We start from the raw sequence: 55,742 nt of genomic DNA, 5'->3' as shown, positions 1-55,742 counted from the left end.
GATTCGGGCCCAAACACCTGGCGGCGGCGATGCCGTCACCGGATGCCGTATTCGTCTGCGGCCCTGCGGCTTTAGTCGACACCGTCCGAGAGCACTGCCAGAACGTGTACGCGGAGAGCTTCGTGGCCCCGACGCCCGCGCTGCCCGCGGAACCGTCGGGCGGTCGAGTGACGTTCGCGGACAGCGGCATTGAGGTGGTTGACGACGGGCGCTCACTGCTCGAGCAAGCCGAATCGGCTGGCCTTACCCCGGCGAGCGGATGCCGGATGGGCATCTGCCATACCTGCACGCGCCGCAAAGCCTGCGGCGTCGTGCGCAACCTGACCACCGGCGCGGTGTCGACCGCACCCGACGAGGACGTGCAGATCTGTGTGTCCATTCCCGTCGGTGACGTCGACATCGCCCTCTAGAGAAGCTGGAGAACTTCATGTCACAGCCCAAGATTGCCCTGACGCCCGAGCAGGCCGATGCGTTCGGCCGTGAACTCGACGCCATCAAGGAACGCGTGATGGCCGATCTCGGCCAGCGCGACGCCGACTACATCCGTCGCGTCATCAAGACGCAGCGCGCACTCGAAGTGAGTGGCCGCGCCCTGCTGTTCGCCGGGATCCTGCCGCCGGCCTGGCTCGCGGGCACCGCGATGCTCGGAGTGGCAAAGATCCTCGACAACATGGAGATCGGCCATAACATCATGCACGGGCAGTACGACTGGATGCGTGACCCAAACATCCGCGGCGGCGACTTCGAATGGGACACCGCGTGCCCGGCCGATCAATGGCGGCACTCGCACAACTACATGCACCACACCTACACCAACATCGTGGGTATGGACCGCGACATCGGCTACGGCATCCTGCGGATGAGTGAGGATCAGCCATGGAAACCATACTTCCTTGGCAACCCGGTCTACGCGTTCCTGCTGATGGTGCTCTTCCAGTATGGGGTCGCGCTGCACGAACTGGAAACCGAACGCATCCGCGCAGGCGAAATCCGGTTGGTCGACAAACGCGAAGTCCTGCAAGGTATTTGGCGAAAAACCCGCAGGCAGATGCTGAAGGACTACGTCGCCTTCCCGCTGCTGGCCGGCCCGTTCGCCCCGTTCGTGTTCGCCGGCAACCTGTCGGCCAATCTGATCCGCAACGTCTGGTCGTACATGATCATCTTCTGCGGCCACTTCCCGGATGGCACACAGGAATTCACCGTCGAAGAGACTCAAGACGAGTCACGTGGGATGTGGTATTTCCGCCAGATTCTCGGTTCGGCGAACTTGACTGGCGGCAAGCTGTTCCACTTGCTGTCCGGTAACTTGTCGCACCAGATCGAACACCACCTCTTCCCGGACATGCCGGCCCGCCGCTACGCGGAGATCGCCCCGGAGGTGCAGGAGATCTGCCGGCGCTACGGCATTCCGTACAACTCGGGCTCGCTGCCGGAACAGTTCGCCACCGTCGTGCGCAAGATCGTGAAACTGGCGCTCCCGCCGAAGGGTCGCGGCATCGAGTCGAAGCGCGCTGATCAGCGGGTCGCCGCCTGAATGCACCGAGTGGCTATGAGCTGGGGAGATCATCACCCCAGCTCGTAGGACTCCTTCGACACTCGGAAGAAGTGCCCGGTGCTGACGTCGGTGCATTTCACGGCGGCCTGCTCGCTCTTGCAGGCGATCACACCCGCTGAAACCGGTTGGTCGTAATTCACCGGATCGGAGGCCGCCAAGGTGCCTGGACTGTAGCCCACAATCGGCAACTGGCCCCGCATGAGAACGACGGTGCTGGTGGCGTCGGCCCGACCCCCTGGGGGCGGCCGCGGTGGCACCCAGCTCTGGTTAACGATGTCGCACTGCACGAAATTCTTACCGAACCCGAGTTTGTCTGTTGGAGGGTAGTTGACCAGGTTGCAGGAGATATCTCCCGACGGCGACTGGAACTGCTCGGAGTAGGGGTTGGCCTGCGCGCTTCCTGCCAAGCCCATCGCTGCCGCGCCGACTATCGCGCACCCCCCCGCAACCATTCCGATTTTGCGGTGAATGACCACTCTTTGTGTATATCCCCGACCAGTTTCGCATCCGTTGCTAAATTGTCACGCCATGGTTACCCTCCCCTCACTCGATGGCGTCGAGCATAAATTCATCGATGTGGGCGGAGGCGTCACGATTCACGTCGCCGACGCCGGACCCGCCGACGGGCCGCCGGTAATGCTGGTGCACGGCTTTCCGGAAAACTGGTGGGAGTGGCACGAGCTGATCGGCCCGCTGGCCGCCGACGGCTACCGGGTACTGTGCCCCGACCTGCGCGGCGCGGGGTGGAGTTCGGCGCCGCGCTCGCGCTATCTGAAGAACGAGATGGCCGACGACCTGGCGGCCGTGCTGGATCGGCTGGACGTCGGGCCGGTGAAGCTGGTGGCCCACGACTGGGGTGGGCCGGTCGCGTTCATCATGATGCTGCGGCATCCGGCGAAGGTGACCGGGTTCTTCGGACTCAATACCGCGGCGCCCTACGTGCAGCGCGATCTCTCATCGGTCCGCAACATCTGGCGGTTCTGGTATCAGATCCCGATGTTGCTGCCGGTGATCGGGCCGCGCCTGATCGCAGATCCCAAGGCCCGCTACTTCAAGATGCTGGCGTCGTGGGTCGGCGGCGGATTCATCGTGCCCGAGGACGACGTCCGTATGTACGTCGAGTGCATGCGCCAGCCCGGCCACGCGGTGGCCGGATCGCGGTGGTATCGCACCTTTCAGAGCACGGAGATGCTGCGCTGGCTGCGGGGCGAATTCGACGACGTTCCCGTCGAGGTCCCGGTCCGCTGGCTGAGTGGCACCCAAGATCCGGTGCTCATACCGGATCTCCTGGGCGGATATGCCGAGCACATAAGCGATTTCGAGGTCGAGCTGGTCGACGGTGTCGGGCATTGGATCGTCGAGCAGCGCCCCGATCTGGTGCTGGACCGGCTGCGCGCCTTCCTGAAGATTTGAGCTGGTTCTAGCGCCGATACCCAAGCAGTGCAACGGAGGCATGCACGGCGGGCTCGACGATTTCGCGCATGCTGTGCCCGTCCTCGACGGCGAGTGCGGTCAGTTCCCGCAGGCCGCCCACCAGAATCACCGCCGAGGGTCGCGTCAATGGCGGCAGTCCGGCCTGTTGAAACCCCGTGCTGCCGCTGAGGTTGACCAACAGACTGGTCAACAGCTGCAGGCCGCGACGCTGGAACGGTCGGGCCGCCGCGTCCAGAGACGGCATTTCGCGGATCCAACTCAAGGTGATAGCCGGTCGGGCTTCGATGTGGCCGACGTAGGCTTCCACGGCCTGGCGAATCTGAGCCTGCCAGTCCGCGTCGGGATCGACGGCGTCGCGAATCTCGTTCGCCAGGTTGTCGACATCGACATGCAACAGCTCGAGAAAGCACTGCTCTTTACTCTCGAACTGGTCATAGAACGTCCGCTTGGACGTGCGGGCGTGACGGACGATGTCGGCGACGGTGGAGGCGCGGTATCCGCGCTCGGTTATGGAGGCCGCGAGACCGTCGAGCAGGCGGCGTCGAAACGGGTCGACGTCGGTCGGTTCGACCGAAGCTGCGTCGTCAGCGACGGTTGTCGCCACGTCGCCTCCTTCTGACGGAAACGCCGAATAGCTCTTGCCAGCGCTTGGTACCACAGGGTACCGTACCCGAATAGGCCGTGGTACGGCGCAGTACCATCTCGATATGTTGGGAGCAGCGATGAGCACCATCGACACACCGGCGGCCCCGGCGCCGCCGGCAGTCCGGCTGCCCCCAGCCCCGCGCATCCCAAAAGTCTTTCAGGGCGCGGCATTCGCGATCTCGCGGCGATGGACCGTCCAGCAGATGGCCCGCCGTCACGGCGAGGTGTTCATGCTCACCGTCCCGGTCTATGGCCGGGTCGTGGTGGTGGCGAATCCGCAACTGGCCAAGCAGATTTTCACCACCAGCCCAGACCTGCTCGGCAATATCCGGCCCAACCTGAGCCGGTTATTCGGGTCGGGTTCGGTGTTCGCGCTCGACGGCGACGAACACCGACAGCGACGCCGCCTGCTGGCCCCGCCCTTTCATGGCAAGAGCATCAAGAACTACGAGCGGATCATCGAGGAAGAGACGCTGCGCGAGATCGCTGGCTGGCCCGAAGGCGCGTTATTCGCCACGCTGCCCTCGACGATGCGGATCACGCTCAATGCCATCCTGCGCGCGGTCTTCGGGGCCGAAGGCGCCGAGCTCGATCAACTGCGCCGGATCCTGCCGCCGTGGGTCACCCTGGGCTCAAAGATGGCCCTGCTGCCCAAGCCGCAACGAACCTACGGCCGCTATACCCCGTGGGGCCGAATGGCCGGGTGGCGGCGCCAATACGACGTCATCCTCGACAAGCTCATCGACGCGGAGCGCGCCGATCCGAATTTCGAAGAGCGGACCGATGTACTGGCGCTGATGCTGCGCAGCACCTACGAAGACGGTTCGGCCATGTCGCGCAACGACATCGGCGATGAGCTCCTAACGCTGTTGGCCGCCGGACATGAAACGACAGCTGCCACCCTCGGCTGGGCCTTCGAGCGGATCAGTCGCCACCCTGATGTGCTCGCCGCGCTGGTGGCCGAGGCCGACGCGCAAGGCAGCGAACTGCGACAGGCGACGATCCTCGAGGTGCAGCGCAGCAGAACGGTGATCGATTTGGCCGGCCGCCACGTCTATTCACCCGTGTACGAACTGGGCGAGTGGGCCATTCCCCGTGGGTCGTCGATCCTGGTGGGCATTGAACGCCTGCACGCCAACCCCGACATTTTTGCGGAGCCGGACCGCTTCGATCCGCAGCGCTTCGTCGGCTCCAAGCCGCCCAGCTTCGCCTGGATCCCGTTCGGCGGTGGCTCCCGGCGCTGCGTAGGTGCCGTGTTCGCGAACATGGAGATGGATGTGGTGCTACGAACGGTGTTGCGCCACTTCACTATCGAGACCACGACTGCCCCAGGCGAGAGATGGCATTCCCGGGGCGTTGCCTTTACCCCCAAGGACGGCGGGAAGATTGTGGTCCATCGGCGTTAAGATCGGCGGTCATGACTGTCAGCGATCGTGGGGCCAACCAGCTCGTGGACACCATGAACGGCGCCATAGCAACGACGATTCCGATTGCACACAAGATGGGCCTGAAGGTCGTCGAGGCTCGGCCCGGTTTTGCCGCCACGACCGTCCCGGCCGAAGGCAACGGGAACCATTTCGGGGTCATCTATGCCGGCGTGCTGTTCACCGTGGCCGAAATCCTCGGCGGGATCATTCCGCTGATCACCTTCGACACCACCAAGTACTTTCCGTTGGTCAAGAACCTTGACATCCAATTCGTCTCGATGGCCAAGTCCGACGTCCGTGCGCAAGCCAGCCTCGATGACGAGACGATCGCGCGGATCGAAGCCGAAGCGGCCCAACGAGGTAAGGCCGACTTCACCCTGGAGGCGGTGGTGACCGATGCCGACGGCAAGACGGTCGCCACCACCCGCGGCCTGTATCAGTTACGCGCGCTCGGCGGCTAACGGTCGGCCGCGGCGCGACGCGGCAGCTTCCAGCCGGGCCGGAGGTAATGGCACGTATACCCGCTGGGGTAGCGCTCCAGATAGTCCTGATGCTCGGGCTCGGCCTCCCAGAAGTCGCCGGCGGGGCTGACTTCGGTCACTACCTTGCCGGGCCACAGGCCGGACGCCTCGACGTCGGCGATGGTGTCCAACGCAATGCGCTTCTGCTCCTCGTCGACGTAGAAGATCGCGGAGCGGTAGCTGGTCCCGACGTCGTTGCCCTGTCGGTTCTTGGTGGTCGGATCGTGGATCTGGAAAAAGAATTCCAGCAGCGTACGGAAGTCGGTGCGTGCCGGGTCATAGGTGATCTCGATGGCCTCCGCGTGCGTTCCGTGGTTTCGGTAGGTCGCATGGGGAACGTCACCGCCGGCATAGCCGACCCTGGTCGAAACCACGCCGGGCTGCTTGCGGATCAGGTCCTGCATGCCCCAAAAGCAGCCGCCGGCCAGTATTGCCTTGCTGTAGTCCGTCATTCTTCGCATTATCCCGTCCCGCGGCACGGGCTGCCAGAAGCGCCGGTCGTAGGTTCGGACATTTGCTCGACAAACAGCGATAGAACGTGTTCTAGTTTCTTGCGTGGAGCAGGTTTTTACCCGCGACGAGCTGGCCGCCGCATTCGAGAGTTTCGAGCAGACAGTGGCCCGCGCCGCCGAGACCAGGAGTTGGGATGCCTGGGTGCAGCAGTACACCCCGGACGTCGACTACATCGAGCACGCCGCGGGCACCATGAAGGGCCGCGATCAGGTACTCACCTGGATACGCGAGACGATGTCGACCTTTCCCGGCAGCCATATGACGGCCTTCCCGTCGCTGTGGTCGGTCATCGACGAGCGCACCGGTCGCGTCATCTGCGAGCTGGACAACCCGATGCGCGACCCCGGTGACGGCACCATCATCAGCGCAACGAACATCTCGATCATCACCTACGCGGGCGACGGCCAGTGGTGCCGGCAAGAAGACATCTACAACCCGCTGCGCTTTTTGCGGGCGGCTATCAAGTGGTGCAAGAAAGCGGAGGCGTTGGGCACGCTCGACGAGGATGCCGCGCGGTGGCTGCGTCAATACGGAGGTTCAGCGTGAGCGCACCCAAGCTGGTCATCGGCGCCAACGGATTCTTGGGCTCGCATGTCACCCGCCAACTCGTCGCCGCGGGCGCCGACGTGCGTGCCATGGTGCGCGGAGGCGCCAATACCCGCAGCATCGACGATCTCGAGGTCACCCGATTCCACGGCGACGTCTTCGATACCGCCACCGTGCGGCAAGCGATGGACGGTTGCGACGAGGTGTACTACTGCGTGGTCGACACCCGGGCGTGGCTGCAAGACCCCGCACCGCTGTTTCGCACTAACGTCGAGGGACTGCGCAACGTTCTCGACGTCGCCGTCGAAAAACCAATCGCCGCAAAGCTGCAGCGGTTCGTGTTCACGAGTAGCTATGCGACGGTGGGCCGTCGGCACGGCCACGTGGCAACCGAAGACGACCAGATCGACCGCCGCGGGCTCACCGCCTATGTCGAGTCGAGGGTGCAGGCCGAGGACATGGTACTGCGATACGCATCGGAAAACGGTTTGCCCGCCGTCGCGATGTGCGTCTCGACGACCTACGGCAGCGGTGACTGGGGCCGCACACCGCACGGTGCCTTCATCGCCGGCGCGGTCTTCGGCAAGCTGCCCTTTCTGATGAACGGCATCCAGTTGGAGGTCGTCGGTGTCGACGACGCGGCGAGGGCTTTGCTGCTGGCCGCCGAGCATGGGCGCATCGGTGAGCGGTACCTCATTTCCGAACGGATGATTCCGCTGAAGGAGGTCGTCAAGATCGCGGCCGACGAAGCCGGTGTGCCGCCGCCACGGCGGTCCATCTCGGTGCCGGCGCTCTACGGGCTGGGGGCGCTGGGCAGCCTCAGGGCCCGGTTGACCGGTAAAGATGCCGAACTGAGCCTGGCGTCGGTGCGGATGATGCGGGCCGAAGCCCACGTCGACCACAGCAAGGCCGGACGCGAACTGGGTTGGGAGCCAAGACCGGTCGAGGAGTCCATCCGGGAGGCCGCGCGGTTCTGGGCTGGCCTGAAGAACGCCAGGCAAAACAGTAAGACGGCGCCATCCGAGTGAGCCGGAATCGGGCTTAACTTAACTACACCAGAATCCCCGCGTGTCTTATGTAGCTGAAGTGATTTTTGCTACATAGTGTGACGCATGGTGACTGTGGGTTACCTCATGCGATCGTGTTCCGCGGTGAGGTGGCGGTGACAACGACGGCGCCGGCCCGGCTCACCGACTACGTGCGTGACCAACTGCAGCCTCCGCTGGCGACGATCGGCGGCTTCGCCCATATGTGCGTACTGGCCGGAAAAGCGTTGTTTCGCAAACCGTTTCACTGGCGCGAGTGCATCGTCCAGGCCTGGTTCATCACTAGAGTCGCAATGCTGCCCACCATCGCCGTCTCGATACCGCTGACCGTCCTCATTGTGTTCACGCTCAACACCCTGCTGGCCGCGTTCGGCGCCGCCGACATCTCGGGCGCGGGCGCGGCGCTGGGCGCGGTCACCCAACTGGGGCCGCTGACCACCGTGCTGGTGGTGGCCGGCGCCGGGTCGACCGCCATTTGTGCCGACTTGGGTGCGCGCACCATCCGCGAAGAAATCGACGCGATGGAGGTGCTCGGCATCGACCCCATCCACCGACTGGTGGTGCCGCGGGTGGTGGCGGCGACCGTCGTCGCCACGCTGCTCAACGGCACCGTCATCACCATCGGTTTGGTCGGTGGCTTCATCTTCGGCGTCGGTCTGCAGAACGTATCGGGTGGCGCGTATCTCGCGACGCTGACCCTGGTGACCGGTCTGCCGGAGGTGATCATTGCGACGATCAAGGCCGCGATATTTGGAACGATCGCCGGCCTAGTGGGCTGCTACCGCGGACTGACGACAAAGGGCGGTCCCAAAGGAGTGGGCGTCGCCGTCAACGAGACGTTGGTGTTGTGCGTGCTCGCCCTGTTCGCGGTCAACGTGGTGCTGACCACCATCGGCGTGCGGTTCGGGACGGGCCGCTGACATGTCGACCGCTGCCGTCGTGCGCGCGCGCTTTCCACGCGCCGTCGCGAACTTCAACCATTACGCCGGCGGCTCCATCCGGGCGTTCAACAAGGCCGGGCACCTCACCAGGTTCGCCGTCGTGGGCGGCTGGTCGATCGGGTGGGCGCTGCGGCACTACCGCAGGGAGACGCTGCGCCTGATCGCCCAGATCGGCATGGGCACCGGTGCGATGGCCGTCGTCGGCGGCACCGCCGCGATCGTCGGTTTCGTGACGCTGTCCGGCGGCTCACTGATCGCCATCCAGGGCTTCGCATCGCTGGGCAACATCGGCGTCGAGGCGTTCACCGGATTCTTCGCCGCGTTGGCCAACGTCCGGGTGGTTACCGCCGTGGTGACCGGCGTTGCGCTGGCGGCCACCGTCGGTGCCGGCGCGACGGCCGAGTTGGGGGCCATGCGGATCAGCGAGGAGATCGATGCGCTCGAGGTGATGGGCATCAAGTCGGTCGCGTTCCTGGTGTCAACCCGGCTGATGGCGGGACTGGTCGTCGTCGTTCCGCTGTACGCGATGGCGCTCGTGATGTCCTTCGTGTCGGGACAGGTTGTCACCACACTCTTTTACGGCCAGTCGGTCGGCACCTACGAGCACTACTTTCAAACGTTCCTGCGCACCGAGGACGTGTTCTGGTCGGGAGCGGAGGTCATCGTCATGGCGGTGATCGTGATGATCACCCACTGCTATTACGGATATAACGCCAGCGGTGGCCCGGTCGGTGTGGGGGAGGCCGTCGGCCGATCGATGCGCTTCTCGTTGGTGTCAACGGTGATCGTCGTCTTGCTGACGTCGCTCGCGCTCTACGGCGTCGACCCGAACTTCAACCTCACGGTGTAAGCCGGCGATGACGATCCCAGTGAAAAAGAAGAAGGACCGCAAGCCCCGAACCTGGCCGGATACCTTGGCGGCGGTGGGGCTGTTTCTGGCTTGCGCGCTGGTGCTTGCGTTGATATACGGACAGTTTCGCGGCGACTTCACCGCCAAGACTCGGTTGACGATGCTGGCATCCCGTGCCGGTCTGGTGATGGATCGGGGTTCGAAGGTCACCTACAACGGCGTGAGCATCGGTCGGGTAGCCGGTATTTCCGAGGTCGAGCATCATGGCAAGCCGGCGGCCAAGTTCGCGCTCGATGTCGATCCAAAGTACGTCGACTTCATTCCGGCCAACGTGGTCGCGAAAATCCAGGCGACCACGGTGTTCGGCAACAAGTATGTGTCGTTCACCTCTCCGAAAGACCCTTCGTCGCAGCCGATCACACCCGCAACAGTGATTGACGCGACATCGATCACAACGGAGTTCAATACGGTGTTCCAGACACTCATAGAGCTTTCGCAGAGCATCGACCCGGTCAAGGTGAACCTCACGCTGAGCGCGGCGGCGCAGGCGTTAAGCGGGTTGGGTGAAAAGTTCGGTCAGTCGATCGTCAACGGCAACAGGATCCTCGACGACCTGAATCCACAAATGCCGACGATCCGCCATGACATCCAGCAGCTTGCGGCCCTCGGCGATGTCTATGCCAACGCCGCACCGGATCTCTTTGACGCGCTTAAGAATGCGGTGACCACAGCACGCACGCTCAACAGGCATCAGGCCGAACTGGATGCTGCGTTGTTGGCCGCGTCCGGCTTCGCCAACACCGGGGAAGACATTTTCACCCGCAGCAAGCCGTATTTGATCCGCCTTCTCGCCGACCTATCGCCGACCACACACCTACTCGACACCTACAGCCCGGAAGTGTTCTGCACCTTCCGAAACTTGGCCGAACTTGCCCCCAGAGTCGCGTTTCTGGAGAGCGGCAACCATTACGCGGCCCAGCTCGGCGTCGCGATTGCCGGAACGGAGAACCCGTACGTGTACCCGGACAATTTGCCGCGGGTGAACGGACGGGGCGGACCCGGCGGCGCGCCAGGTTGCTGGCAGCCGATCACCCGTGATCTGTGGCCGGCGCCGTATCTGGTGATGGACTCCGGCAACAGCATTGCGCCGTACAACCATTTCGAGCTCAGCCAGCCCCTCGCCAGCGAATACGTGTGGGGGCGCCAGTACGGGGAGAACACGATCAACCCATGAGAATCACCGGTACGGTCATCCGGCTCGCAGCTGTCGCATCCGTGCAGTTGTTATTCACCGCAATCATCGTCGTGGTTTTCGGTCAGGTGCGCTTCGACCGGACCAACACCTATTCCGCGGAGTTCACCAACGCCAGCGGCTTACGTGCCGGTCAGTTCGTCCGTGCGTCAGGTGTGGAAGTCGGCAAGGTCAAAAAGGTAGACCTGGCCGAGGGCGACAAGCGAATACGTGTCGATTTCTCCGTCGACCGCGCGGTACAGCTGTATCAGTCGACGACCGCGGAGATCCGCTATCAGGATCTCATCGGTAACCGGTATCTGGAACTCGGCCGAGGAACCGGGAAGGGCGCCGAAAGTGCTTTACCTCCAGGCGGATTCATTCCCCTCTCCCGCACCGAGCCAGCCCTGGACCTCGACGCGCTCATCGGTGGCTTCAAGCCGCTGTTTCGCGCCCTGGATCCGCAGAAAGTCAACTCAATCGCCTCATCGATCATCACCGTCTTCCAGGGGGAGGGCGGCACCATCAGCGACATCCTGGACCAGACCGCGCAGCTCACCGACCGCTTGGCCGAAAGCGACCAGGCGATCGGTGAGGTTATTACCAACCTGAACACCGTGCTGGACACCACGGTTCGGCATCGAAAACAGTTCGACGAGACGATCGATAAATTCGAGGTACTCATCACCGGGTTGAAAGACCGAGCCGCTCCCCTCGCGGCAGGGACCGCGCATATCAGCGATGCGGCGGGAACAGTGGCCGACCTGCTGGCCGACAACCGGGCCCTGCTGCACGACACGGTCGGTCGCTTGGAGACAGTCACCGGGCCGCTGGTCGAGCAACGCGACAGGCTCGGCGACATGTTGGGACAGCTGCCCGCCGCGTTCAACATCGTCGGACGCGCCAGCGGCATCTACGGCGACTTTTTCAACTTCTATCTCTGCGACCTTGCCCTCAAGGTCAACGGGCTTCAGCCGGGCGGGCCGGTTCGTTCGGTCAAGCTGTGGGCGCAGCCGTCAGGTAGGTGCACGCTGCAATGAGAACGCTGCAACCTGCCAACCGGGTGCGTGTCGGAGCCTTGGCCATCGCTGTGGTGGTGCTTGTTGTCGGTGTGGGACAGAGCTTTAGCAGCCTGCCGATGTTGTTCGCCACCGCGAGCTACTACGCCCAGTTCAGCGACTCCGGCGGATTGAGCAAAGGCGACAAGGTACGCATCCTCGGCATGGACGTCGGCACGGTGCAAGACCTCAAGATCGACGGGGACCACGTCACGATGAAGTTTTCGACCGGCACGCGCACCATCGGTACCGACAGCAGGCTGGCGATCCGCACCGACACACTGCTGGGCAAGAAGGTGCTCGAGATCGAGCCACGAGGTAGCCGGCCACTGCGACCGGGCGCGGTATTGGCGTTGGGTCAGAGCACCACTCCCTATCAGATCTACGACGCGTTCTTCGACGTCACCAAAGCCGCCTCGGGCTGGAACATCGACACCGTCAAGAAATCGCTGAATGTGTTGTCGCAGACCATCAACCAAACTTACCCGCACCTGAGCGCGGCCCTCGATGGGGTGGCCAAGTTCTCCGACACCCTCGGCAAGCGCGACGAGCAATTGAAACATCTGCTCGCGGAGGCCAGGAAGGTGGCGGGGGTCCTCGGTGACCGCAGTAAACAGATCAACGCGCTGCTGCGGAACACCCAGGAGTTGCTGGCCGCATTCAACGAGCGTGGACGAGCCATTGACGCACTATTGGCCAACGTGTCGGCCTTTTCCGTCCAGGTGCAGGGTCTCATCAAGGACAACCCCAACCTGCATCACCTACTTGAACAACTGCGATCTCTCACCGACATGCTGGTTGCGCACAAGAAAGACCTTGCCGACGTGCTGACCACGCTGCGCAACTACACCGCGGCGTTGAGCGAGGCAGTCGGCTCCGGACCCTACTTCAAGGTGATGGTCGGCAACTTGCTGCCGTACTGGATGCTGCAGCCATGGGTGGACGCGGCGTTCAAGAAGCGCGGGCTCGACCCGGAAAACTTCTGGCGGAGCGCGGGATTGCCCGCATTCCAGTGGCCCGACCCCAACGGCAGACGCCTCCCCAACGGTGCGCCGCCGCCGGCGCCACCGGTGCTGGAAGGCACCCCGGATCACCCGGGGCCGGCCGTGGCGCCCGGATCGCCGTGTTCGTATGCGCCGCCGCCGGAGATGTCACCGCGGCCGGGCAACCCGATGCCCTGTGCGGGCGTCGATCAAGGTCAGGGTCCCTTCGGGCCCAACGGGCCGTATCCGGCGTTGCCCGACGTGCTCTCCTCACCGCCGAATCCCAATGGCCTGCCCCCGACGCCGGGGATCCCGGACGCCGGGCGGCCGGGAATTGCGCCTCCGGACGTTCCGGGCACACCCGTGCCGCTCCCGCCCAACGCGCCACCCGGGGCGCGCCGGGAAGGGTTGCAGCCGGCCGCTCCGACGCCGCCGCCGTCGACCTTCGCGCCCGGACTGCCGCCCGGACCCGCGGCACCGCCGGGCCCCGGCCCACAGCTACCGGCCCCGTTCATCACACCCGGCGGAGATGGGGGGTAACAGTCGATGAGCACGATCTTCGATATCCACAAACTCCAACTGCCGCGCGTATCGCGCATGGCGGTGATCGTCGGATCACTACTACTGGCAGGCGGTCTCGTCGCTGCTCTGGTGGGTGGGCAGCTCTACAAGAAGCTGACCAACAACACTGCCGTGGCCTATTTTCCGGAAACCAACGCGCTTTACGCCGGGGACAAGGTCGTCATCATGGGCATCCGCGTCGGTGCGATTGACAATATCCAACCCGTCGGCGACAAGATGAAGGTCACTTTCCACTATTCCAACAAATACAAGGTGCCCGCCAGCGCGCAAGCGGTGATCCTCAACCCCACACTGGTGGCTTCACGGAGCATTCAGTTGGAGCCACCGTACAAGGGTGGACCGGTGCTGGCCGATAATGCGGTGATCCCCGAAGACCGCACTCAGGTGCCGGTCGAGTGGGATGACCTGCGCAACAACATCACTCACATCATCAACAGTCTCGGCCCGACCAAAGATCAGAAGAAAGGGCCATTCGGCGACGTTATCGAATCCTTCGCCGACGGGCTGGCGGGCAAGGGCAAGCAGATCAACAACACGCTGGACAGCTTGTCGGCCGCACTGACCACCCTGGACGAAGGCCGCGGGGATTTCTTCTCGGTGCTGCACAGCCTCGCGCTGTTCGTCAATGCGCTGCACAGAGACGATCAGCAGTTCGTCGCGCTGAACAAAGACCTGTCCCAAATCACCGACAGGCTTACCAGTTCCGATCACGCAGCGGCCAACGCCATCCAACAAACCGACAGCCTGCTGTCCACCGCGAGCACATTCTTGACCGAGAACCGAGAGGTACTAGCACACGACTTCAACAACCTCGGCGAGACCACCACCGCAATCGTGCAGCCGGAACCACGCGAGGGTTTGGAGACCGGGCTGCACATCCTGCCCAACATGGCCGCCAACGTGCTCGGGATCTATGAGCCGGCCCATGGCAGCTTGACCGGCGTGGCTGCGCTGACCAACTTCGCCAACCCATTGCAGTTCATTTGCAGCGCGATTCAGGCCGGCAGTCGACTCGGCTATCAAGATTCGGCCGAGCTTTGCGCGCAGTACCTGGCACCGATCATGGATGCGTTCAAGTTCAACTATTTCCCCTCCGGTGTGAACTTTTTCAGCTCCGCGGACACATTGCCGAAGAATGTCGCCTACTCGGAGCCGCGCCTGCAGCCGCCGCCCGGCTACAAGGACACCACCGTTCCCGGGATTTTCTCACCGGATACCCCGTGGTCCCATCGCAACTCAGAGCCGGGATGGATTGTTGCGCCGGGCATGCAAGGGGTCAAGGTCCAGCCGGCCACGGCGAACCTGCTGACGCCGGCATCCTTGGCCGAGTTGATGGGCGGCCCAAACATCGCACCGCCACCCCCAGCTCAGAACATGACCGGACCGCCGAATGCCTACGACGAAAACAACCCGCTACCGCCGCCGTGGTATCCGCAACCGCTGCCCTCGCCGACGGCGCCTCCGCCGGCGCCTGGACCGACAGGGCCGGGGCAGTGAGGCGCACGACGAGCGCGGTACGCGCGAGGAGTAAGCCGAACCGACAGCCTGTGAGGCGCACGAGGAGCGCGGTACGCGCGACGGGCAAGCCGAACCGACAACCTCTGATCGGCGCGATGCAGCTGGTTCGCCACAAGGCTTGGCAGGCATTGGCGTTGCTGTCGGCCACGGTGGTGCTGACATCGTGCGGGCACTGGCGGGGTGTTGCCAATGTGCCCTTGCCCGGTGGCCCTGGCAGTGGCAAAGGCTCCTACACCATCTACGTTCAGATGCCCAATTCGCTGGCGCTCAACGGTAATAGCCGGGTGCTGGTGGCCGACGTATTCGTCGGCACCGTCCGCGCGATCAACCTGAAGAACTGGGTCGCCACCCTGACCATCGGCCTGGACAAGGGTGTCAAGCTCCCGAAGAATGCCACCGCCAAGATCGGACAGACCAGCCTATTGGGTTCTCAGCACGTGGAGCTGGCGGCACCACTGAACCCGTCACCACAGCCGCTGAAAAACGGTGACACCATCTCGCTGACAAATTCGTCGGCGTACCCCTCCACCGAGCAGACGCTGGCCAGCCTGGCCATGGTGCTGCGCGGCGGCGGCGTCGCGAATCTCGAGGTGATCCAAAACGAGGTCTATAAGATTCTGGCCGGGCGTGCCCAGCAGATTCGGGATTTTCTCGCCAAGCTGGACACCTTCGCCCGCGAGCTGAACTTGCAGCGCGACGACATCGGCCACACCATCGACTCCACCGATCGGCTGCTGTCCTATGTGAGTAAGCGCACGGACACACTGGACCAGGTCCTGACCGAATTCCCCCCGTTGGTCGAGCATTTCGCCAAGCAGCGCGACCTATTCGCCAACACCGTCGACACGGTGGGGCGGATCAGTAATGTCGTGGATCAGACGTTGTCGGCCGCGAAGGGCGATCTGCATCAGGATTTGAGTCAGCTTCAGCGGCCGCTCACCCAACTCGGCCGTGCCGCGCCGTACGTGGTTGAGGCCTTGAGATTCCTATTGTCACCGCCGTTCACCATCGACAGCGTGCCCAAAATCGTCCGCGGTGACTACATCAATGTCTCCGGCGCATTGGACCTGACACTAAGCGCCGTCGACAATGCAATTTTCACCGGCACAGGGTTTTCCGGAGCCTTGCGCGCACTCGAACAGTCGTGGGGCCGCGACCCCGCAACGATGATTCCCGACATCCGGTTCACGCCGAACCCGGCCGATGCCCCCGTGGAGCGGGGTGAGTAAGCGATGTTGACTCGCTTCATCCGCGCGCAGCTGATGGTGTTCGCTGCGCTGACGGTGACGGCACTGGTTGCATTGGGCTGGTACTACCTGCAGATTCCCAGCCAGCTCGGGGTCGGTCAGTATCGGTTGGTCGCGGAGCTGCCGGCGTCGGGCGGTTTGTATCGCACGTCGAATGTGACCTACCGAGGGATCCAGATCGGCAGGGTCACCAAGGTCGAGCCGACGAAACATGGTGCCCGGGCGACGCTCAGCATCGATAGCCGCTACAAGGTTCCGATCGATGCGTCGGCCAATGTGCATTCGGTGTCGGCGATCGGCGAGCAGTACCTGGACCTGGTGTCGACCGGGAACCCGGGAGAGTTCTTCGCGCCCGGACAGACGATCACCAAGAGCACGGTGCCTAGCGAGATCGGCCCTGCGCTGGACGCCGCCAACCGTGGCCTGTCGGTGCTACCCAAGCGCAAGATCGCCTCGCTGCTGGACGAGACGGCGGAGGCTGTCGGCGGATTGGGACCGGCGTTGTCACGACTCGTCGACTCGACGCAGTCGATCGTCGGCGACTTCCAGGCCAACATCTCCGACGTCGACGACATCATCCAGAACGCCGCTCCGATCTTGAATAGCCAAGTCGACTCGGGAGATTCGATCGAGCGGTGGTCGCACAACCTCGACGTGCTTACCACGCAGATTGCGCAAAACGACCAACATGTGCAGAGCATCCTGTCGAAAGCGGCGCCGACCGCCGATCAAGTCAATGAGGTGTTCAGTGACGTGCGCGAATCCCTGCCACAAACGCTGGCGAACCTCGAGATCCTTGCCGACATGCTCAAGCGCTACAACAAAGGTCTCGAGCAGCTGCTGGTGTTCTTGCCGGAGATCTCCGCGGTTGGGCAGACATTGCTCGCGTCCGCTCCGGGGGCGGTGTTGATGAATCTCAACTTGTCGCTGAACAATCCACCGCCATGTCTGACCGGATTTTTGCCGCCGTCGCAGTGGCGGTCGCCCGCCGACACCAGCATGGCCCCGTTGCCAACCGGAACGTACTGCAAGATCCCGAAAGATACGCCCGCGAACGTGGTGCGCGGTGCCCGCAACTATCCGTGTGTCGACGTCCCTGGCAAGCGTGCGGCGACGCCACGGGAGTGCCGGGACAACAAGCCATACGTTCCCTTGGGCACCAACCCGTGGTACGGCGATCCCAATCAACTGCGAAACTGCCCGGCCCCCGGCGCTCGCTGCGATCAACCCGTCGACCCAGGCAAGGTGATACCGGCGCCCTCGATCAACAACGGCCTCAACCCACTGCCGGCTGATCAGTTGCCGGCGCCACCCCCGCCGGTCAATGATCCGCTGCAGCGGCCCGGATCGGGCACCGTGCAGTGCAATGGGCAACAGCCCAACCCATGTATCTACACGCCGGCGAACTCGACGGCGGTCTACCTTCCGACCAGTGGCGAAGTACTGGGCGCCGATGGCAGGAAATACAGCCTCGAAGAATCACACCATCTCGGCGATGACGGGTGGAAAGACATGCTGGCGCCCGCCGGCTGACGCCCAGCGCGGCGGATTAGCCTCGGGCGAGTGACAACCGAACGGGTGCACGTCGACCTGAGCGGAGCGCCGCAGACGATGCTGGCGACGCTGTACGCGAAGGCGCTGGACGCCGACTTCAAGGAACCGATTCTGGGTGATCGGTTCGCCAAACAGATCGTCGAGCGCATCGACTACGACTGGAAGACGACCACCGTCACCCCGCGCCGGGCGCCGTCGGTAACCACCCGGACCGCACACTTCGACGCCTGGGCCAACCAATTCTTGGCCGCCCATCCGCACGCCGTCGTGTTGCATGTTGGCTGCGGCTTGGACAGTCGGTTCTTTCGGCTGCAGCCGGGTCCGGATGTTGAGTGGTACGACGTCGACTACCCCGAGGTCGCCGCGCTTCGCAACCAGCTCTACCCGGTTGCCGAGCACTATCACGTCGTCGCCGCCTCGGTCACGGATCCGGGTTGGCTGGCCGACATTCCCGCCGACCGGCCTGCGCTGATGCTCGGCGAAGGGCTGACCATGTATCTGACCGAACATGACGGCACGGCGCTGCTGCGCAGGGTGGTAGGGCGTTTCGGCTCGGGTGAGCTGCAGTTCGACGCATTCAATTGGCTCGGGATCAAGGCGCAGCTTCTCAACACGGTGGTGCGCCGCTCGGGATCTACCTTGCGCTGGGCGATCGATGGGCCCGACGACATCGTCGCGGCAGTGCCCGGGGTGCGGCTGGTGGCCTGGCAGCGGTGGTTCGAGTCCGACACGTTCGCGAAGCTGCCGCGCTCCGCCAAGCTGATGGGCAAGGCGATGGCGCTGGTTTCCTCCGTGGCAGATATGTCCCAGTACCACCGGTACGCGTTTGGAACGACCTGACTTCGCCCTGCGACGGGAATCTTGCGCGCCGCACAGTGTTGCACCATCTATTCGCACGTGAGGAGATATGACCATGACCAGTCGGCCTGTTCTGGAGCCCACCACCGAGCATCCGATCACGATTAACCCGACCCAGGCTCGGGTTGTCGTTCGTGTCAACGGCGAGGTCGTCGCGGACACGCACAACGCACTTCAGCTGCAGGAGTCCACTTACCCTGCAGTGCAATACATTCCGTTCGAGGACGTCGTACAAGAGCTGCTCACCCGTACCGACACCAGCACGTACTGCCCGTATAAGGGCGAAGCCGGTTATTACAGTGTGACCACCACCGCCGGTGACACCGTCGACGACGCGATCTGGAGATACGAGCAGGCCTACCCCGCCGTTGCAGCGATCGCCGGTCACGTCGCGTTCTACCCCGACAAGGCAGAGATCACCATCGAGCAGGCTTAGGAATCAGCCGGGCCGAACACCTGCGCGGCCAGCTGCGTGTCGCTGTATTCGCGCAACGAGGTGATGAGGCCGTCGCGGGTCTCGAAGATGAAGACGGCGGGGCTGTCGTAGCGCACTCCGTCGGCGGTTTCGCCGTCGGCCTGTGCCTCGATCACCACGCTTTCGCCGTCGTTGAAGCATCGGATGAAGTCGAGGCTCACCTCGACCCGGCGCTTGCGCCGCTCGACTTCTCGACGCAGCGCCGCCTTGTCGACCGATTCGGGGCTCTGGATGCTCCAGTAGGTGAAGTCGTCGCTCAACAGCCCGAAGCATTCGTCAACGTCTCCGTCATCGGACAGACACTGCAAGAACATCCACGCCAGTTCGGCCTGCGGATCGTCGAACGGGGTGGTCACTCCGTCATCCTGACCCCGAAAACAGTCACCGGTCAAACATGCGCGGCTCCGACCCGAACCTATGATCATCGGCATCAGCAATTGCGGCGTCCGGGCGGGAGCAGGTGGTGGATAGCGCTCGCACGGTGAAGTTCGCGGGCGTGGTCAGCCCCTGGCTCACTCTTTCCCCGCTGCGCCGAGGTCCTCGAGATCCCTGCTATCAGGTCGCTGATGACGGCGCCATCTGGCGAACCAGCCTGTTGCGCAGCGGGTCCGTGACGGCGCGAATCAACCGGGCCGCGCCCGATGCCGTCGAATGCACGGCATGGGGGAGCGGCGCTGAGGAGTTCCTCGACGCTCTCCCGACGATGCTGGGTGCGCAAGACGATTCGTCGGATTTCGTCCCGGCCGACACGACGGTCGCCGCCGCGCATCGGCGAGTGCCGCACCTGCGGCTTGGGTGCACCGGTCAGGTCCTGGAAGCCCTCATCCCGGCGGTCATCGAGCAGCGGGTACCTGGCGCCGATGCGTTCAGGTCCTGGCGCCTACTGGTGACCAAATTCGGCACGCCGCCGCCGGGACCTGCGCCCGCGCGGATGCGGGTGCCGCCGTCGGCGGACGTGTGGCGGCACATCCCGTCGTGGGAATTTCACCGTGCCAACGTCGATCCCGGGCGGGCCCGGACCGTCGTCAGCTGCGCGCAGCGGGCGCCATCGTTGGAACGGCTGGCGTCGTGGCCGGCCGGACAGGCCCGGGAAGCGCTGACGTCGCTCCCTGGAGTCGGAGTGTGGACGGCGGCCGAGACGGCGCAACGTGCGTTCGGCGATCCCGATGCTTTGTCAGTGGGCGATTACCACATATCCAAGATGATCGGGTGGACGCTCTTGGGACGTCCGATCGACGACGCCGAGATGGTCGAGCTGCTCGAGCCGATGCGGCCGCACCGCTACCGGGTGGTCCGGTTGTTGGAGGCCAGCGGACTGGCCTACGAGCCGCGCCGGGGCGCTCGACTGCCGGTTCAGGACATCCGCGCACTGTGACAGGTCTCGCGGTTACGGCTCGCGGTCATCGGGTATTCGACCCGCCATGACGCAGTTCACCGTCCCAGGCATGACCGAAAAGCAGGCAATCAAAGTCGCTGGGCTGCTGCAGAAGCAGCTGAGCACATACAACGATCTCCACCTGACGCTCAAGCACATCCACTGGAACGTGGTCGGCCCCAACTTCATCGGGGTTCACGAGATGATCGACCCGCAGGTGGAGTTGGTGCGTGGCTACGCAGACGAGGTGGCCGAGCGCATCGCGACCCTTGGTGGGTCGCCGCACGGTACCCCGGGCGCAATCCTCAAAGATCGCACCTGGGACGACTACTCCGTCGGCCGGGACACCGTGCAGGCCCATCTGGCCGCACTTGACCTGGTCTACAACGGTGTTATCGAAGACACCCGCAAGGCCATCGACGAAACCGAAGCGGCTGATCCGGTCACCCAAGACATCCTGATCGACCAGGCGGCCGAACTGGAGAAGTTCCAGTGGTTCGTGCGGGCTCACCTGGAAAATGCGGGCGGCAAGTTAGTCCACGAGGGCTCCTCCACCGAACGCGCCGCGGCGAAAACCGCCAAGCGTAAAAGCTGATCAGGGCGCGATGGCCGCGGCGTGTAGGCGCTCGGCTTCGGCGGTTTCGCGGTTGAGGCGCTGCGAGCGGTAGATCGACACCTTGGTGTGATGCATCAGCAATGCGGCGATCCCGACCGCGATGATCGCGCCGGGCACCACCGAGAACGACCCGGTCATCTCGGCGACCATGATCAAGATGGCCAGCGGCGCGTGCGCGACGCTGCCGAAACACGCCATCATCCCGACCACCACGAAGATGCCCGGGCTGCCGGGCACACCGGCAAGATGGAACATGTCGCCCAGCCGCCAGACCGCCGCGCCCACGAACGCCCCGATGACGATCCCGGGCCCGAAGATTCCGCCCGAGCCGCCGGTGCCGATGGACAACGACGTCGCGACGATTTTCGCGATCGGCAGGACCAGCACGATCCACAACGGAATCGCCAGCAATCCCGTCTTGGTCGTCGCCAGCTGCACCCAGCCGTATCCGCTGCTCAGGATCTGGGGGAGCGCCAACCCCATCAGGCCGACCAGCAGGCCGCCGATGGTGGGCATGAGGACTGCGCTGCCGGGAATCGAAAGTCGAGCCGTCAGCGCTTCGGTGGCATAGAAGATGCGTGCATACAGATAACCCACCGCCGCCGCGACGACGCCCAGAACGACAAACCACAGCAGCGGCCAGGCGCTCTCGAAGCGGTACTCGGCGTCGATATAGCCGAACATCGGGTCGAAGCCCAAAAACGAGCCGAACACGGCAAAAGCCGTCGCCGAGGTGACAAAACCGGGGTAGAGCACGCGGTATTCGAGGTCTTCGCGGTAGATGATCGACGCCGCCAGGACTGCGCCGCCGAGTGGCGCGCCGAAGATGGCGCCGATCCCGGCACCCACCCCCAGCGACACCAGGATTCGGCCGTCCGCATCGGACAGGTGCAGGCGGCGTGCCAGCATCGACGCGAAGCCGGCGGAGATCTGCGCGGTCGGGCCCTCACGGCCGGCTGAACCGCCCGAGCCGATGGTCAGCGCGCTGGAAACCATCTTCACCAACACGACCCGGCCCCGGATGTGTCGCGGATCGGTGTGGATCGCCTCGATCGCACTGTCGGTGCCGTGCCCGCTGGCTTCGGGAGCAAACTTGGCCACGATCAACGCGGACACCAGCGCACCCGCAGTCGTCACCAGCGGCAGCGCCCACGGCCGCTGGTAATGGGGAGAACCGGCACTCCCGCCCTCGACCAGCGGGCTGGGCAAGTGGTAGCCGGCCACATAGCCCAGCAAAAAATGAGAGGTGTAGCGCAGCGCCAGGTAGAAAACGACGGCACCGAGGCCGGCTACCACACCGACGATGACGCCGAGCAACAGCCATTTGTAGAGGTATTCGAGATTTCTGATAAAGCGGCCCAAGCGACCGCCATGCTCAGGATCGGTGTCCGTTGCCTCCAGCATCGCCAGTGACGTTAGCAGCGACTTTTGAAGAGGCCTTCGGGGGGAATAATCGGACCGCGGTCCGGTTATATCGTGTATTCAAGTTTTTAGGAGGTACAGATGCCCGCGGTAACCGCAGACACTTTGACATTGGCCCGGGTGTCCGCCGCGCGTCCGGCCGACACCGAACGTCCCGTCCGCTCGATCACCACTGGTCCGCACGGCTACGAGGGTGAAGGCTTTCCGGTGGTCCGGGCGTTCGCCGGGATCAGCACGGCGGCGCTGGACCCGTTCGTGCACATGGACCAGATGGGCGAGGTGGAATACCAGCCCGGCGAGCCCAGGGGGACCGACTGGCATCCGCACCGCGGGTTCGAAACGGTCACCTACATGATCGACGGGCGGTTCGCGCACCAGGACTCCCACGGCGGAGGCGGCCTGATCACCGACGGCGCCACCCAATGGATGACCGCAGGCGCCGGCATCCTGCACATCGAAACACCGCCGGTCGACCTCGTCGAAAGCGGTGGCATGTTTCACGGCATCCAGCTCTGGGTGAACCTGCCGAAGAAGGACAAGTTCGCCGCACCTCGCTATCAGGCCATCGAGGGCACCGACGTCACGTTGCTCTCCTCGGACGACGGCGGCGCACTGGTGCGCGTCATCGCAGGGGATATCGACGGTCACCGCGGCCCCGGCGTCACGCACACGCCGATCACGATGGCGCATGCCACCGTCGAACCTGGCGCACGGCTGAACATTCCATGGAACCGCGACTACAACGCGCTGGTCTACATCCTTTCCGGGCGCGGATCGGTCGGCCCGATCGGACACCCGATCCAGCAGGGTCAGTTGGCGGTCCTCGGTCCGGGAGACCGGGTTACCGTTGCCGCCGCGCCATCGCAGGAGTCGCGCCGACCCGCGTTGGAGGTGCTGATCCTGGGCGGCCAGCCGATCCGGGAGCCGGTATTCCACCATGGCCCGTTCGTGATGAACACCAAGGCTGACGTGATCCAAGCGTTCGAAGATTTCCAGGTCGGAAAGTTCGGCAGCATTCCGCCCAACGGGTTGATGCCCCATAGCTCCGCGCGGCCACCGGTCAGCTAACAATTAGCTTTGGCTTGCGCGGCGGGCAAAAGTGTGATCTATGGCACAATTCAACCGTGGTGCAACCCGCGAGCCGGGGACCGGGTCGCCCGCCTGCAGCGAAGGCGGCCGAGACGCGGAAGCGCATTTTGCGTGCGGCTCGTGAGGTGTTCAGCGAACGCGGTTACGACGCGGCCACCTTCCAGGCGATCGCGATCCGGGCCGACCTGACCCGGCCCGCGATCAATCACTACTTCTCCAACAAGCGCGTGCTCTATCGAGAAGTGGTGAAGGAGACCAACGAGGTGGTTGTCACCGCCAGTGTCCAGCGGGCACAGCGCGAGACGACACTGATAGACCGGGTGTCCGCGTTCATCGATGGCACAACTCAAGCCGACATCGAAAATCGAACGGCGGCGGCCTTTTTGATCACGGTCGCGCTGGAGTCGAAGCGGCACCCCGATCTGAGCCATGAGGAAGCCGACTCGATTCGCATTACCCGGGAATTTCTGTCGTGGGCCATCGATGACGCGATAAAAGGAGGTGAGCTGGCGTCGGATACCGACGCCTCGGCGCTCACCGAGACGCTGATCGCGGTCCTGCTGGGGGTGGGGTTCCATGCGGGGTTTGTCGCTGGCCGGCACCAACTCGATCAGGTCACCCGTCAACTGCACGAGTTGTTGGCCGGCGGCCTCACCCGGCACCCCGCATAAAGGTCAGTGATGTAGCGCACAGAACATATAGGTTACCTAACTTATTTGGTAACGTAGGCCGCGCTATGACTGATCTTCACGACGCGAACTCGGTGCGTACCGAAGGGGACAGCTGGGACATCACCGAAAGCGTCGGCGCGACCGCATTGAGCGTCGCCGCGGCGCGGGCGGTGGAGACGGCAACAGCCGACCCGCTGATCCGAGACGAGTTCGCTTATTTGTTGGTGTCGTCGGCGGGCAAGCCCTGGGAGCGGCTGACCAGCCCCGGCCTCGAGTGGATCGGCAACGACGAGCACGGACGACGGTCCCACCGGCTGGGCTGCGACTACCAGGCAGTGCGCACGCACTTCTTCGACAGCTACTTCGCCGAGGCTGTCGCGGGCGGAATCCGTCAGGTGGTGATCTTGGCCGCGGGCCTGGATTCGCGGGCCTACCGGCTGGACTGGCCGGCCGGGACGACGGTCTACGAGATCGACCAGCCTCAGGTGGTCGAATACAAGACCGCCACGTTGAACGCGGCCGGTGCCGCCCCCAAGGCCACTCGCAAGACCGTTCCGGTGGACCTGCGCGACGACTGGCCGGCGGCGCTGTCCGCCGCGGGCTTCGATCGGACCCAGCCCACCGGGTGGCTCGCCGAGGGCCTGCTGCCCTACCTGCCGGCCGAAGCTCAGGACCGGCTGTTCGAGATGCTCACCGAGCTGAGCGCGCCCGGCAGTCAGGTGGCCGTCGAGGCGTTCAGCCTCGGTTCGGGCGACCCCGCGCGGCGCCGCGCGGCGCGACGTATCCGATTCGAGCGGATGCGTGAACGCCTCGGCCTCGAGATCAACGTCGAGACCCTGACCTACCAGGAAAACGACCGTGCGGATGCCGCCGAATGGCTGACCGCGCACGGGTGGCGGGTGCGCGCGGTGAGCAACGCCGACGAAATGGCCCGACTGGGCCGGCCGATACCCACGGACCTGGCCGAAGAGGCCTTCACCACCAGGCTGCTGCGCGCGGAGCTCGGCGCAGCTGATTGATCACCAGACGCATTTTGTAGGAGGCGTGAACCCATGAGCACACCGCGCACCTTGCGCACCCACGACGACACTTGGGACATCGCCACCAGCGTCGGCAGCACGGCGGTCATGGTGGCTGCCGCCCGAGCCGTCGAAACCGATCGCCCCGATGCAGTGATCCGCGACCCCTACGCGAGGCTGCTGGTCAGCGAGGCCGGCACCGGCGTGTGGGAAAGCATGCTCGACGACTCTCTGCTCGCCAAGGTGGAGTCGATCGACCCGGAAGGGGCCGCGGTGCTCCAACACATGCGCAGCTACCAAGCCGTGCGCACGCATTTCTTCGACGCCCACTTCGCCGGGGCGGCGGCCGCCGGCATCCGCCAGGTGGTGATCTTGGCGTCCGGGCTGGACTCGCGGGCCTACCGACTGGACTGGCCGGCCGGCACCACGGTGTACGAAATCGATCAGCCCAAGGTGCTGGCCTACAAATCGGCAACGCTGGCGGCAAATGGCGCGACCCCGTCGGCCGACCGTCACGAGGTGCCGATCGACTTGCGTCAGGACTGGCCGGCAGCGCTCGTCGGTGCGGGCTTCGACCCGAAGGCGCCGACGGCCTGGCTGGCCGAAGGCCTGCTGATGTATCTGCCCGCCGAAGCCCAGGACCGGCTGTTCACCCAGATCACCGAGCTGAGCGCGCCAGGCAGCCGGATCGCGGTGGAAACCGCGGCCCGTCACGCCGACGAGCGGCGGCAGGAGATGCGGGATCGATTCCAGGGGCTGACGGAAAAGCTCGGCATCGAACAGGCCGTCGACATCCAGGATTTGATCTACCACGACGAGGACCGCGCGGAAGTCGTCGACTGGCTCAACGACCACGGCTGGCGGGCCACTGCGCAGAACTCCGGTGACGAGATGCGCCGCCTGGACCGCTGGGTGGACGGCGTTCCGCTGGCCGACGACAAGGACGCCTTCGCGCAATTCGTGACTGCGGAACTCCGGTGAGTGCGCCCGGCCGTAGCCACGGCGACACCTGGGACATCGCGACCAGCGTCGGCGCGACCGCGGTGATGGTGGCCTCCGCCCGCGCGGCCGAGACGGCCAGCGAGCGGCCGCTGATCCGCGACGAGTTCGCGCAAATGCTGATCGACGGGCCGGAACTCGCCGCCTTGGTCGCCAAGATGTCGACGACGTATACGGCCGATCCCGAGTTGGAGGCGGTCCGTGCGCACATGGTCAACTACCAGGCGGCGCGCACCCACTTCTTTGACGCCTACTTCCGGGCGGCGGCCGCAGCCGGCATCCGTCAGCACGTCATCCTGGCCGCCGGGCTGGACTCTCGGGCCTATCGGCTGGACTGGCCGGCCGGGACCAGCGTGTACGAAGTCGACCAGCCGAAGGTGCTGGAGTACAAGGCCGCAACCTTGGCGGCTCATGGCGTTCAGCCGGTGGTCGACCGTCAGGAAGTGCCGGCCGACCTCCGGTTTGACTGGCCGAAAACGCTGCGCGGCAAGGGCTTCGACCCTGCACACCGGACCGCGTGGCTGGCCGAAGGCTTGTTGATGTTCCTACCGGGTGAGGCCGAGGACAGGTTGTTCACCGACATCGACGCGCTGAGCGCGTCGGGTAGCCGAGTCTGCATCGAGGATTTCACCTACGACGACGCGGCCCGCGAGGCATACGAGAAGCGCCGCGCCAAGACCGACGAACTTCGCCGGCGGCTCGGCGATGAGAACGTCTTCGACCCCGGCGACCTGTGGTACACCGAGGACGATCGCTGTGATCCGGCAGCCTGGTTCGACACGCACTCTTGGCGCGTCGAAGCGTTGGCAGGCCGCGACTACCTGACCCAGGTCGGTCGTCCGCTGCCGGAGGAACCCAACGTGGCCGCGACGTTCAGGGCTGTTTTCGTCTCCGCCGAGAAGCCGTAACAGCGCGCGCCTGCGACACCTGAGGGCACCTGTTGCCCAACCGGGTGGTTGATTAGGATTGGGCTTTCGCCGGTCGAGGAAGGAATACCCATGACCACCGAAGCCACCGAAGTCACCGCAAACGCCACCGTTGGTGCCCCCGCGACCCACTCCGAAATCCCGAAAATCGTCGCCGGCCTGCGGCAGACGTTCGCCACCGGCAAGACCCGCAGCGTGGAGTGGCGACAAGCCCAGCTGCGCGCGCTGGAGAAGATGATCGCCGAGAACGAGCCGGCGATCGCCGACGCGCTCGCCAAGGACCTGGACCGCAGCCCGTTCGAGGCCTGGCTGGCCGACGCCGCAACCACCGCGGGCGAAGCCCGGTATGCGGCCAAGCACGTCAAGAAGTGGATGCGCCGCAAATACCGTCTGCTCGAGCTGGCGCAGCTGCCGGGCCGCGGCTGGGTGGAGTACGAGCCCTATGGCACGGTGCTGATCATCGGCGCGTGGAACTACCCGTTCTACTTGACGCTGGGCCCGGCGGTGGGAGCGATTGCCGCGGGAAACACGGTGTTGCTCAAGCCGTCCGAGATCGCGCCGGCGTCGGCAGCGCTGATGGCCGAGTTGGTGCCGCGTTACCTGGACAGCGACGCGGTCGCGGTGGTCGAAGGCGACGGCGCGGTGAGCCAAGAGCTGATCGCGCAGGGATTCGACAGGGTGTTTTTCACCGGCGGCACCGAGATCGGCCGCAAGGTTTACGAAGGCGCCGCACCGCACCTGACGCCGGTCACCCTCGAACTCGGCGGCAAGAGCCCGGTCATCGTGGCGGCGGACGCCGACGTCGACGTGGCGGCCAAGCGGATCGCCTGGATCAAACTGCTCAACGCCGGTCAGACGTGTGTGGCGCCCGACTACGTGCTGGCCGACGTGACGATCCGTGACGAGCTCGTCCAAAAGATTGAACAGGCCATCACGACATTTCGGTCTCAGGACAAGAGCGGGTTGCGGATCGTCAACCAGCGCCAGTTCGATCGGCTGACCGGATACCTGGCCGAGACGAAGGGCAAGATCGCGTTGGGGGGCAACTCCGACGCGTCGGGCCTGCGCCTGGAACCGACCGTGGTCGTCGACCCCGATCCCGACGAGCCGCTGATGAGCAACGAGATCTTCGGCCCCATCCTGCCGGTGATCACCGTCCAATCCCTCGATGAGGCAATACGTTTCGTCAACTCGCGGCCCAAGCCGCTGTCGGCATACCTGTTCACCAAGACGCGTGCGGTGCGTGAGCGGGTGATCAAGGAGGTGCCTGCGGGCGGCATGCTGGTCAACCATCTGGCCTTCCAGGTGTCGACGGCCAAGCTGCCGTTTGGCGGCGTCGGCGCATCCGGGATGGGCGCCTACCACGGTCGATGGGGTTTCGACGAGTTCAGCCACCGCAAGTCGGTGTTGACCAAGCCGACCCGACCCGACTTATCCAGCTTCGTCTACCCGCCGTATACAGATAGGGCGTGGAAGTTGGCGCGCCGGCTGTTCTAGCGTCGCCACGACCCAACCGAACCGGCCTTTGAGAAGAGTCGGGCGATGAAGCCCGAGAAAGAGAGGAAGCCCATGCCCGGAGTGCAGGATCGCGTCGTTGTCGTCACCGGAGCCGGTGGGGGCCTGGGCCGCGAATACGCCCTGACTCTCGCCAAGGAGGGCGCCAGTGTCATCGTCAACGACCTCGGCGGCTCCCGCGACGGAACCGGCGCCGGACACAACATGGCCGACCAGGTCGTCGACGAGATCAAGGCCGCCGGAGGTCGCGCTGCCGCCAATTACGACAGCGTCGCCGATCCCGAAGGCGCGGAGAACATCATCAGGACCGCTATTGACGAGTTCGGCAAGGTCGACGGCGTGGTGAGCAACGCCGGAATCCTGCGCGACGGCACCTTCCACAAGATGACGTTCGAGAACTGGGATTCGGTGCTCAAGGTGCACCTCTACGGCGGTTACAACGTGCTCCGCGCCGCCTGGCCGCATTTCCGTGAGCAGAGCTTCGGGCGGGTGGTCGTCGCCACCTCCACCAGCGGACTGTTCGGCAACTTCGGCCAGGCCAACTATGGCGCGGCCAAGCTGGGCCTGGTCGGCCTGATCAACACGTTGGCCCAAGAAGGCGCCAAGTACAACATCAAGGCCAACGCGGTCGCACCGATCGCGGCCACCCGGATGACCGAAGACATCCTGCCGCCCGAGGTGCTCAAAAACCTCACCCCGGACTTCGTTGCGCCGGTGGTGGCCTACCTGTGTTCCGAAGAGGTGCCCGACACCGATTCGATCTTCATTGTCGGCGGCGGCAAGGTGCAGCGCACCGCGCTGTTCCAGAACGAAGGCGTCACGTTCAAGGCACCGCCGTCCGTTGACGAGATCGCCGCGCATTGGGCCGAGATCGACGACCTGTCCGCCCCGAAACAGGCCAACTTCTCGATCCGGTAATCGCGGATGAAAGCCTGTGTAGTACAGGAGCTTTCTGGGCCGTCCGGCGTGGTTTACACGGACGTCGACGATGTCAGCGGCAGCGACGACACGATCATCGTCGACGTCCGCGCCGCCGGCGTGTGCTTTCCGGACCTGCTGCTGACCAAGGGTGAGTACCAACTCAAGCTGCCGCCGCCATTCATCCCCGGCGTGGAAGCCGCCGGTGTGGTGCACTGGGCGCCGGAAGAGTCGGAATTCAAAGTGGGTGACCGGGTTTCGGCGTTTGGTGTGTTCGGCGGCTACGCCGAAAAGGTGATCGCGCCGTTAGCCAACGTGATCCACAGTCCGGCGGAACTGGATGACGCCGAGGCGGTGTCGCTGCTGGTGAACTACAACACCATGTACTTCGCGCTGGCTCGGCGCGCCGCAATGCGTCCGGGTGACAGCGTGCTGGTGCTCGGGTCGGCCGGTGGTGTGGGCACCGCGGCGATCCAGGTGGCCCGGGCGATGGGTGCGAGCAAGGTCATCGCGATGGTGCATCGCACGGGCGCAATGGAATTCGTCGAGTCGCTGGGCGCAGACGTGGTGTTGCCATTGGCCGACGGCTGGGCTCAAGCGGTGCGCGAGCATACCGACGGTCGCGGCGTTGACATCGTGGTCGACCCCATCGGCGGGCCGGCCTTCGACGATGCCATCCGGGTGTTGGCGATCGACGGCAAGCTGCTGGTCATCGGGTTTGCCGCGGGCGCGATTCCGACGGTCAAGGTGAACCGGCTGCTGCTGCGCAATGTCGGCGTGCTCGGTGTCGCCTGGGGCGAGTACCTGAATCAAGTGCCCGGTTCCGCGGCGCTGTTTGCCTGGGGTGCGAGCCAGCTAGTGTCGTTGGGCTTGAAACCTCCACCGCCGCAGCGTTATCCGCTCTCGGAGGCGCCCGCGGCCTTGCAGGCCCTTGCCGAGGGAGGGGTGTTCGGCAAGGTCGTGCTGGAACCGTAGCGATTCGACCGCCCGGCTGACGCCGAGCGCTATGGGATGAAGCCGTCGATGAGGTCGTAAGCGGTCGTCCGAGTGCCTCGCCGAGGACTGCGGCGTCCAGGCCGATCGGCAGCGGCAGGATCCCGATGTCCGCCGCGAGCGGATCACCGATGGCGGCCAGTAGGTTGCCGGACTCGAGCCCTTGCTCAAACAAGCTGATGTCGTAGTTCGGCAGCGAAACCCCCAGCGCGAGAAGGGTGTCGAACGCCGGGAGTAAGGCCGCCGCGTCGGTGGAAAACAGGTCGGTGAGGACGTTGACGATGTCGGTGGGCGACGAGTCCGCGGCCCACCGTTATGGCTCCTCGTTACTAGAACAGACCCCCGAAGTCGGCAGCAATCTGTGACGCGGCATTCGAGATGACCTCTACCTCGAAACCGGCCGCCAGCGTGCCCAGCGCTGTGTCAGCCGCGACCGGCAAACCGAAAGCGTCGAGGAGGTCACCGGTGCTCAAGTTGTCGGTGATGAGCGAGACGTCGTATGACGGAAGGCTGGTGACTAGGGCGTTCACGATGTCTGCTGTCGGTAGCAGCGTGCTATAGGCCGTCGAAGTCGCACTCGAGATCGCATTAACGAGGTCGGTAGGCGTAGTGCCGACAGTCTCCGGGGAGCTGAGTTCGGTCTCCAACCCGGTAAAGGGGTCGGAGAAGAACGTGGTTAATGCCGTCGGGGAACCTGCCAGCGACGAGAGCAGCGCTGCGGGGTTCGACAGCTCGGACTCGAACGCCTGGAAGCCCGACTCTGTGCCTGCGATCAGTTCGTTGGCGAGGGTGGTCGGGTTGACGTCGGGGAACAGCCCGAACGGAGTGGGCACATTCGCCGGCGCGTCCGAATAGCCGAGGTTGTCCCCGCCGTAACCCAGGTTAATCAGAACCGTCAAGTCGGGCCCCAGCAGGTCTTCTAGTGGTTTGCCGATGACGGGAAGATCGCCGAGCGCCGACACTAGCGGAGCCGTGATAGGAGTCCCGTCAAGCGTGTCAATCATGAAGTAACTGTTGTCGGTGCCGTAAGCCGGATCCGTCGCTAACGGAGTCGCGGTCGCGATATCTTCGGGCGTGGGGCCGCCAGGCAGGCCCGCTGCGTTGTTCAGATATGTGCCGTGGAGCTCTCCGATACCGAGGAAGGCGTTCAGGTCGGCCAGGAAATCGATCGGATAACGCGGAAAGTCGGTGAATCCGTCGTATTCCAGGGAGTAGACGGCGGTTGTGTAGCCGTCGTCGGGCGTCGCGCCGTCGAAATTAAAACCCAGGCTCGGGAGCTGCAAGGGGTCGACGGTGGTCTGACCCGACGTCGTTTCGAAACCGTTGAAACGCTCGAGCAGACCGCCGTTGGGGGCGCTGACGTTACCGACCAATACGAAGTTCACATCGTTGGTCGGTACGTCTTCGGCTTTGAGGATGCCCATCTCCAGGCTGTCTATCGCGGCGCTTTGGGAGTAGCCGAAGACGGTCGACACGTCGCCGTTGGCGACGTTGGCCAGAATGTTGTCGTTCAGAATGGTGAGACCTTGGCCCACCGACGAGCTTTGGTCCGGCAGGTCGGGGATTGTGATTGGCGTGCCATTGACCGTCTCGCCGTCGAATGAACCGGAGGGGTAGTTGAGGAGCAATTGGTGGACGCCGGCGCTGGTGACCGGATACAACCCCTCCGGAGTGAATACGCCGTTCGCCAAGACGCCGGGATAGGTGGCGGGGAACTGGATAGGAGCCGCACCGTTGATGTAGAGCGTGTCAGCGGCGTCTACGTAAGGCGCGGTGGGTATCGGAAGGCCGCTGGCCCCCAGGACCAAGCCAATGTCCGTCGGATCGGGGGGGAGGGGCGTGTCGCCGAAGGCGAACGCGGAGTTCATGATCGCGGTCATGGACAGCATTCCGGCGCCGGCAGTGGCGAACATTCCGGCGGCGAGCCAACGAAGCTTACGTCCTGACATTGTGACCTCCCGACGCTGGGCAGATCCCTCTGTGGGCTTGGCGGAAGCGCTACTCACGGCAGCGCAGCGGTATAAGACACATGTGCATCATGCACCTTGTCCTTACCGTGCGTCTAGGAAACACTCAGGATTTTCTGAGAATTTTCCCGCCGGGATTCGACCCGAACGCGGCTCAGCCGAGCAGGGCTCCGCGCAGCCGGCGGACGTCAGTCCCGGAAACCCCGGCGCTGCGCAGGTAACCGTCGAGCGAGCCGAACTGGTCGTCTATCGTCCGCCGTGCGGTGTCGAGGTATTCCTCGCGGACACCGAGGACTTCATCGGACAGCCGCGCCGCGGTGAACGCCATCAGCTCCGGGGTCACTTCGACGTCGGATCGCTCCCGGACCGCGTCCAGAATCCGGCCCCGCAGCTGAGGAACGGCCTGGTTGCTACCCAGGAAATCCGCCACGATCGCGTCGCGGCCGACGCCCGCGGCTTCCAGCACCAGCGCCACTGTGAACCCGGTGCGGTCCTTGCCGGCAAAACAGTGGGTGAGCACCGTGCGTCCGTCGGCCAGCAAGCTGACCATGCGGTGCAGTGCCTGCTGGGCTCCGTTGTACGTGGGAAACCTGCTGTACTCGTCGATCATGAAGCGACGGGACGCCTCGCCGACCGGTTCGTCGTCGGCCTTATCTTCCAGCAGCCGCCTGAACGCATGCTCGTGCGGCGCGTCCCCGTCCGGGTTGAGTTCGTCCGGGCCGAGATCGGGGATGGGCAGTTGATGAATCCGCACGCCGTCCGGCACCCGGCCCGGCCCGTGGCGCTCCACCTCACGGCGCGAGCGCAAGTCGGCGACATCGGTGATGCGCAATCGGCGCAACTCGTCGCGGCCGTCGTCGCCGAGATCGCTCAGCTCACCGGAACGAAATAGCCGCCCCGGCCGAAGCACACCGGTGCTATCCGCAACATCGCGAAAGTTCCAGGCCCCCTGTAGATCCCGCACACCTTTCGCCATCTTAGGTGACCGCCACAGCGAACGCGCTTTGCTCCCGGCCGATCTCGGCGCGCGCGATGGAGCGCATATGCACCTCGTCGGGCCCATCGAAGATGCGCATCGCGCGATGCCAGGCGTAAAGCCGGGCCAGCGCCGTATCCTCGCTGACGCCGGCGGCCCCGTGCACCTGGATGGCGCGGTCGATGACGTCGCAGGCGACCTGCGGAGCCACCGCCTTGATCTGCGATACCAGTAGATGCGCGGCCCTGTTGCCGTATTGGTCGATGGTCCAGGCCGCCTTCTCGCAAAGGAGCCTGGCTTGATCTATCTCATTGCGTGACTTGGCAATTGCCTGCTGTACAAGACCTTGATCGGCGAGTGGACGGCCGAACGCCACCCGGGTATTGGCCCGGTGTACCAGCAGGGCCAGCGCACGTTCGGCTCCGCCGAGTGCGCGCATGCAGTGGTGGATACGGCCCGGCCCGAGCCGGGCCTGGGCGATCGCGAAGCCGGCGCCTTCTTCGCCGAGCAGGTTGGTGACCGGTACCCGGACGTTGTCGTAGACGATTTCGCAGTGCCCGGGTTGGTCTTGGTAACCGAAGACCGATGTTGAGCGGACCACCGTCACACCCGGTGTATCTATCGGCACCAGGACCATCGACTGCTGCTGGTGGCTCGCGGCCTCGGGGTTGGTGCGGCCCATCACGATCAGGATCTTGCAGCGGGGATCCGCCGCGCCCGAAGTCCACCATTTGCGGCCGTTGATCACGTAGTCGCCGCCGTCGCGCACGATCGAGGTTTCGATGTTGCGGGCGTCGCTGCTGGCGACCGCCGGCTCGGTCATCGAAAAGCCGCTGCGGATCTCGCCGTTCAGCAACGGCTCTAGCCACTGCTTACGCTGCTCCTCGGTGGCGAACAGGTGCAGGGTTTCCATGTTGCCGGTGTCCGGTGCCGCGCAGTTGATCGCCTCGGGTGCGATCTCCAGACTCCATCCGGTCAGTTCGGCCAGCGAGGCGTAGTCCAGGTTGGACAGGCCCGACTCGGCCGGCAGAAACAGGTTCCACAGGCCGGCGGCTTTGGCCTTGGTCTTCAGCTCCTCGATGATCGGCGGAACGGTGTGATCGTTCGGGCCGGCCTCGTGCCGATAGCGGTCGTATTCGGCCTCGGCCGGAAAGACGTAGTCGGTGATGAACTCGGACAGTCGTTTGTGGTAGTCGCTGGCTTTGGCCGACATCGCGAAGTCCATGATCGAAACGATAGGACACCGCGGCTGGCCCGACGATGCGGGAGGCAGCGGAGGACGATAGATCCATGACCGAGACACGTCCTCCCCTCCCGCCGTTCACCCTCGAGACGGCGATCCAGAAAGTGCAGGGCGCCGAGGATCTGTGGAACACCCGCGATCCCGAGCGTGTCAGCCTGGGCTACACCGTCGACTCGGAGTGGCGTAACCGTGACGAACACGTCGTCGGCCGGGACGCGATCGTGGCTTTCCTGACCCGGAAATGGCAGCGCGAGCACGACTATGTGCTGCGCAAGGGCCTGTGGAGTTTCCACGACAATCGCATCGCCGTCCGGTTCCAATACGAATGCCGTGACGCCGCCGGACAGTGGTGGCGCAGCTACGGCAATGAGTTGTGGGAGTTCTCCGACGCCGGCCTGACCGCCCGCCGCGAAGCCAGCATCAACGACGTGCCGATCGACGAATCGCAGCGCCGCTACTTTGGGCCGCGTCCGGAGCCGGAGTATGGCCAAGACTTTCCGCTGTGGTGACTGCGGCTAGGGTTGGTGCCGATCTAGCGGGGTAGGGAGTCATGACAGATACGCAGACGACGGTCGGGGTGGTCGCCGAGTCCGGGACCGACGAGCGACGGGTCGCGCTGGTGCCCAAGGCGGTCGGGCCGCTGGTGAAAAGCGGTGTCGCGGTTGTGGTGGAGTCGGGGGCGGGCGAGGGGGCGCTGCTTCCCGACGAGCTCTACACAGAGGCCGGCGCCACGATCGGTGATGCCTGGGCGGCCGACATCGTCGTCAAGGTCGCGCCGCCGACCGCCGAGGAGGTTTCCCGGCTGCGCAGCGGGCAGACGTTGATCGGCTTCCTCGCGCCCCGCGACGCCGACAATTCGATCGGCGCGCTGAAGCAGGCCGGCGTGCAGGCGTTCGCGCTGGAGGCCATCCCGCGGATTTCGCGGGCGCAGGTGATGGATGCGTTGTCGTCGCAGGCCAATGTCGCCGGATATAAGGCTGTGCTGTTGGCGGCCTCGGAGTCGACACGGTTCTTCCCGATGCTGACGACGGCGGCGGGCACGGTGAAGCCCGCCACGGTGCTGGTGTTGGGTGTCGGCGTGGCCGGCCTGCAGGCGCTGGCGACGGCCAAGCGGCTGGGCGCACGTACCACCGGTTACGACGTGCGGCCCGAGGTGGCCGACCAGGTGCGCTCGGTCGGCGCGCAGTGGCTCGATCTGGGTATCGACGCCGCCGGTGAGGGCGGCTATGCGCGCGAGCTGACCGAAGACGAAAAGGCGCAGCAGCAGAAGGCGTTGGAAGAGGCGATCAGCGGCTTCGACGTGGTGGTCACCACCGCATTGGTCCCGGGACGGCCTGCGCCGCGTCTGGTGACCGCCGCGGCGGTGGAGTCGATGAAGCCCGGCAGCGTGGTGGTTGACCTGGCCGGGGAAACCGGTGGCAACTGCGAGCTGACCGAACCCGGGCGGACCGTCGTCAAGCACGACGTCACCGTCGCCTCGCCGTTGAACCTGCCCGCGACGATGCCCGAGCACGCCAGCGAGCTCTACAGCAAGAACATCACCGCGCTGCTGGACCTGCTGATCAAGGACGGCGCGCTGGCCCCGGACTTCGACGACGAAGTCATCGCGGAATCGTGTGTGACCCGCGAGACAGGTAAGGACTCCTAAATGCACGGGATGTATGACGAACTTCTATCGAACCTGGCGATCCTGGTGTTGTCCGGGTTCGTCGGGTTCGCGGTGATCTCCAAAGTGCCCAACACGCTGCACACCCCGCTGATGTCGGGGACCAACGCCATCCACGGCATCGTGCTGCTCGGTGCGCTGGTGGTGTTCGGTGAAGTCGAGCACCCGTCGGTCGCCGTGCAGATCATCCTGTTCGTCGCGGTCGTGTTCGGCACGCTGAACGTCGTCGGCGGCTTCATCGTCACCGACCGGATGCTGGGCATGTTCAAGGGCAAGAAAAAGGCGCTGCCCGCCGCGACCGAGGAGTCGGCAGCCAAATGAACTACTTGGTGATCGGCCTCTACGTCATCTCGTTCGCGCTTTTCATCTACGGCCTGATGGGCCTGACCGGGCCCAAGACCGCGGTGCGGGGCAACTTGATCGCCGCGGTGGGAATGGCGCTGGCCGTGACGGCCACGCTGATCAAGATCCGGCACACCGACCAGTGGGTGTGGATCATCGCCGGTCTGGTGGTGGGTGTGGTGCTCGGTGTCCCGCCGGCCCGCTACACCAAGATGACCGCGATGCCGCAGCTGGTGGCATTTTTCAACGGCGTCGGCGGTGGCACGGTCGCGCTCATCGCTCTCGCGGAATTCATTGAGACCGATGGCTTTTCGGCCTTCCAGCACCACGAGTCGCCGACCGTGCACATCGTGGTGGCGTCGTTGTTCGCCGCGATCATCGGATCGATCTCATTCTGGGGCTCGATCATCGCGTTCGGCAAGCTGCAGGAGATCATCTCCGGATCACCGATCGGATTCGGCAAGGCTCAACAACCGATCAACCTGCTGCTGCTGACCGCGGCCGTCGCGGCCGCGGTCGTCATCGGCCTGGGCGCCCATCCCAGCACCGGTGGGGTGTCGCTGTGGTGGATGATCGGTCTGCTCGCTGCTGCGGGTGCGCTGGGCCTGATGGTGGTGTTGCCCATCGGCGGCGCCGACATGCCCGTGGTGATCTCACTGTTGAACGCCATGACCGGGGTGTCGGCCGCGGCCGCGGGGCTGGCGTTGAACAACACCGCGATGATCGTCGCCGGCATGATCGTCGGCGCCTCGGGTTCGATCCTGACCAACCTGATGGCCAAGGCGATGAACCGCTCCATTCCCGCGATCGTCGCCGGCGGGTTCGGCGGCGGCGGCGTGGCTCCCAGCGGCGACGCCGGCGGCGACAAACACGTAAGGGCCACCTCGGCCGCCGATGCCGCGATCCAGATGGCCTACGCCAACCAGGTGATCGTGGTGCCGGGCTACGGGCTGGCGGTCGCGCAGGCCCAGCACGCCGTCAAGGACATGGCGACGCTGCTGGAGGACAAGGGTGTCGCGGTGAAGTACGCGATCCACCCGGTCGCCGGCCGGATGCCCGGGCACATGAACGTGCTGCTGGCCGAGGCCGAAGTGGACTACGACGCGATGAAGGACATGGACGACATCAACGACGAGTTCGGCCGCACCGATGTCGCGATCGTCATCGGTGCCAACGACGTCACCAACCCGGCGGCGCGCAACGATGCCTCCAGCCCGATCTACGGCATGCCGATCCTCAACGTGGACAAGGCCAGGTCGGTGATTGTGCTGAAGCGGTCGATGAACTCGGGGTTTGCGGGTATCGACAACCCGCTGTTCTACGACGAGGGCACCACGATGCTGTTCGGCGATGCCAAGAAATCGGTGTCCGCAGTCACCGAGGAACTCAAAGCGCTGTAGAACCGCTGTTTAGTGTTTAGACGGGCGGATATGACGGTGGTGGGTAGCCGTTACCGTCGACGACGCCGCGCAAGCCCCACAGTGAATACTTGAAGTAGAACTCGAGTTCGTCGGAAAAGTCGTAGCTCGGATCCGGATCTGGGTTCATCTGACCACCTTCTCGATTGGACCGACTCGCGACTCGACTCACGGAGCAGTCTAGTCCGACCGGGGCGATGCACAACAGCGAATGACCGCCCTGACTAAACTATCCAACTAGTTGATTGACAACCGGGCATCACCCGGCCTGCCGATAGCGAGTAGACATGCCGTCCGAGAACGGGCTTTCCCGCCGCGAGGAGTTGCTGGCTGTTGCCACCAAGCTGTTCGCCGCACGCGGTTACCACGGCACCCGGATGGACGATGTCGCCGACGTGGTCGGGCTGAACAAGGCCACCGTGTACCACTACTACGCCAGCAAGTCGTTGATTCTCTACGACATCTACCAGCAGGCCGCCGAACGCACGCTGGCCGCCGTGCACGACGACCCGACGATGTCGGCGCGCGAAGCGCTGTATCAGTACACCGTGCGGCTGCTGAACGGGATCGCCTCCAACCCGGAAGGCGCGGCGGTGTACTTCCAGGAGCAGCCCTACATCACCGAGTGGTTCACCGAGGAGCAGGTCGACGCGGTCCGGGAGAAGGAAACCCAGGTCTACGAGCACGTGCACGGACTGATCGACCGGGGCATCGCCAGCGACGAATTCTATGAATGCGACTCGCATGTCCTGGCGCTCGGATACATCGGTATGACGCTCGGCGCCTACCGCTGGCTGCGGCCAAGCGGACGGCGCAGCGCCAAGGAGATCGCCGCCGAGTTCAGCACCGCACTGCTGCGCGGTCTGATCCGCGACGAGGCGGTCCGCACCGAGTCACCGCTCGGGGTCGGAACCGAAATCGGTACAGCCGGTCGTAATTCGCGATGACCGGGATGGCGTTGAACAGTCGGTTGAGATCCCGCTGAGCGCCGTTGCTCGGCCAACATCCAGACTGATGGCCATGACCGACATGTTTCGCCTTGACGGGAAGGTCGCCGTGGTCACCGGCGGCGGCCGCGGCATCGGCGTGATGATGGCGCGCGGACTGCTGCAGGCCGGAGCGACGGTGTACCTGTCCAGTCGCAAAAAAGCCGAGCTCGACGCCGCCGTCGCCGAGTTGTCAGTCCACGGACCGGTGGAGGCGATCCCCGCCGATCTCGGCACCATCGACGGAGTTCAGGCACTGACCGCCGACCTCGCCGACCGGGAGGACGCCGTGCATGCGTTGTTCAACAACGCCGGCGTGGCTTGGGGGGCGCCGTTCGGCGAGTTTCCCGAATCCGGCTTCGACAAAGTTCTCGACGTCAACGTCAAAGGCGTCTTCCTGCTGACCCGCGCCTTGGTGCCGATGCTGACGGCGGCCGCAACCGACGACGACCCCGCACGGGTGATCAACACCGGCAGCGTCGACGGAATCGTCCCGCCGGGACGTGGCAGGGACAACTTCTCCTACAGCGCGAGCAAGGCCGCTGTACACATGCTGACCCAACACCTCGCCGGCGAGCTGGCCCCCCGGATTCTGGTCAACGCGATCGCTCCCGGACTGTTCCAATCGCGGATGAGCAAGGAGCTGCTGCGCGCGGGCCCGGACGCGGTTGGCGCCCACTTGCCGCTCGGCCGCATCGGTCAACCCGACGACATCGCGGGCATCGCCGTCTTTCTTGCCAGCCGCGCCAGCACCTACATCACCGGCGCGGTGATCCCGGTGGACGGCGGCATCAGCGTCATCCGCTGAGTTCGAATCCGCGGCTCCCCGCGCGCCGCTACGCCGCGCGCATCGTCGCCGCTAGCGCTTCAAGTTCTTGTCCAGGAACTCGATCTGGTCGGCGATCACGCGCTCGAACGCGTCGTCGACATAGATCTCGAAATGGCCTTCCGGGTAGAGCTTGACCTCACCGCGCGGCGCCGTCGCCGCGTAGCGACGGGTCGGTCCCGACGGTGCGATCGAGTCGGTTTCGCAGACGCAGAACAGGATTGGGCAGGTGATCTTCGATGCGAGCCGCCCCGGACGGTAGGGCAGGAACTTCACACCGATCCGCGCGGCGACCTCGTTTCGCAACGTCGTGCCCTCAGGCACCAACCGCAGATAACCGGAGTAAGAGTCGGGGGCGTGCATCAGCGCCACCTCGCCCGGCCTACCGGCGGTTGGGACCATCACCGGCGGCCTGCCGAGCCGGGCCCCGATCAGGTCGCGTACCGCCAACGCCGTAATGCGCGCGCTGATCAACGGGTTCATCGCGCCCACCGAGGCGATGCTGTCGGTGTACGGGCATTGCGAGACGACCGCCGCGATCCCGGGCAGCCGCGCTGCCGTAGCAATCACGTGTCCGCCGCCAAAGGACGTGCCCCACAAACCGATTCGGTTGTGATCGATTCCCGCCAGCGTCTTGGCATACGCCACGGCAACGGTCCAGTCCTGCAATTGCATGCTGATATCGAGTAATTGACGCGGCTCGCCCTCGCTGTCGCCGAAGTTGCGATAGTCGAACACCAGGCAGGCGTAGCCGACGGCGCTGAAGCGCTCGGCGTAGGCGTCCAGCCGCATCGTGCGCACCGCGCCCAGTCCGTGCGCCATCACCAGCAGCGGCGCGTCGCCGTTGCCCGTCGGCCGATACAGCCAAGCGTTGATCCGGTCGCTGCCCGAGTTGAACCAGACATCCTCACGTTGCATGCTCACGGCTACTTATCCTGCATCACTCGCGGCGCCCCCCGGGCGGGATCTGCATCGTCGCCGGGCGTGTGATACACCGTCGCCATGGCCTCGAGTGTGCTGCAAACCGTGTCATCGGTGGTGGGACCGAGGCATGTCAGCACCGACCCCGATGTGCTGGCCGGCCGCAGCGTCGACCACACCGGCCGTTACCGCGGGCGGGCCAGCGCCCTGGTTCGTCCGGGCTCGGCGAACGAAGTCGCCGAGGTGCTGCGGGTCTGCCGAGACGCTGGGACCTACGTGACCGTCCAGGGCGGTCGTACCTCGTTGGTGGCCGGCACCGTTCCCGAGCACGACGATCTGCTGTTGTCGACCGAGCGGCTTTGCGCCATAAGTGATGTCGACACGATCGAACGCCGCGTCGAGGCCGGGGCAGGGGCCACATTGGCCGCGGTGCAGCACGCGGCGGCCGCGGCCGGCTTGGTGTTCGGGGTTGACCTGGCGGCGCGCGACAGCGCCACCGTCGGGGGGATGGCCTCGACCAACGCCGGCGGGTTGCGCACCGTGCGGTACGGCAACATGGGCGAGCAGGTGATTGGTCTGGACGTCGCTTTGCCCGACGGGTCGGTGGTACGCCGGCATTCCCGGGTGCGGGCGGACAACACCGGCTATGACCTGCCGGCGCTGTTCGTCGGTGCCGAGGGGACGCTGGGCGTGATCACCGCGCTCGATCTGCGGCTACACCCGGATCCGCCGCATCGAGTGACGGCGGTGTGTGGCTTCGATGACCTCGACGCGCTGGTCGAGGCGGCCCGCCTGTTTCGCGACCTGGACGGCATCGCCGCCCTGGAATTGATCGACGGCCGGGCCAGCGCGCTGACGGAGGAGCATCTGGGCCTGGCCGCGCCGGTGCGCGGTGACTGGTTGCTGTTGGTGGAACTGGCATCCGATCACGACCAGACTGAGCGGCTCGCCGACGCTCTGGAGGGGGTGGGCACCTGTGGCGAGCCGGCGGTCGGCGTTGATGTGGCCGCGCAACAACGGCTTTGGCGGGTGCGGGAATCGTTGGCCGAGGTCCTTGGTGTCTACGGGCCGCCGCTGAAGTTCGACGTCTCGCTGCCGCTGTCGGCGGTCGCGACGTTCGCCCACGACGCGGACGCGTTACTGCGGCGCCACGCACCCGACGCCGTCGGCGTGCTGTTCGGGCACATCGGGGAGGGCAACCTGCATCTCAACGTGCTGCGTTGTGGCGAGAAGCAGGAACGCGATCTGTACGCGGCGATGATGGACCTGATCGCAGCATGCGGGGGCAATGTCAGCTCCGAACACGGGATCGGCAGCCGCAAACGCAGGTACGTCGGCATGTCCCGCGAGGCCGCCGATATCGCGGCGATGCGAACGCTCAAGGCGGCCTTCGACCCGACCGGCTACCTCAATGCCGCGGTGCTGTTCGACTGATCAATCGGGGGCCTTGATGCCCACCGCGTGGCGCAGTTGGGCCAAGAACTGATCGGCGTCGTCACTGCGGATCATGTAGTGCGAAAACGCCACCCGGATCGCGGTTGCCGCCTTCACCGCGGCGTTGGGACCGGGTATCAGCCGCTGCAGACCGTCCCGCATCTGCGGGATGACGTTTGAGAACTGGGTGATGACGTGCTCGGGTTCGATATCGACCATCCGCACGCCCGTGTAGGAATGCTGGTACTCGACGATGAACCGCAGCGCCGCGTCGAGCTTGTCGGGACCTCTGAGGCCGGCTGTCGCCCGGCTCATGCCGCTTTCGAAGCTCTGTCGCTCGTAGCGGGAGAACGCCGAGAGCAGTTCCTCTTTCGAGGCGAACCACCTGTAGAGCGTCGGCCTCGACACCCCCGCCTGGATAGCAACGTCGGACAGGCTGAGTTTGCGTTTGCCGTTGCGGCCGAGGACCTCAGCGGTGGCGGCAAGGATCCGCTGCTGCGTCGAGGTGTCGCCTTCGATGGTCGGCGTCTGCTCCATACCCCAAACTTTACAAAATTTGGCCTAAGTGTCACGCTGTTTTGGTGTCACTGTCTAGGTCCCTCGCCAGGGCCTCATCGCCCCCACGCCAGGTAGCTGACCACCGAATCTTAGCCGGGGCCCGTCGCATCGCCGCCGATCGGCGTCCATCGTGAGTCAATGCAGGGCCTCCAGAGCAATTGTCATCACCGAAGCCTCGTCGTCCGTCGCGCTTGCGACCGCGGCGCGGTTGGCGGCCGGCGGGGATCTGGTGTTGATGGGAACCCGTCGGACCGCCATCTGTGAGCGATTCGCGGCCCGTCTCCGCGCCGACGGCGTGGCGGCCTTCGCCGCCTACCTGGACCTGGCCGATCCGCCCTCCATCGATCGGTTCGTCGAGTCCGCCGACTACTTGATCGGGTCGGTCGACGTGTTGGTCAGCGCTGCGGGCCTCACCAACGGTTCCTGGGTTGGCGCGCAGCACCTTGCGGCACGAGTCGTCCCGCAGATGATCGACAACCAATGCGGTGACGTCGTGCTGATCAGTCCCAGTCTGGTCGGGCCGTCGCCGGCGACGGCGGATCGGATGCTCGAAGCCTGGGTGGCCGGCCTGGACGCCGAATTCGTCGGAACCGGCGTGCGAGCCTCGATCATCCGATCGACCGGCAGCGGGATAAAACCCGGCGACATTGGATGTCTGATCGCGACGGTGCTCGCCTCGCCCCGGACGCATCTGCGCGTCGTCGACGTCATCCCGCCGATTCCCGCATCGACATCGGCGAAGGAGCCTAGACCCAACTAGCGTCGAGATCGACGTTAGCGTGAAAAACCACGAAAAAAACTGCGCTAGTGTCGATCTCGGCGCTGGTCTAAGACCGCGGCCGTCGGCGCACCAACACCGACTGCTGGATGCTGCCCACAGCTCCGGTCTCGTCGAACAGGGTGCCCACCGTCGTACCGATACCGTCTGGCCCGTAATTGGTTTCCGCACGGATGCCGATCCAGTCGCCGTCGGGAATGCGGTGCACGTGGACGACGAGGTCGTTGTTCAGGAACGTCCACTTGCGGATGTCGAGTTTGGAACCGATGCCATTGGCGCAGTCGGCCACCGCGAACAGCCGCTCCAACGGCGTCATCACCTCGCCGTTGACCAGGTTTACCGTCGGCTTGATCCAGGATTCTCCCGGACCATCGTTCAGGGGTTCGGTCAGCCAGCGCCAGTCCAGGCTGTGCACATAGTTACGGTCCCAATCCTTTTCGAGATTGCGGCTGCGGCCCTCGCTAACCGGACGCGGCAGCGGTTCGGCCGCATGGATCAACTCGGCGGTATCGAGCTGCTGCAGCCGCCATCCGCTGGCCCGGGCTGTCGGCCGGGGCCGACCGTCGGGACCCAGCGCCAGCATCTCGGCGCTGATCAGCTCGATCTGCTTGCCGGGCCGCTCGACTTGCGAGCGAACCCACAAATCACCTTCGGCCGGAACCGGACCCAGCAAGTCGATCACGACCCGGCTCAGCCGGGTGTCGTCGCGTGCAGCGCAGCGCTCGAGCGCCCGGACCAACAGCGCCGACACCGGCGCGGCATGTTGTAGCGCCGCCGACCACGTGCTTCTCACCAGGTCTGTGGCACGGAACTTTTCGCCGGACGGGTCGGCGTGATCGATCACCTCGTAGTAGGAATCGGTCATCGTTCACCTTTCAGGGCAGGCCGGCGCCGGGAGTATCCACGATCACCGTGTCGAGCCGAGACAGCCGGGTACCGATCAACCGCTTGGGAAAGGCGTCGGTGCTCGACAACATGAACAACGTGCGCCGCGCGGAGCCGCCGAGCATGCAGGCGATCGCGGCGCGGTCGCCGATGTCGATGCGATGAGTGACTTGTCCGCTGGGGCCGCCCTCGACGATGCGCTCGAACTGGTGCGCCAGCGTCATCGCCGTCCACACGCCGCCATCGGCGTCGAGACTGATGCCGTCGGGCGGGCCGTCGAGACCATCGGCGAACACCCGTCGATCCGACAGCCCGCCGTCGCCGCCGATGCGGAACGCGCTCAGTCGCCGGCCGATCGACTCCGCGACGATCAGGGTCTGATGGTCGGCCGTGATCGCCATACCGTTCGGGAAGTCGAGATCTTGCGCGACCACCCGCACGCTGTTGTCCGGATCGACGCACACGATGACGCCGCCCTGGAAGGCCTGCGACCCGATGTAGGCGCGTCCGAGGTGGTCGACGACCATGTCGCCGAGGTCGGCCGGTGCGACGTCGCTCAGATCGGCGATCGTGATGACACTCTCACCGTCGTAGCGCAACAGCTGCCGGTTCTCGGTCGACACGATCAGCAGTGAGCCGTCCGGCCGGAATCCCAGGCCCGAGGGCGAATGCCCAGGCAATGGCAAGGTGGTCAGCGAGCCACCCGGGTCGACGGTGTGCACGGCCTCGCCGAGCATGTCGGAGAACCACAGCAGCCCCTCGAACCAGCGCGGGCCTTCACCGAAACAGAAGCCGGTGGCCAGTGGCGTCAGCCCCTCAGTGCTATCAGTGGTTGCCGTCATCGACCGCATCCAATTCTCGTGCGATCGCCGCGTGTTTGTAGGAGGTCTTGGTCCAATTCACCGGGTTCGCGACGAAGTCGTAGATGGTCTCGGGCGATCGAGCGAAGGCGGTTTCCGAACTCGTGGTCACAACGCCCAACTGCGTCACCTCCCTGTGGCGCTCGATCCGACCGGGCGACCGCCCGGCTAACTTTACAGATTATCGTATAAGTGTCACGCAGTAATTTCGCAGGGATACTTCTCGGCGCTCGGCTAAAGAAAGCGGCAGATGCATTTCACCATCACCCACCCCATGCATAGCCACCCGTACAACCCGGAACTGGTCAGCGGTGACGGCATCGCCGCGGTAGCGGTGGCAGCGGAATCAGCCGGCTTCGGTGGCTTCGGTTTGACCGACCACCCCGCTCCGACGCAGCGCTGGCTCGAGGCCGGCGGACACGACGCACTGGACCCGTTTGTGACTCTGGGGTTCGCCGCGGCTCGGACCACCACGTTGCGGCTGATTCCGAACATTGTGGTGTTGCCTTATCGAAATCCGTTCCTAGTAGCCAAGTCTGGTGCGTCGCTGGATTTGCTGTCCGGCGGCCGATTCACCCTCGCGGTCGGAGTCGGCTATCTCAAGCGGGAGTTCGCCGCCCTGGGCGTTGACTACGAGCAACGGGCCGAGCTGTTCGATGAAGCCCTGGACGTGATCCGGGCCATCTGGACCACCGATGACGTCTCGTACGAGGGGAAGCACTTCACCGCCACCGGGATCACCGCCCACCCCCGACCGGTGAGCGAGCCCCATCCGCCGATCTGGGTCGGTGGAAACACCGGGGCCGCGCGGCGGCGCGTCGCGCACAAGGGCGACGGGTGGTGTCCGTTCCCCGCGCCTCCCGCCCTGGCCCAGACTGCTCGCACCGCGAGCATCGACTCGCTCGAAGTGCTCGCCGACGGCATCGCCGACCTGCGTCGCCGTGTTGACGAAGCCGGCCGGGACTGGTCGAAGTTCGACGTGGTCTTCACCAATTTCGACGGTGGCAGCCCGGCACGCGACGACTTCAACGCGGACGCCTACCTGACGGGCATGGAGAAGCTGGCCGCGCTCGGCGTCACCTGGCTGCAGGTGGGGTTGCCGGGCGACAGCCTGGCGCACGTCATCGACACGATCGAGCGATTCCAGACTCTGGTGATCGATGCCGGCTGAGATCGAGTGTGCGGCGGGTAAGCCTTTACAAGATTCGGTGGAAATGTCACGCTCGCTGAGTGACCACGGAATCTGAGCAGACGCATTGGTCGGTTACCGGCTTGCTCGACTTGTTCGATGTGCGCGCGAAAGCGCCTGACCAGTTCAGCGGCGACACCGGGATCGCCGGCGACGACGAACGGCAGGTGGTGGAAGGCACGCAGGTGTTGGCCCAAGCGATCGTCGCGGCGGCCAAAAGGTTTGCGGACAAGTCGGTTCGGTCGGTGCACGCGGTGTTCTCGCGCGCTGTCATGGTCGGGCAGCCCGTTGAATTCGACATCGACGTCGTCCACGAGGGCCGCTCCACCGCCACCGCGGTCGTCGGCGTGCAACAGAACGGCCGACGCTGCATCACCGTCATCGCCTTCGCCGATGTGCCGTCGGCCGATGTCATCCGCCACCAGCTGCCCCGTCCCGATGTGGTGGCGCCCGCGGATGCGAACTTCTCGCCGATGCCGATGGTCGGGCGGGAGCTCCGGCTGGTCGACGTGGTCGATATCAACAGCCCCGACGAAGTCGGGCCGCCGGAGCTGTACGCCTGGCTGCGCTACGACCCGATCCCGACCCGCGACGATTTGGCGAAGGCGCTGATCGCGTATTTCACTGGGCATCTGGGCATCTCGACCACGATGCGTGCCCACGAAGGCATCGGCACCAGCCAGTCGCATTTGACCGTGTCCACCGCGCCGCTGACGGTGACGGTGAGCTTCCACGAGCCGGTGTCATGGTCGGGCTGGCTGTTGTACACGCACGAGAGCACCCAGGTCGGCGCGGGCATGTCCTATGTCCGCGGCGCCGTGCACACGCAAGAGGGTGAGCTGATCGCCTCGTTCGCGCAGGAGGCGATGATTCGCCCGTTGCGCACCACCGACAACGCCATCAAAACCGAGGCGCGGCTGTAGCCGTCATGGACTTTTCCGTCGTCGAACTCTCCACGGAAGACCAGGAATTCCGTGATCGGTTGCGGGCGTTCCTCGGCGTCCACGTCACCGACGAGGTGCGCCGACGCGACCGGGAAACCGGGGAGAATTTCGACGCGGGTGTGCATCTGGCGTTCGGTGCCGAGGGCTATTTGGCCGCCGACTGGAAGGACGCATCGGAAGGCGGCTTCGGCTCGCTGCGCCGGCGGATCTGGGATTTGGAGATCGGCCGCGCGCACACCCCGTGGTTCCACTGGGGTACCACCGCCATGGTGGCCCGGAAGGTGCAGCAATTCGGATCCGCCGAGCTCGCCGATGAGGTGCTGCCCGGGGTGCTCTCCGGCCATATCCGGCTGTGCCTGGGTTACACCGAGCCGGAGGGCGGCTCCGATGTGGCGACGTGCAAGACCCGCGCGGTTCGCGACGGCGGATGCTGGGTTGTCAACGGCTCCAAGATGTTTACCTCCAATGCCCACAACGCCAAATACGTCTTCCTGCTCACCAACACCGATCCGGACGCGCCGAAGCACAAGAACCTGACCATGTTCCTGGTGCCGCTGGACTCGCCGGGCGTCGAGATCCAGCCCATCCGCACCATCGACGGCGACCGGACCAACGTCGTCTACTACAGCGACGTGCGGGTCGACGACAAATACCGGATCGGTGACGTCAACGGCGGGTGGGCGGTGCTGCGGGCGGCGCTCGACGTCGAGCACGGCACCGTTGACGGCGGTGACGACGGCCTGCAGAGAATCGCAGTGATGAGCGAACACGTGACCCTGATGGCCGAGGCGATCGACAGGATCGCCGCGTTGGTCGCCCAACCGGGCGCCGACGGGCGTCGGCTGCTCGACGACACGTCGGTCGCGTATCGGCTGGGCCGCAGTATCGCTCGCACGGAGGCGGCGCTGAGCACCCCGGGAATGTTCGGGCGGGTGGCGAACGCACAGACCATGCGCGACGTCGCGCCGGAGCTGATGGACGTGCTGGGTGCCGCGTCGGCGTTGCCGGTCGACACCAACGGAGCCGCCGACGACGGTGGCGCCGAATACATTTTCCGGCTGGCCTCGCCGACCGGTATCTACGGCGGCACCCTGGAGGTGTTCCGCAACATGATCGCCGAGCACGCGCTGGGGCTCGGCCGCCCCAACTATTCGCCGCCGAGGTCTTGAGGCGCCACCGAGTCAGGAAGTTCGGCAAGAACTTCAGCGCGGGTGGCGTCGAAGCTGAGAAATCCTTTGATGGGCAGGCTTTCCGGTGGCGGGTCGTGGTAGCTCCACGCCACGTCCTCGACTTTCGCGTCGCCGACCAGGGCGGACCAATAGGTCGCGACGCCTTTGTAATTGCAATACGTCGAAGTGTCCGTTTGCCGCAGCAGGTCGGTGTGCACGTGCGACGGATCGACGTACAGGCGAGGTTCCAGCGCCGTCTCGAACACGATCACGGTGTCGTCGGTGTCCACCAGCGTGGTCCCGGCGATCGTGACGCGCAGCCGACGCGTGGCGGGGCGGCAGTCGACGCGGTGGTACGGGTTCGGCGGGTAGTGCACCAGCGTGCGTCCCTCTTCGATCCAGGTGTCCACCGCGTCCCACGGCACGCGGACGAATCCGGGCGCCTCTGGAACCGGCTCACCGGGCAGACCATGCACCTCGTCAGCGCGAAATGCATAGCTGAGCGGGTGATTTCGCCGGTGCACCAACAGCGCTCGCTCGGTGTCGATCACCATGCTCCCGCCGCGGACAGCCTGAACGCGCCGGGGATGGGGTTCGACATAGACGACATCGGAGGGCAACTCGGGTGAAAACCACCCGGCGGGCTCGTTGCTGAACGGCCCGCGCCCGGCGACCAGACTCACAAAGCCTCCCGGTCCGTCGTGCTCATCCTGGTGGTCAGCGTATAGCGGCATCAACTGGCATCGCGGGGCACGGCATCGGTGAGAGGATGCCGGGCATGGCCGGACCGATGGAAGGCATCAAAATCGTGGAGCTCGGCGTCTGGGTGGCTGGCCCCGCGGCGGGTGGCATCCTCGCCGATTGGGGTGCGGACGTGGTCAAAATCGAGCCGCCGACCGGCGACCCCGGGCGGATGTTCGGCAGGATGTTGGGCCTCGATATCGACATCAGCCCGCCATTCGAGATGGACAACCGCTCGAAGCGCAGCGTCGTCCTCGACCTCACCACCGACAGTGGCCGTGCCACCGCTCTCGAATTGATCAGCGGCGCCGACGTGTTCGTGACCAACGTCCGCCCCGGCGCGTTGCAACGGCTTGGGATTGACTTCGTGTCGGTGGCTCCGGACAACCCGCGGCTTGTCTACGGGCTGATCACCGGCTACGGCGAAACCGGGCCCGACGCCGACCGGGCGGCCTACGACATCGCGGCGTTCTGGTCGCGCGCCGGGGTGGCCCATCTGCTCACCCGGCCCGGTGACACGCCGCCGTTTCAGCGCGGCGGCATGGGCGATCACAGCGCCGGCATGACGCTGGCGGCGGCAATCTGCGCCGCGTTGGTGGCCCGGGACCGAACCGGTTCAGGGCAGCTGGTGACGACCTCGCTGTATCGGCAGGGTGCCTACACGGTGAGCTTCGACCTGAACACCTACCTGATGGCGGGTCAGCCCATCGCCGTCGGCCAACGGGAGACGATGGGCAACCCGTGCATGAACAACTACGCCGCAGGGGATGGCCGGCGGTTCTGGATTGTGGGGCTGGAGGCCGAGCGGCACTGGCCGCCGTTGTGCCGAGCCGTCGGCCGCGCCGACTGGTTGACCGATCCGCGCTTCTCGTCCGCGCGGTCACGCGCCGTCAACGGTGTCGAGCTGATTGCCGAGCTGGACCAGATCTTTGCCACCAAGCCCCTTGACCAATGGGCGGAGATCTTCGCGGGCGAACCGGATTTCTTCTGGTCGCCGGTCAACACGATCGAGGATGTCGTCGCCGACGAGCAATTCCACGCCGCCGGCGGCGTGGTCGACGTGCCCGCCGGAGGGGACACGCGCGCGGTTGTGCCGATGGTTGCGACACCGGCGGATTTCCACGGCACGCCGTGGGCGCCGCGGTCCACCGCGCCGCAGCTTGGTGCGCACACCGACGAAGTTCTTGCCGAACTGGCGGCACGGCGCCCCTTGTGACCCGATCGAGGCTTTACAGATTGACGTAGAAGTGTCACGCTGGGTCGGTCGGGACGGATGAGCCCCGGAACCGGTGGGACGTTCGATCTGCTTAAGGGATGCTAACTGTTGCGGGTTGAGTGGTCGGTCGTTGTCGGTGGTGTTTTGTAGGAACGGGTGTATGAATTTGTCGACGTGGGCGGAGCGCGACGGTGTTGCTCGAGTGACCGCGTATGGCTGGTTCCGCGCTGGGCTGTTGGCGGTCCCGGCGCGGAAGGTAGGTCGGCTCACCTGATGGCGAAGTTCGAGGTCTCTGCGGGCTGGACGGTGCAGGCGTTCCAGTTTGCCTTGGACTGCACACCCGAGCAGGCCGCGTGTCTGCGGCGGCAGTTCGGGGGCCGGCGGTACGCCCGCAACTGGGCGGTGCGCACCCTCAAATCCGACATCGGCGCCTACCGGGCCACCGGTGTGGAAACCGACAAGCCGTCGTTTATCGGGATGCGGGCCCGCTGGAACCGGGTGAAGGACAACGAGTGCATTGACGCCGAGGCTGGCGAGGTGTGGTGGCCGGCGATCTCCAAAGAAGCGTTCGCTGATGGCATCCGGGCGGCCGTGGAAGCCTACTGGAATTGGCAACAGTCCAGGTCGGGGAAGCGTGCTGGGAAGCGGGTGGGCTTCCCCAGATTCGCGAGGAAGGGCCGCGATCGTGACCGGGTCACCTTCACAACCGGCGCCATCCGCATCGAATCTGACCGGCGACATGTCACCCTGCCCAGGATTGGGTGCGTGCGAGTGCATGAGAACACCCGCCGTCTGCAACGTCTGCTGGCCAAGGGCAAGGCCCGGATTCTGGCGGTCACCGTATCGCGCAAGGGAGCCCGGCTGGTCGCGGCGTTCCGCGTTCTGGTGCAACGCCCACAGCCCCGTGTCGCCATCCCTGATTCACGTGTCGGGGTCGATGTCGGGGTCCGGGTGCTCGCCACCATCGCCGACAACACCGGTGAGGTCGTCGAGCGGGTCCTGAACCCGAGGCCGTTGGAGACGGCATTGAAAGAACTGCGTCACCTGTCACGGCGAAAGTCCCGTCGCAGCCGCGGTTCTCGCCGTTATATCGAAACGGCACAACAGATTTCCCGGCTTTATCGCCGGGTCGCCGACATACGCGGTTATCACATCCATTGCTTGACCACTCGTCTCGCCAAGACCCACGGCGAGATCGTGGTCGAAGGTCTGGATGCGGCCGGGATGCTTCGGCAAAAAGGCCCGACTGGTGCACGCGCCCGCCGCCGTGGCCTCTCAGACTCGGCACTGGGTGAGCCCCGCCGCCAATTGGGCTACAAAACCCGTTGGTACGGATCACATCTCACCGTTGCCGACCGCTGGTATCCGTCCTCGAAAACCTGCCACACCTGCGGGCGTGTGCAGAACATCGGCTGGGCCCAACACTGGACCTGTGACCCCGTTGACGGGGGCTGCGGGGCCACCCATCAACGCGACGACAACGCCGCGATCAACCTCGCGCGCTACGAAGTGCCCGCCACGGGTGATAGCGCCGTCGGCCCAGTCAGGGCCGCCGTCAAGCGTGGAGCCGACCGTGAGACCCGGCCTGGCCGGGCAGGTGGCCGCGAAGCGCGGAAGGGACGCAGCCACCCAGCTGCGGAACAACCCCCAGAAGGGGGGCGAGTCGCGTGACCACTAGAGATCACTCACTCGCAACGGATGCGATGAGGACCTTCAAATATCGCCTCGACGTTGTCGCTTCCAATCCCGCCGATGTGGTGTGCTCCGTCGGGGGATGGCTGTACGACCGGGTGCGGGCCGGTTGGGAGGTCAGCGTGCTCTTACCGCAGCAGTGCGATACCCGACCATTGCAGATCCTGGGAATGCAAGCCGCCGAACTCGATTCGCAGATCCCACCCGCCAGTACCGGATGTGCGGCACGCGGCCTAGCCGTCAGCGCGGAGATGTTCGCTTCGGATACACGAATTCGCCAGGAGGTGCTCACCGCGCTGGACCGCTGGCTGACGGAAGTGACGCTCTGGCACGACGGTTGGCCGTTAGCCGTCGGGCACCGGACGATTACCGTGCAGCATGTGCTGAGCGCCGCTGCGCGCGCATTCAAACGTCACGCCCTGACCGCGGCCGGCGTTTCGGCTACGGTCGGCCCCACCGAGACGCTGCGTAGCGACATGAAGGCCTGTCTACCGGTCGATTCCGAACTGATCCCGGTCGGCTGATGCGGAAGTACCACAGCCATACGCTGCTCTACCTGCACGAGACGATCGCGCTGGGCTCTGGAACAAGCGACCGCTTCACCGCGGTATTCGTCGACACCTACCAGCCGATGATGGAAGAACTGGGCGCCCGATTGTTCTGCCTGTGGGAAACCACCCCGTACAACGGACACTGGCCGCAGGTCACCATCATCTGGGAGATCGACGCGTTCGCCGACTATGCCCGCATCGGGGCGGCGCAGGCACGCGGCGGCAGCCACGAGGCGGCTGCCGGGAAATGGTCGGCATTCCTCGCCGACATCGGCGCCTCGGGGGAGGGGCGAATCGTGTACCCGGGACCGAGCAACAAGACGCTCGCCCAATTGCGCGAGGCCAATTTCAGTGCGTCGGTGGTGATTCAAGAAATCATGCAGACCAAACCGGGTCGGCAAGACGACTACATCCGCGAGCTGGAGCGGCTCTACGTGCCGTGGTCGGAACGCACCGGCAAACGCTGGCTGGGTTCTTTCACCACCACCTTTCGCTACAACGAGGTCATCCACTACTGGGCGCTCGACGGTGGTTGGGAATGCTTCGCCGAGCACTATCCGTCGTGGAAGGACAACCCGCCGGCCGAGATCGTCACCTGGATGAGCGTCGCCCCGGCACTTCGCGACGGCTGGGAAGATTCGATACTGCAAGCTCTACCGCCTTCCCCGTTGCAATGAAAGCGACTGCACTGCAAGATTTCTCGTACGATCCGTTCGACCCGGCGGTGATGGCGGACCCGCTGCCGTACTACCGGATATTGCGCGAGCACCACCCGGTCTACTACCTGGACAAGTGGGATACCTTCGCGTTGTCGCGGTTCGACGATATCTGGGATGTGCTGGCGGTCGTCGACGGAACGTTCGTCGCCTCGGAGGGCACCCTGCCACCCGCCTCGACTCTGGCCCACCACAACGACGGGCCGGTCGCCGACCCGCCGTTGAATCCACTGCCTTTTCACGCGGTCTTCGATGCGCCGATCTACGACGGCGTCCGCCAAGCTCACAGCAAGCCGTTCCGGCCGAGAGCGGCCGCGCAACTGGAAACCCGGATTCGCGAACTGGTCAACGCGCGCCTCGACCAGCTGTTACCCCGCCGGAAGTTCGACCTCACCCAGGAGTACGGCGGAATCGTCGCGGCATCCGTGGTGTGTGAATTCCTAGGTATACCAGTTGATTTAGCATCGGAGGTGCTCGCCTCGGTCAACGCGGGCAGCCTCGCCGAACCCGGTAGCGGCGTCGACACCGCGCAGTCGCGGCCAAACTACCTGGACTACCTGATCCCGTCGGTGAAGAAGCGACGCACCAACACGTCGGACGACCCGTTACCAGTGGTGGACGGGCTGATGGGCTACCGGCTACCCGACGACCGCGCGCTCGACGACGCCGAAGTTGCCACCCAGATGTTGTGCGTGTTCATCGGCGGGACCGAAACCGTGCCCAAGATCGTGGCCCACGGGTTGTGGGAGCTGCTGCGTCATCCCGACCAACTCGCCGCGGTGCGAGCAGACGCCAAAGCCAACGTGCCGGTCGCCCGCGAGGAGATGATTCGCTACTGCGCGCCCGCCCAGTGGTTCGCCCGAACCGCGCGCAAGCCGTTCACCATCCACGACACCACCATCGAGCCGGGCCAGCGGGTCATCTCCCTGCTCGCGTCGGCCAACCGCGATGAGCGCGAGTACCCGCAACCAGACGAATTCATCTGGAACCGGCCCATCCAACGCTCGCTCGCCTTCGGCCGGGGCCAGCACTTCTGTCTGGGTTACCACGTCGCTCGTCTCGAAATAGCCATCATGATCGAAGAATGGCTGCGGCGCGTACGGGACTACCGGATCATCGAAGAGTCCGCATTCCGGCCGCCGTCGAGCTTTCAATGGGGCTGGAGCAGCCTGCCGGTGGAGGTCTGACGTGTGGTCCTACCGGATCGTCGCGCCGTATCAATTCGAGAAGACGTCGATCCCCGAGAAGACACCCGAGTGCCTCGGCGATCGCCAGGTGCTGTTGCGGTTCGTGGCCGCCGGGGTCTGCGGCAGCGACATGCCGGCATTTCGCGGTGTGCGCGGCCCACTTCCGGGTGACGACGGACGCAGCGGCCCCGAAAAAGATGGCTTCCCGATCCATGAGGTTGTCGGGGAGGTCATCGCCAGCCGCCACCCCGAGCACCGGCCCGGTGATCGGGTGGTGGGTTGGGCATCCGCGTTCGACGGGTTGATGGAGCGTGTGGTGACCGACGGCGACCAGGTGGCGCCGTACGATCCGGCGCTCACCCCCGCGCAGGCCATCGGCCTGCAACCGTTGGCCTGTGTGCTCTACGCCGTCGAGCAGTTGCCCGCCCTCGACGGTCGGCATGTCGGCATCATCGGCCAAGGATCCATCGGGCTGCTGTTCTCGTGTGCGGCCAAAGCGGCAGGCGCGCGGCACGTCACGGGTATCGACCCGGTCGACCGCGCCGGCATCGCCGAAAAGTTCGGCGTCGACACCATGGTTCGGGCCACCAGCGACCGGTGGGTCAGTCAGCTGGCTCGCGATGACCGGCCGGACATCGTGATCGAAGCCGTCGGCCATCAGGTCGCCACCCTCAACCACGCGATCGAAGCCGCCGGTCATGGCGGCACCGTCTTCTACTTCGGTGTCGCCGATGACGACAGCTATCCGATCAGCATGCGCACCATGCTGCGCAATAACTTGACGCTGAAATCCGGTGTGACGCTTGATCGTCGACGGATGCTCGATGCTGCCAGTAAATTCGCCGCCGAGCATCCCGGGCTGCTGGCAACCTATCTGACCCACACTTTCGGCATCGACCAGGTTCAGGCCGCTTTCGAATTGGCCTGCCGGCCAGAACCCGGCCGGGTGA

General features: G+C 65.0%; 58 protein-coding genes and 2 pseudogenes (1 of these 60 running past the window's edge). 45 read left to right on the top strand and 15 right to left on the bottom strand.

All coding sequences use genetic code 11. The features are described 5' to 3' along the window. Together VNW74_RS28340 and VNW74_RS28335 are read left to right on the top strand one after the other, a co-directional pair. Positions 1–410, top strand: the 3' end of a protein-coding gene (locus VNW74_RS28340) for a ferredoxin reductase (protein ID WP_325683056.1). 655 nt of this gene lie to the left of the window's left edge; 410 of the gene's 1,065 nt are visible here — the last part of the coding sequence; the start codon falls outside the window, past its left edge; it ends in the stop codon at positions 408–410. Between the two features lie 17 nt (positions 411–427). Further along, positions 428–1,534 carry an acyl-CoA desaturase gene (locus VNW74_RS28335; protein WP_325683054.1) on the top strand — a complete coding sequence of 369 codons (1,107 nt, stop codon included), beginning with the start codon at positions 428–430 and terminating at the stop codon, positions 1,532–1,534. Positions 1,535–1,566: 32 nt separating this feature from the next. Here the strand turns inward: VNW74_RS28335 and VNW74_RS28330 are convergent, their stop codons facing one another. Then, positions 1,567–2,031, bottom strand: a complete 465-nt coding sequence (locus VNW74_RS28330) for a hypothetical protein (protein ID WP_325683052.1) — start codon at positions 2,029–2,031, stop codon at positions 1,567–1,569. Between the two features lie 52 nt (positions 2,032–2,083). Between VNW74_RS28330 and VNW74_RS28325 the strand changes: the two genes are divergently transcribed. Further along, complete coding sequence (locus VNW74_RS28325) at positions 2,084–2,968, top strand: alpha/beta hydrolase (RefSeq protein ID WP_325683050.1); 885 nt, start codon at positions 2,084–2,086, stop codon at positions 2,966–2,968. A gap of 7 nt (positions 2,969–2,975) precedes the next feature. Here the strand turns inward: VNW74_RS28325 and VNW74_RS28320 are convergent, their stop codons facing one another. Further along, positions 2,976–3,593 (bottom strand): helix-turn-helix domain-containing protein, encoded by a 618-nt coding sequence (locus VNW74_RS28320; RefSeq protein ID WP_325683048.1) that lies wholly within the window; start codon positions 3,591–3,593, stop codon positions 2,976–2,978. Between the two features lie 118 nt (positions 3,594–3,711). On the opposite strand from VNW74_RS28320, the gene VNW74_RS28315 reads away from it, so the two are divergent. Beyond that, positions 3,712–5,040, top strand: a complete 1,329-nt coding sequence (locus VNW74_RS28315) for a cytochrome P450 (RefSeq protein ID WP_325683046.1) — start codon at positions 3,712–3,714, stop codon at positions 5,038–5,040. 11 nt (positions 5,041–5,051) lie between these two features. Further along, positions 5,052–5,522, top strand: a complete 471-nt coding sequence (locus VNW74_RS28310) for a YiiD C-terminal domain-containing protein (RefSeq protein WP_325683044.1) — start codon at positions 5,052–5,054, stop codon at positions 5,520–5,522. Here the strand turns inward: VNW74_RS28310 and msrA are convergent. Further along, entirely contained in the window at positions 5,519–6,034 is a 516-nt protein-coding gene (msrA, locus tag VNW74_RS28305) for a peptide-methionine (S)-S-oxide reductase MsrA (protein WP_325683042.1), read from the bottom strand. The two genes, VNW74_RS28310 and msrA, sit on opposite strands and share 4 nt — an antisense overlap. Positions 6,035–6,137: 103 nt before the next feature. On the opposite strand from msrA, the gene VNW74_RS28300 reads away from it, so the two are divergent. From VNW74_RS28300 to VNW74_RS28245, 12 genes are all read left to right on the top strand, one after another. Then, positions 6,138–6,641 (top strand): nuclear transport factor 2 family protein, encoded by a 504-nt coding sequence (locus tag VNW74_RS28300; RefSeq protein ID WP_325683040.1) that lies wholly within the window; start codon positions 6,138–6,140, stop codon positions 6,639–6,641. Then, entirely contained in the window at positions 6,638–7,669 is a 1,032-nt protein-coding gene (locus VNW74_RS28295; protein ID WP_325683038.1) for an NAD-dependent epimerase/dehydratase family protein, read from the top strand. Before VNW74_RS28300 ends, VNW74_RS28295 begins: the two co-directional genes overlap by 4 nt. Positions 7,670–7,890: 221 nt before the next feature. Beyond that, positions 7,891–8,607 carry an MlaE family ABC transporter permease gene (locus VNW74_RS28290; RefSeq protein ID WP_414686810.1) on the top strand — a complete coding sequence of 239 codons (717 nt, stop codon included), beginning with the start codon at positions 7,891–7,893 and terminating at the stop codon, positions 8,605–8,607. Between the two features lies 1 nt (position 8,608). Then, complete coding sequence (locus tag VNW74_RS28285) at positions 8,609–9,478, top strand: ABC transporter permease (RefSeq protein WP_325683034.1); 870 nt, start codon at positions 8,609–8,611, stop codon at positions 9,476–9,478. Between the two features lie 7 nt (positions 9,479–9,485). Next, a complete protein-coding gene (locus VNW74_RS28280; protein WP_325683032.1) occupies positions 9,486–10,712 on the top strand; it encodes an MCE family protein in 1,227 nt (408 codons plus the stop codon). Next, the gene (locus VNW74_RS28275) at positions 10,709–11,749 is read left to right on the top strand and encodes a virulence factor Mce family protein (RefSeq protein ID WP_325683029.1); all 1,041 of its coding nucleotides are present in this window, start codon (positions 10,709–10,711) and stop codon (positions 11,747–11,749) included. Before VNW74_RS28280 ends, VNW74_RS28275 begins: the two co-directional genes overlap by 4 nt. Continuing rightward, entirely contained in the window at positions 11,746–13,290 is a 1,545-nt protein-coding gene (locus tag VNW74_RS28270; RefSeq protein WP_325683027.1) for an MCE family protein, read from the top strand. The genes VNW74_RS28275 and VNW74_RS28270 overlap by 4 nt, the downstream gene beginning before the upstream one ends. A gap of 6 nt (positions 13,291–13,296) precedes the next feature. Then, a complete protein-coding gene (locus VNW74_RS28265) occupies positions 13,297–14,829 on the top strand; it encodes a virulence factor Mce family protein (protein ID WP_325683025.1) in 1,533 nt (510 codons plus the stop codon). A 116-nt stretch (positions 14,830–14,945) separates the two neighbouring features. Beyond that, complete coding sequence (locus tag VNW74_RS28260; protein ID WP_325683023.1) at positions 14,946–16,079, top strand: virulence factor Mce family protein; 1,134 nt, start codon at positions 14,946–14,948, stop codon at positions 16,077–16,079. 3 nt (positions 16,080–16,082) lie between these two features. Continuing rightward, the gene (locus tag VNW74_RS28255) at positions 16,083–17,630 is read left to right on the top strand and encodes an MlaD family protein (protein WP_325683021.1); all 1,548 of its coding nucleotides are present in this window, start codon (positions 16,083–16,085) and stop codon (positions 17,628–17,630) included. Between the two features lie 45 nt (positions 17,631–17,675). Then, positions 17,676–18,491 (top strand): class I SAM-dependent methyltransferase, encoded by an 816-nt coding sequence (locus tag VNW74_RS28250; RefSeq protein ID WP_325683081.1) that lies wholly within the window; start codon positions 17,676–17,678, stop codon positions 18,489–18,491. A gap of 73 nt (positions 18,492–18,564) precedes the next feature. After that, on the top strand, positions 18,565–18,945 hold the full coding sequence (locus VNW74_RS28245; protein WP_325683019.1) for a DUF427 domain-containing protein: 381 nt from the start codon (positions 18,565–18,567) through the stop codon (positions 18,943–18,945). Here the strand turns inward: VNW74_RS28245 and VNW74_RS28240 are convergent. Beyond that, on the bottom strand, positions 18,942–19,298 hold the full coding sequence (locus VNW74_RS28240; protein WP_325683079.1) for a nuclear transport factor 2 family protein: 357 nt from the start codon (positions 19,296–19,298) through the stop codon (positions 18,942–18,944). The two genes, VNW74_RS28245 and VNW74_RS28240, sit on opposite strands and share 4 nt — an antisense overlap. A gap of 149 nt (positions 19,299–19,447) precedes the next feature. Here VNW74_RS28240 and VNW74_RS28235 point away from each other — a divergent pair, with 149 nt between their 5' ends. Further along, positions 19,448–20,359, top strand: coding sequence for a DNA-3-methyladenine glycosylase family protein (locus VNW74_RS28235; RefSeq protein ID WP_414686809.1), 912 nt, complete (start codon positions 19,448–19,450; stop codon positions 20,357–20,359). 46 nt (positions 20,360–20,405) lie between these two features. Beyond that, complete coding sequence (gene dps / locus VNW74_RS28230) at positions 20,406–20,954, top strand: DNA starvation/stationary phase protection protein Dps (RefSeq protein ID WP_325683017.1); 549 nt, start codon at positions 20,406–20,408, stop codon at positions 20,952–20,954. On the opposite strand, the gene VNW74_RS28225 is transcribed toward dps, so the two are convergent. Further along, positions 20,955–22,379: a chloride channel protein gene (locus VNW74_RS28225; RefSeq protein WP_325683015.1), complete on the bottom strand. Its 1,425-nt coding sequence runs from the start codon at positions 22,377–22,379 to the stop codon at positions 20,955–20,957. It lies immediately after the preceding gene. Between the two features lie 99 nt (positions 22,380–22,478). Between VNW74_RS28225 and VNW74_RS28220 the strand changes: the two genes are divergently transcribed. From VNW74_RS28220 to VNW74_RS28185, 8 genes are all read left to right on the top strand, one after another. Then, the gene (locus VNW74_RS28220) at positions 22,479–23,465 is read left to right on the top strand and encodes a pirin family protein (RefSeq protein ID WP_325683013.1); all 987 of its coding nucleotides are present in this window, start codon (positions 22,479–22,481) and stop codon (positions 23,463–23,465) included. 56 nt (positions 23,466–23,521) lie between these two features. After that, positions 23,522–24,157, top strand: a complete 636-nt coding sequence (locus VNW74_RS28215) for a TetR/AcrR family transcriptional regulator (protein ID WP_325683011.1) — start codon at positions 23,522–23,524, stop codon at positions 24,155–24,157. 65 nt (positions 24,158–24,222) lie between these two features. Further along, the gene (locus VNW74_RS28210; RefSeq protein ID WP_325683009.1) at positions 24,223–25,176 is read left to right on the top strand and encodes a class I SAM-dependent methyltransferase; all 954 of its coding nucleotides are present in this window, start codon (positions 24,223–24,225) and stop codon (positions 25,174–25,176) included. A 51-nt stretch (positions 25,177–25,227) separates the two neighbouring features. Further along, entirely contained in the window at positions 25,228–26,157 is a 930-nt protein-coding gene (locus tag VNW74_RS28205) for a class I SAM-dependent methyltransferase (RefSeq protein WP_325683075.1), read from the top strand. 65 nt (positions 26,158–26,222) lie between these two features. Continuing rightward, positions 26,223–27,083 (top strand): SAM-dependent methyltransferase, encoded by an 861-nt coding sequence (locus VNW74_RS28200; RefSeq protein ID WP_325683073.1) that lies wholly within the window; start codon positions 26,223–26,225, stop codon positions 27,081–27,083. Between the two features lie 90 nt (positions 27,084–27,173). Beyond that, on the top strand, positions 27,174–28,598 hold the full coding sequence (locus VNW74_RS28195) for an aldehyde dehydrogenase family protein (protein ID WP_325683006.1): 1,425 nt from the start codon (positions 27,174–27,176) through the stop codon (positions 28,596–28,598). Positions 28,599–28,670: 72 nt separating this feature from the next. Continuing rightward, a complete protein-coding gene (locus tag VNW74_RS28190; protein ID WP_325683071.1) occupies positions 28,671–29,534 on the top strand; it encodes an SDR family oxidoreductase in 864 nt (287 codons plus the stop codon). Between the two features lie 6 nt (positions 29,535–29,540). Next, complete coding sequence (locus tag VNW74_RS28185; RefSeq protein ID WP_325683004.1) at positions 29,541–30,509, top strand: NADPH:quinone oxidoreductase family protein; 969 nt, start codon at positions 29,541–29,543, stop codon at positions 30,507–30,509. Between the two features lie 347 nt (positions 30,510–30,856). Here VNW74_RS28185 and VNW74_RS28180 read toward each other — a convergent pair whose 3' ends face one another. The 3 genes from VNW74_RS28180 to VNW74_RS28170 all read right to left on the bottom strand — a co-directional run bounded on the left by VNW74_RS28180 (position 30,857) and on the right by VNW74_RS28170 (position 34,683). Beyond that, complete coding sequence (locus VNW74_RS28180; RefSeq protein WP_325683002.1) at positions 30,857–32,476, bottom strand: PE-PPE domain-containing protein; 1,620 nt, start codon at positions 32,474–32,476, stop codon at positions 30,857–30,859. Between the two features lie 172 nt (positions 32,477–32,648). Beyond that, entirely contained in the window at positions 32,649–33,470 is an 822-nt protein-coding gene (locus VNW74_RS28175) for a tyrosine-protein phosphatase (RefSeq protein ID WP_325683000.1), read from the bottom strand. A gap of 1 nt (position 33,471) precedes the next feature. Beyond that, entirely contained in the window at positions 33,472–34,683 is a 1,212-nt protein-coding gene (locus VNW74_RS28170) for an acyl-CoA dehydrogenase family protein (protein ID WP_325683069.1), read from the bottom strand. Positions 34,684–34,760: 77 nt separating this feature from the next. On the opposite strand from VNW74_RS28170, the gene VNW74_RS28165 reads away from it, so the two are divergent. From VNW74_RS28165 to VNW74_RS28150, 4 genes are read left to right on the top strand one after another with little or no spacing between them, the layout of a single operon-like run. After that, entirely contained in the window at positions 34,761–35,222 is a 462-nt protein-coding gene (locus VNW74_RS28165; RefSeq protein WP_325682998.1) for a nuclear transport factor 2 family protein, read from the top strand. Positions 35,223–35,263: 41 nt separating this feature from the next. Further along, entirely contained in the window at positions 35,264–36,361 is a 1,098-nt protein-coding gene (locus VNW74_RS28160) for a Re/Si-specific NAD(P)(+) transhydrogenase subunit alpha (RefSeq protein WP_325682996.1), read from the top strand. A gap of 9 nt (positions 36,362–36,370) precedes the next feature. After that, the gene (locus VNW74_RS28155; protein WP_325683067.1) at positions 36,371–36,700 is read left to right on the top strand and encodes an NAD(P) transhydrogenase subunit alpha; all 330 of its coding nucleotides are present in this window, start codon (positions 36,371–36,373) and stop codon (positions 36,698–36,700) included. Beyond that, positions 36,697–38,121 (top strand): NAD(P)(+) transhydrogenase (Re/Si-specific) subunit beta, encoded by a 1,425-nt coding sequence (locus tag VNW74_RS28150; RefSeq protein WP_325682994.1) that lies wholly within the window; start codon positions 36,697–36,699, stop codon positions 38,119–38,121. The genes VNW74_RS28155 and VNW74_RS28150 overlap by 4 nt, the downstream gene beginning before the upstream one ends. Positions 38,122–38,137: 16 nt before the next feature. Here VNW74_RS28150 and VNW74_RS28145 read toward each other — a convergent pair whose 3' ends face one another. Beyond that, positions 38,138–38,269 (bottom strand): hypothetical protein, encoded by a 132-nt coding sequence (locus VNW74_RS28145; RefSeq protein WP_325682992.1) that lies wholly within the window; start codon positions 38,267–38,269, stop codon positions 38,138–38,140. Between the two features lie 157 nt (positions 38,270–38,426). Between VNW74_RS28145 and VNW74_RS28140 the strand changes: the two genes are divergently transcribed. Further along, positions 38,427–39,086, top strand: coding sequence for a TetR/AcrR family transcriptional regulator (locus tag VNW74_RS28140; RefSeq protein ID WP_325682990.1), 660 nt, complete (start codon positions 38,427–38,429; stop codon positions 39,084–39,086). A gap of 73 nt (positions 39,087–39,159) precedes the next feature. Then, positions 39,160–39,933, top strand: a complete 774-nt coding sequence (locus VNW74_RS28135; protein WP_325682988.1) for an SDR family oxidoreductase — start codon at positions 39,160–39,162, stop codon at positions 39,931–39,933. A gap of 51 nt (positions 39,934–39,984) precedes the next feature. Here VNW74_RS28135 and VNW74_RS28130 read toward each other — a convergent pair whose 3' ends face one another. After that, entirely contained in the window at positions 39,985–40,869 is an 885-nt protein-coding gene (locus tag VNW74_RS28130) for an alpha/beta hydrolase (protein ID WP_325683065.1), read from the bottom strand. Positions 40,870–40,953: 84 nt separating this feature from the next. Here VNW74_RS28130 and VNW74_RS28125 point away from each other — a divergent pair, with 84 nt between their 5' ends. Then, on the top strand, positions 40,954–42,306 hold the full coding sequence (locus VNW74_RS28125) for an FAD-binding oxidoreductase (protein ID WP_414686808.1): 1,353 nt from the start codon (positions 40,954–40,956) through the stop codon (positions 42,304–42,306). Here VNW74_RS28125 and VNW74_RS28120 read toward each other — a convergent pair whose 3' ends face one another. After that, the gene (locus VNW74_RS28120; RefSeq protein ID WP_325682986.1) at positions 42,307–42,843 is read right to left on the bottom strand and encodes a TetR/AcrR family transcriptional regulator; all 537 of its coding nucleotides are present in this window, start codon (positions 42,841–42,843) and stop codon (positions 42,307–42,309) included. It abuts the gene before it with no gap. Positions 42,844–42,994: 151 nt separating this feature from the next. On the opposite strand from VNW74_RS28120, the gene VNW74_RS28115 reads away from it, so the two are divergent. Further along, positions 42,995–43,624, top strand: coding sequence for an SDR family NAD(P)-dependent oxidoreductase (locus tag VNW74_RS28115; RefSeq protein WP_325682984.1), 630 nt, complete (start codon positions 42,995–42,997; stop codon positions 43,622–43,624). A 67-nt stretch (positions 43,625–43,691) separates the two neighbouring features. Here the strand turns inward: VNW74_RS28115 and VNW74_RS28110 are convergent, their stop codons facing one another. From VNW74_RS28110 to VNW74_RS28100, 3 genes and pseudogenes are all read right to left on the bottom strand, one after another. Then, positions 43,692–44,507, bottom strand: coding sequence for a thioesterase family protein (locus VNW74_RS28110; RefSeq protein WP_325682982.1), 816 nt, complete (start codon positions 44,505–44,507; stop codon positions 43,692–43,694). A 10-nt stretch (positions 44,508–44,517) separates the two neighbouring features. Continuing rightward, the gene (locus tag VNW74_RS28105) at positions 44,518–45,369 is read right to left on the bottom strand and encodes an SMP-30/gluconolactonase/LRE family protein (protein ID WP_325682980.1); all 852 of its coding nucleotides are present in this window, start codon (positions 45,367–45,369) and stop codon (positions 44,518–44,520) included. A 43-nt stretch (positions 45,370–45,412) separates the two neighbouring features. Beyond that, a pseudogene (locus tag VNW74_RS28100) lies at positions 45,413–45,508 on the bottom strand (SRPBCC family protein); the annotation flags it as partial. A gap of 129 nt (positions 45,509–45,637) precedes the next feature. On the opposite strand from VNW74_RS28100, the gene VNW74_RS28095 reads away from it, so the two are divergent. The 3 genes from VNW74_RS28095 to VNW74_RS28085 are packed head-to-tail and all read left to right on the top strand — an operon-like array spanning position 45,638 to position 48,689. Then, complete coding sequence (locus VNW74_RS28095) at positions 45,638–46,558, top strand: LLM class F420-dependent oxidoreductase (RefSeq protein WP_325682978.1); 921 nt, start codon at positions 45,638–45,640, stop codon at positions 46,556–46,558. Positions 46,559–46,617: 59 nt separating this feature from the next. After that, complete coding sequence (locus VNW74_RS28090; RefSeq protein WP_325682976.1) at positions 46,618–47,499, top strand: acyl-CoA thioesterase; 882 nt, start codon at positions 46,618–46,620, stop codon at positions 47,497–47,499. Between the two features lie 5 nt (positions 47,500–47,504). Beyond that, positions 47,505–48,689, top strand: a complete 1,185-nt coding sequence (locus VNW74_RS28085) for an acyl-CoA dehydrogenase family protein (RefSeq protein ID WP_325682974.1) — start codon at positions 47,505–47,507, stop codon at positions 48,687–48,689. On the opposite strand, the gene VNW74_RS28080 is transcribed toward VNW74_RS28085, so the two are convergent. Continuing rightward, a complete protein-coding gene (locus VNW74_RS28080) occupies positions 48,668–49,372 on the bottom strand; it encodes a DUF427 domain-containing protein (protein WP_325682972.1) in 705 nt (234 codons plus the stop codon). The genes VNW74_RS28085 and VNW74_RS28080 overlap by 22 nt on opposite strands. 95 nt (positions 49,373–49,467) lie before the next feature. Between VNW74_RS28080 and VNW74_RS28075 the strand changes: the two genes are divergently transcribed. The 7 genes and pseudogenes from VNW74_RS28075 to VNW74_RS28045 all read left to right on the top strand — a co-directional run. Then, complete coding sequence (locus VNW74_RS28075; protein ID WP_325682970.1) at positions 49,468–50,646, top strand: CoA transferase; 1,179 nt, start codon at positions 49,468–49,470, stop codon at positions 50,644–50,646. 160 nt (positions 50,647–50,806) lie between these two features. After that, positions 50,807–50,914 (top strand): annotated as a pseudogene (locus tag VNW74_RS28070) (IS607 family transposase); the annotation flags it as partial. 5 nt (positions 50,915–50,919) lie between these two features. Further along, positions 50,920–52,317, top strand: a complete 1,398-nt coding sequence (gene tnpB, locus VNW74_RS28065; RefSeq protein WP_325682968.1) for an IS607 family element RNA-guided endonuclease TnpB — start codon at positions 50,920–50,922, stop codon at positions 52,315–52,317. Between the two features lie 32 nt (positions 52,318–52,349). Continuing rightward, a complete protein-coding gene (locus tag VNW74_RS28060; protein WP_325682966.1) occupies positions 52,350–52,862 on the top strand; it encodes a hypothetical protein in 513 nt (170 codons plus the stop codon). Continuing rightward, entirely contained in the window at positions 52,862–53,566 is a 705-nt protein-coding gene (locus VNW74_RS28055; RefSeq protein WP_325682964.1) for an NIPSNAP family protein, read from the top strand. The genes VNW74_RS28060 and VNW74_RS28055 overlap by 1 nt, the downstream gene beginning before the upstream one ends. Further along, entirely contained in the window at positions 53,563–54,792 is a 1,230-nt protein-coding gene (locus tag VNW74_RS28050) for a cytochrome P450 (RefSeq protein ID WP_325682962.1), read from the top strand. The genes VNW74_RS28055 and VNW74_RS28050 overlap by 4 nt, the downstream gene beginning before the upstream one ends. 1 nt (position 54,793) lies before the next feature. Next, the coding region (locus VNW74_RS28045) for a zinc-binding dehydrogenase (protein ID WP_325682958.1) at positions 54,794–55,742 on the top strand (949 nt) is incomplete at its 3' end.

It is taken from the genome of Mycobacterium sp. (assembly GCF_035570115.1).
Lineage (GTDB): Bacteria > Actinomycetota > Actinomycetes > Mycobacteriales > Mycobacteriaceae > Mycobacterium.
This window is presented reverse-complemented; position numbering and strand designations above follow the sequence as displayed.

Excerpts from the sequence above, each read along its gene's own strand:
- VNW74_RS28085 (WP_325682974.1), top strand. The coding sequence starts at position 47,505 with ATGGACTTTTCCGTCGTCGAACTCTCCACGGAAGACCAGGAATTCCGT.
- VNW74_RS28175 (WP_325683000.1), bottom strand. The coding sequence starts at position 33,470 with ATGGCGAAAGGTGTGCGGGATCTACAGGGGGCCTGGAACTTTCGCGAT.
- VNW74_RS28200 (WP_325683073.1), top strand. The coding sequence starts at position 26,223 with ATGGTGGCCTCCGCCCGCGCGGCCGAGACGGCCAGCGAGCGGCCGCTG.
- VNW74_RS28310 (WP_325683044.1), top strand. The coding sequence starts at position 5,052 with ATGACTGTCAGCGATCGTGGGGCCAACCAGCTCGTGGACACCATGAAC.
- VNW74_RS28290 (WP_414686810.1), top strand. The coding sequence starts at position 7,891 with ATGTGCGTACTGGCCGGAAAAGCGTTGTTTCGCAAACCGTTTCACTGG.
- VNW74_RS28180 (WP_325683002.1), bottom strand. The coding sequence starts at position 32,476 with ATGTCAGGACGTAAGCTTCGTTGGCTCGCCGCCGGAATGTTCGCCACT.
- VNW74_RS28135 (WP_325682988.1), top strand. The coding sequence starts at position 39,160 with ATGACCGACATGTTTCGCCTTGACGGGAAGGTCGCCGTGGTCACCGGC.
- dps (WP_325683017.1), top strand. The coding sequence starts at position 20,406 with ATGACGCAGTTCACCGTCCCAGGCATGACCGAAAAGCAGGCAATCAAA.
- VNW74_RS28325 (WP_325683050.1), top strand. The coding sequence starts at position 2,084 with ATGGTTACCCTCCCCTCACTCGATGGCGTCGAGCATAAATTCATCGAT.
- tnpB (WP_325682968.1), top strand. The coding sequence starts at position 50,920 with ATGGCGAAGTTCGAGGTCTCTGCGGGCTGGACGGTGCAGGCGTTCCAG.
- VNW74_RS28240 (WP_325683079.1), bottom strand. The coding sequence starts at position 19,298 with ATGTTCTTGCAGTGTCTGTCCGATGACGGAGACGTTGACGAATGCTTC.
- VNW74_RS28265 (WP_325683025.1), top strand. The coding sequence starts at position 13,297 with ATGAGCACGATCTTCGATATCCACAAACTCCAACTGCCGCGCGTATCG.
- VNW74_RS28280 (WP_325683032.1), top strand. The coding sequence starts at position 9,486 with ATGACGATCCCAGTGAAAAAGAAGAAGGACCGCAAGCCCCGAACCTGG.
- msrA (WP_325683042.1), bottom strand. The coding sequence starts at position 6,034 with ATGACGGACTACAGCAAGGCAATACTGGCCGGCGGCTGCTTTTGGGGC.
- VNW74_RS28155 (WP_325683067.1), top strand. The coding sequence starts at position 36,371 with ATGTATGACGAACTTCTATCGAACCTGGCGATCCTGGTGTTGTCCGGG.
- VNW74_RS28245 (WP_325683019.1), top strand. The coding sequence starts at position 18,565 with ATGACCAGTCGGCCTGTTCTGGAGCCCACCACCGAGCATCCGATCACG.
- VNW74_RS28145 (WP_325682992.1), bottom strand. The coding sequence starts at position 38,269 with ATGAACCCAGATCCGGATCCGAGCTACGACTTTTCCGACGAACTCGAG.
- VNW74_RS28170 (WP_325683069.1), bottom strand. The coding sequence starts at position 34,683 with ATGTCGGCCAAAGCCAGCGACTACCACAAACGACTGTCCGAGTTCATC.
- VNW74_RS28095 (WP_325682978.1), top strand. The coding sequence starts at position 45,638 with ATGCATTTCACCATCACCCACCCCATGCATAGCCACCCGTACAACCCG.
- VNW74_RS28255 (WP_325683021.1), top strand. The coding sequence starts at position 16,083 with ATGTTGACTCGCTTCATCCGCGCGCAGCTGATGGTGTTCGCTGCGCTG.
- VNW74_RS28195 (WP_325683006.1), top strand. The coding sequence starts at position 27,174 with ATGACCACCGAAGCCACCGAAGTCACCGCAAACGCCACCGTTGGTGCC.
- VNW74_RS28270 (WP_325683027.1), top strand. The coding sequence starts at position 11,746 with ATGAGAACGCTGCAACCTGCCAACCGGGTGCGTGTCGGAGCCTTGGCC.
- VNW74_RS28120 (WP_325682986.1), bottom strand. The coding sequence starts at position 42,843 with ATGGAGCAGACGCCGACCATCGAAGGCGACACCTCGACGCAGCAGCGG.
- VNW74_RS28220 (WP_325683013.1), top strand. The coding sequence starts at position 22,479 with ATGCCCGCGGTAACCGCAGACACTTTGACATTGGCCCGGGTGTCCGCC.
- VNW74_RS28260 (WP_325683023.1), top strand. The coding sequence starts at position 14,946 with ATGCAGCTGGTTCGCCACAAGGCTTGGCAGGCATTGGCGTTGCTGTCG.
- VNW74_RS28125 (WP_414686808.1), top strand. The coding sequence starts at position 40,954 with ATGGCCTCGAGTGTGCTGCAAACCGTGTCATCGGTGGTGGGACCGAGG.
- VNW74_RS28130 (WP_325683065.1), bottom strand. The coding sequence starts at position 40,869 with ATGCAACGTGAGGATGTCTGGTTCAACTCGGGCAGCGACCGGATCAAC.
- VNW74_RS28275 (WP_325683029.1), top strand. The coding sequence starts at position 10,709 with ATGAGAATCACCGGTACGGTCATCCGGCTCGCAGCTGTCGCATCCGTG.
- VNW74_RS28285 (WP_325683034.1), top strand. The coding sequence starts at position 8,609 with ATGTCGACCGCTGCCGTCGTGCGCGCGCGCTTTCCACGCGCCGTCGCG.
- VNW74_RS28140 (WP_325682990.1), top strand. The coding sequence starts at position 38,427 with ATGCCGTCCGAGAACGGGCTTTCCCGCCGCGAGGAGTTGCTGGCTGTT.
- VNW74_RS28190 (WP_325683071.1), top strand. The coding sequence starts at position 28,671 with ATGCCCGGAGTGCAGGATCGCGTCGTTGTCGTCACCGGAGCCGGTGGG.
- VNW74_RS28050 (WP_325682962.1), top strand. The coding sequence starts at position 53,563 with ATGAAAGCGACTGCACTGCAAGATTTCTCGTACGATCCGTTCGACCCG.
- VNW74_RS28110 (WP_325682982.1), bottom strand. The coding sequence starts at position 44,507 with ATGACCGATTCCTACTACGAGGTGATCGATCACGCCGACCCGTCCGGC.
- VNW74_RS28165 (WP_325682998.1), top strand. The coding sequence starts at position 34,761 with ATGACCGAGACACGTCCTCCCCTCCCGCCGTTCACCCTCGAGACGGCG.
- VNW74_RS28315 (WP_325683046.1), top strand. The coding sequence starts at position 3,712 with ATGAGCACCATCGACACACCGGCGGCCCCGGCGCCGCCGGCAGTCCGG.
- VNW74_RS28075 (WP_325682970.1), top strand. The coding sequence starts at position 49,468 with ATGGCCGGACCGATGGAAGGCATCAAAATCGTGGAGCTCGGCGTCTGG.
- VNW74_RS28335 (WP_325683054.1), top strand. The coding sequence starts at position 428 with ATGTCACAGCCCAAGATTGCCCTGACGCCCGAGCAGGCCGATGCGTTC.
- VNW74_RS28225 (WP_325683015.1), bottom strand. The coding sequence starts at position 22,379 with ATGCTGGAGGCAACGGACACCGATCCTGAGCATGGCGGTCGCTTGGGC.
- VNW74_RS28060 (WP_325682966.1), top strand. The coding sequence starts at position 52,350 with ATGAGGACCTTCAAATATCGCCTCGACGTTGTCGCTTCCAATCCCGCC.
- VNW74_RS28150 (WP_325682994.1), top strand. The coding sequence starts at position 36,697 with ATGAACTACTTGGTGATCGGCCTCTACGTCATCTCGTTCGCGCTTTTC.
- VNW74_RS28055 (WP_325682964.1), top strand. The coding sequence starts at position 52,862 with ATGCGGAAGTACCACAGCCATACGCTGCTCTACCTGCACGAGACGATC.
- VNW74_RS28210 (WP_325683009.1), top strand. The coding sequence starts at position 24,223 with ATGACTGATCTTCACGACGCGAACTCGGTGCGTACCGAAGGGGACAGC.
- VNW74_RS28160 (WP_325682996.1), top strand. The coding sequence starts at position 35,264 with ATGACAGATACGCAGACGACGGTCGGGGTGGTCGCCGAGTCCGGGACC.
- VNW74_RS28185 (WP_325683004.1), top strand. The coding sequence starts at position 29,541 with ATGAAAGCCTGTGTAGTACAGGAGCTTTCTGGGCCGTCCGGCGTGGTT.
- VNW74_RS28105 (WP_325682980.1), bottom strand. The coding sequence starts at position 45,369 with ATGACGGCAACCACTGATAGCACTGAGGGGCTGACGCCACTGGCCACC.